53 protein-coding genes and 3 tRNA genes (2 of these 56 only partly in view) are annotated in these 56,995 nt (G+C 71.5%); 27 read left to right on the top strand and 29 right to left on the bottom strand.

Annotated elements, in window-relative coordinates:
• The 4 genes from AB3388_RS25500 to AB3388_RS25485 all read right to left on the bottom strand — a co-directional run.
• A protein-coding gene (locus tag AB3388_RS25500) for an FAD:protein FMN transferase (RefSeq protein ID WP_495408117.1) crosses the window boundary here: on the bottom strand, window positions 1-801 show its 5' portion. It extends 114 nt beyond the left edge of the window; only the first 801 of its 915 coding nucleotides appear in the window; it begins with the start codon at window positions 799-801; the stop codon falls past the left edge of the window.
• An 84-nt stretch (window positions 802-885) separates the two neighbouring features.
• On the bottom strand, window positions 886-2,412 hold the full coding sequence (locus tag AB3388_RS25495; protein WP_495408116.1) for a sensor histidine kinase: 1,527 nt from the start codon (window positions 2,410-2,412) through the stop codon (window positions 886-888).
• A gap of 14 nt (window positions 2,413-2,426) precedes the next feature.
• Window positions 2,427-3,173: a response regulator transcription factor gene (locus AB3388_RS25490; RefSeq protein ID WP_495408115.1), complete on the bottom strand. Its 747-nt coding sequence runs from the start codon at window positions 3,171-3,173 to the stop codon at window positions 2,427-2,429.
• Window positions 3,174-3,255: 82 nt separating this feature from the next.
• Window positions 3,256-3,534 carry a hypothetical protein gene (locus AB3388_RS25485; protein ID WP_495408114.1) on the bottom strand — a complete coding sequence of 93 codons (279 nt, stop codon included), beginning with the start codon at window positions 3,532-3,534 and terminating at the stop codon, window positions 3,256-3,258.
• A 173-nt stretch (window positions 3,535-3,707) separates the two neighbouring features.
• Here AB3388_RS25485 and AB3388_RS25480 point away from each other — a divergent pair, with 173 nt between their 5' ends.
• Window positions 3,708-3,971, top strand: coding sequence for a hypothetical protein (locus tag AB3388_RS25480; RefSeq protein WP_495408113.1), 264 nt, complete (start codon window positions 3,708-3,710; stop codon window positions 3,969-3,971).
• Window positions 3,972-3,994: 23 nt separating this feature from the next.
• On the opposite strand, the gene AB3388_RS25475 is transcribed toward AB3388_RS25480, so the two are convergent.
• The 3 genes from AB3388_RS25475 to AB3388_RS25465 form a co-directional block, all read right to left on the bottom strand.
• A tRNA-Phe gene (locus AB3388_RS25475) sits at window positions 3,995-4,068 on the bottom strand.
• Window positions 4,069-4,092: 24 nt separating this feature from the next.
• Window positions 4,093-4,166 (bottom strand) — tRNA-Asp (locus tag AB3388_RS25470).
• A 13-nt stretch (window positions 4,167-4,179) separates the two neighbouring features.
• Window positions 4,180-4,252: transfer RNA gene (locus AB3388_RS25465), tRNA-Glu, on the bottom strand.
• Window positions 4,253-4,384: 132 nt separating this feature from the next.
• On the opposite strand from AB3388_RS25465, the gene AB3388_RS25460 reads away from it, so the two are divergent.
• A complete protein-coding gene (locus AB3388_RS25460; RefSeq protein ID WP_495408112.1) occupies window positions 4,385-5,029 on the top strand; it encodes an AMIN-like domain-containing (lipo)protein in 645 nt (214 codons plus the stop codon).
• A 5-nt stretch (window positions 5,030-5,034) separates the two neighbouring features.
• Here the strand turns inward: AB3388_RS25460 and AB3388_RS25455 are convergent, their stop codons facing one another.
• The 3 genes from AB3388_RS25455 to AB3388_RS25445 are packed head-to-tail and all read right to left on the bottom strand — an operon-like array spanning window position 5,035 to window position 7,380.
• Window positions 5,035-5,358 (bottom strand): hypothetical protein, encoded by a 324-nt coding sequence (locus AB3388_RS25455; protein ID WP_495408111.1) that lies wholly within the window; start codon window positions 5,356-5,358, stop codon window positions 5,035-5,037.
• 23 nt (window positions 5,359-5,381) lie between these two features.
• On the bottom strand, window positions 5,382-6,893 hold the full coding sequence (locus AB3388_RS25450) for a metallophosphoesterase family protein (protein WP_495408110.1): 1,512 nt from the start codon (window positions 6,891-6,893) through the stop codon (window positions 5,382-5,384).
• A 10-nt stretch (window positions 6,894-6,903) separates the two neighbouring features.
• Window positions 6,904-7,380, bottom strand: a complete 477-nt coding sequence (locus AB3388_RS25445) for a GtrA family protein (RefSeq protein WP_495408109.1) — start codon at window positions 7,378-7,380, stop codon at window positions 6,904-6,906.
• 172 nt (window positions 7,381-7,552) lie between these two features.
• On the opposite strand from AB3388_RS25445, the gene AB3388_RS25440 reads away from it, so the two are divergent.
• On the top strand, window positions 7,553-8,434 hold the full coding sequence (locus AB3388_RS25440) for a Rieske (2Fe-2S) protein (RefSeq protein WP_495408108.1): 882 nt from the start codon (window positions 7,553-7,555) through the stop codon (window positions 8,432-8,434).
• Between the two features lie 28 nt (window positions 8,435-8,462).
• A complete protein-coding gene (locus tag AB3388_RS25435; RefSeq protein WP_495408107.1) occupies window positions 8,463-9,320 on the top strand; it encodes a hypothetical protein in 858 nt (285 codons plus the stop codon).
• A gap of 188 nt (window positions 9,321-9,508) precedes the next feature.
• Here the strand turns inward: AB3388_RS25435 and AB3388_RS25430 are convergent, their stop codons facing one another.
• A complete protein-coding gene (locus AB3388_RS25430) occupies window positions 9,509-9,814 on the bottom strand; it encodes a hypothetical protein (RefSeq protein WP_495408106.1) in 306 nt (101 codons plus the stop codon).
• Window positions 9,815-10,137: 323 nt separating this feature from the next.
• Between AB3388_RS25430 and AB3388_RS25425 the strand changes: the two genes are divergently transcribed.
• Window positions 10,138-10,878, top strand: a complete 741-nt coding sequence (locus AB3388_RS25425) for an ANTAR domain-containing protein (RefSeq protein WP_495408105.1) — start codon at window positions 10,138-10,140, stop codon at window positions 10,876-10,878.
• A gap of 257 nt (window positions 10,879-11,135) precedes the next feature.
• Here AB3388_RS25425 and AB3388_RS25420 read toward each other — a convergent pair whose 3' ends face one another.
• From AB3388_RS25420 to AB3388_RS25405, 4 genes are all read right to left on the bottom strand, one after another.
• A complete protein-coding gene (locus AB3388_RS25420; protein ID WP_495408104.1) occupies window positions 11,136-12,758 on the bottom strand; it encodes a DUF6119 family protein in 1,623 nt (540 codons plus the stop codon).
• A gap of 111 nt (window positions 12,759-12,869) precedes the next feature.
• Window positions 12,870-13,280: a hypothetical protein gene (locus tag AB3388_RS25415; protein WP_495408103.1), complete on the bottom strand. Its 411-nt coding sequence runs from the start codon at window positions 13,278-13,280 to the stop codon at window positions 12,870-12,872.
• A gap of 88 nt (window positions 13,281-13,368) precedes the next feature.
• Window positions 13,369-13,737: a hypothetical protein gene (locus tag AB3388_RS25410; protein WP_495408102.1), complete on the bottom strand. Its 369-nt coding sequence runs from the start codon at window positions 13,735-13,737 to the stop codon at window positions 13,369-13,371.
• A 195-nt stretch (window positions 13,738-13,932) separates the two neighbouring features.
• On the bottom strand, window positions 13,933-14,298 hold the full coding sequence (locus tag AB3388_RS25405) for a hypothetical protein (RefSeq protein ID WP_457039402.1): 366 nt from the start codon (window positions 14,296-14,298) through the stop codon (window positions 13,933-13,935).
• A gap of 634 nt (window positions 14,299-14,932) precedes the next feature.
• On the opposite strand from AB3388_RS25405, the gene AB3388_RS25400 reads away from it, so the two are divergent.
• Window positions 14,933-15,592, top strand: a complete 660-nt coding sequence (locus AB3388_RS25400) for a DUF6308 family protein (RefSeq protein WP_495408100.1) — start codon at window positions 14,933-14,935, stop codon at window positions 15,590-15,592.
• A 103-nt stretch (window positions 15,593-15,695) separates the two neighbouring features.
• Here AB3388_RS25400 and AB3388_RS25395 read toward each other — a convergent pair whose 3' ends face one another.
• Window positions 15,696-16,523 (bottom strand): PIN domain-containing protein, encoded by an 828-nt coding sequence (locus AB3388_RS25395; protein WP_495408099.1) that lies wholly within the window; start codon window positions 16,521-16,523, stop codon window positions 15,696-15,698.
• A gap of 267 nt (window positions 16,524-16,790) precedes the next feature.
• Between AB3388_RS25395 and AB3388_RS25390 the strand changes: the two genes are divergently transcribed.
• The 6 genes from AB3388_RS25390 (at window position 16,791) to AB3388_RS25365 (ending at window position 25,112) form a co-directional block, all read left to right on the top strand.
• Window positions 16,791-17,696 (top strand): tyrosine-type recombinase/integrase, encoded by a 906-nt coding sequence (locus tag AB3388_RS25390; protein ID WP_495408098.1) that lies wholly within the window; start codon window positions 16,791-16,793, stop codon window positions 17,694-17,696.
• Window positions 17,693-19,177, top strand: coding sequence for a hypothetical protein (locus AB3388_RS25385; RefSeq protein ID WP_495408097.1), 1,485 nt, complete (start codon window positions 17,693-17,695; stop codon window positions 19,175-19,177). Before AB3388_RS25390 ends, AB3388_RS25385 begins: the two co-directional genes overlap by 4 nt.
• 3 nt (window positions 19,178-19,180) lie before the next feature.
• Window positions 19,181-20,158, top strand: a complete 978-nt coding sequence (locus AB3388_RS25380; protein ID WP_495408096.1) for a hypothetical protein — start codon at window positions 19,181-19,183, stop codon at window positions 20,156-20,158.
• Window positions 20,155-21,963: a sacsin N-terminal ATP-binding-like domain-containing protein gene (locus AB3388_RS25375; RefSeq protein ID WP_495408095.1), complete on the top strand. Its 1,809-nt coding sequence runs from the start codon at window positions 20,155-20,157 to the stop codon at window positions 21,961-21,963. The genes AB3388_RS25380 and AB3388_RS25375 overlap by 4 nt, the downstream gene beginning before the upstream one ends.
• A gap of 305 nt (window positions 21,964-22,268) precedes the next feature.
• The gene (locus AB3388_RS25370) at window positions 22,269-23,855 is read left to right on the top strand and encodes a hypothetical protein (RefSeq protein WP_495408094.1); all 1,587 of its coding nucleotides are present in this window, start codon (window positions 22,269-22,271) and stop codon (window positions 23,853-23,855) included.
• A gap of 261 nt (window positions 23,856-24,116) precedes the next feature.
• Complete coding sequence (locus AB3388_RS25365) at window positions 24,117-25,112, top strand: hypothetical protein (protein ID WP_495408093.1); 996 nt, start codon at window positions 24,117-24,119, stop codon at window positions 25,110-25,112.
• Window positions 25,113-25,449: 337 nt separating this feature from the next.
• On the opposite strand, the gene AB3388_RS25360 is transcribed toward AB3388_RS25365, so the two are convergent.
• A complete protein-coding gene (locus tag AB3388_RS25360; protein ID WP_495408092.1) occupies window positions 25,450-25,707 on the bottom strand; it encodes a hypothetical protein in 258 nt (85 codons plus the stop codon).
• Window positions 25,708-25,903: 196 nt separating this feature from the next.
• Between AB3388_RS25360 and AB3388_RS25355 the strand changes: the two genes are divergently transcribed.
• The 4 genes from AB3388_RS25355 (at window position 25,904) to AB3388_RS25340 (ending at window position 34,331) form a co-directional block, all read left to right on the top strand.
• Window positions 25,904-26,944, top strand: coding sequence for a hypothetical protein (locus AB3388_RS25355; protein ID WP_495408091.1), 1,041 nt, complete (start codon window positions 25,904-25,906; stop codon window positions 26,942-26,944).
• 245 nt (window positions 26,945-27,189) lie between these two features.
• Complete coding sequence (locus AB3388_RS25350) at window positions 27,190-28,308, top strand: hypothetical protein (RefSeq protein ID WP_495408090.1); 1,119 nt, start codon at window positions 27,190-27,192, stop codon at window positions 28,306-28,308.
• Between the two features lie 258 nt (window positions 28,309-28,566).
• Window positions 28,567-31,605, top strand: a complete 3,039-nt coding sequence (locus tag AB3388_RS25345) for a BPTD_3080 family restriction endonuclease (protein WP_495408089.1) — start codon at window positions 28,567-28,569, stop codon at window positions 31,603-31,605.
• Window positions 31,605-34,331: a site-specific DNA-methyltransferase gene (locus AB3388_RS25340; protein WP_495408088.1), complete on the top strand. Its 2,727-nt coding sequence runs from the start codon at window positions 31,605-31,607 to the stop codon at window positions 34,329-34,331. Before AB3388_RS25345 ends, AB3388_RS25340 begins: the two co-directional genes overlap by 1 nt.
• 390 nt (window positions 34,332-34,721) lie before the next feature.
• Here the strand turns inward: AB3388_RS25340 and AB3388_RS25335 are convergent, their stop codons facing one another.
• Window positions 34,722-35,087: a hypothetical protein gene (locus AB3388_RS25335; RefSeq protein ID WP_495408087.1), complete on the bottom strand. Its 366-nt coding sequence runs from the start codon at window positions 35,085-35,087 to the stop codon at window positions 34,722-34,724.
• 9 nt (window positions 35,088-35,096) lie between these two features.
• Between AB3388_RS25335 and AB3388_RS25330 the strand changes: the two genes are divergently transcribed.
• The gene (locus tag AB3388_RS25330) at window positions 35,097-38,318 is read left to right on the top strand and encodes a hypothetical protein (RefSeq protein WP_495408086.1); all 3,222 of its coding nucleotides are present in this window, start codon (window positions 35,097-35,099) and stop codon (window positions 38,316-38,318) included.
• Window positions 38,319-38,934: 616 nt separating this feature from the next.
• Here the strand turns inward: AB3388_RS25330 and AB3388_RS25325 are convergent.
• Window positions 38,935-39,126: a response regulator transcription factor gene (locus AB3388_RS25325; protein ID WP_495411483.1), complete on the bottom strand. Its 192-nt coding sequence runs from the start codon at window positions 39,124-39,126 to the stop codon at window positions 38,935-38,937.
• Between the two features lie 93 nt (window positions 39,127-39,219).
• Here AB3388_RS25325 and AB3388_RS25320 point away from each other — a divergent pair, with 93 nt between their 5' ends.
• Complete coding sequence (locus tag AB3388_RS25320) at window positions 39,220-40,173, top strand: hypothetical protein (protein ID WP_495408085.1); 954 nt, start codon at window positions 39,220-39,222, stop codon at window positions 40,171-40,173.
• A 172-nt stretch (window positions 40,174-40,345) separates the two neighbouring features.
• On the opposite strand, the gene AB3388_RS25315 is transcribed toward AB3388_RS25320, so the two are convergent.
• Window positions 40,346-40,612 carry a hypothetical protein gene (locus AB3388_RS25315; protein WP_495408084.1) on the bottom strand — a complete coding sequence of 89 codons (267 nt, stop codon included), beginning with the start codon at window positions 40,610-40,612 and terminating at the stop codon, window positions 40,346-40,348.
• A gap of 84 nt (window positions 40,613-40,696) precedes the next feature.
• Here AB3388_RS25315 and AB3388_RS25310 point away from each other — a divergent pair, with 84 nt between their 5' ends.
• On the top strand, window positions 40,697-43,120 hold the full coding sequence (locus AB3388_RS25310) for an McrB family protein (protein ID WP_495408083.1): 2,424 nt from the start codon (window positions 40,697-40,699) through the stop codon (window positions 43,118-43,120).
• Window positions 43,098-44,336 carry an McrC family protein gene (locus AB3388_RS25305; RefSeq protein WP_495408082.1) on the top strand — a complete coding sequence of 413 codons (1,239 nt, stop codon included), beginning with the start codon at window positions 43,098-43,100 and terminating at the stop codon, window positions 44,334-44,336. The genes AB3388_RS25310 and AB3388_RS25305 overlap by 23 nt, the downstream gene beginning before the upstream one ends.
• 803 nt (window positions 44,337-45,139) lie before the next feature.
• On the opposite strand, the gene AB3388_RS25300 is transcribed toward AB3388_RS25305, so the two are convergent.
• The 5 genes from AB3388_RS25300 to AB3388_RS25280 form a co-directional block, all read right to left on the bottom strand.
• Window positions 45,140-45,700 (bottom strand): hypothetical protein, encoded by a 561-nt coding sequence (locus AB3388_RS25300; RefSeq protein WP_495408081.1) that lies wholly within the window; start codon window positions 45,698-45,700, stop codon window positions 45,140-45,142.
• Between the two features lie 199 nt (window positions 45,701-45,899).
• Complete coding sequence (locus AB3388_RS25295) at window positions 45,900-46,910, bottom strand: hypothetical protein (protein WP_495408079.1); 1,011 nt, start codon at window positions 46,908-46,910, stop codon at window positions 45,900-45,902.
• The gene (locus AB3388_RS25290; protein WP_495408078.1) at window positions 46,892-47,356 is read right to left on the bottom strand and encodes a hypothetical protein; all 465 of its coding nucleotides are present in this window, start codon (window positions 47,354-47,356) and stop codon (window positions 46,892-46,894) included. The genes AB3388_RS25295 and AB3388_RS25290 overlap by 19 nt, the downstream gene beginning before the upstream one ends.
• The gene (locus AB3388_RS25285) at window positions 47,353-48,765 is read right to left on the bottom strand and encodes an ADP-ribosylglycohydrolase family protein (RefSeq protein ID WP_495408077.1); all 1,413 of its coding nucleotides are present in this window, start codon (window positions 48,763-48,765) and stop codon (window positions 47,353-47,355) included. The genes AB3388_RS25290 and AB3388_RS25285 overlap by 4 nt, the downstream gene beginning before the upstream one ends.
• Window positions 48,765-49,598, bottom strand: a complete 834-nt coding sequence (locus AB3388_RS25280; RefSeq protein WP_495408076.1) for an ARPP-1 family domain-containing protein — start codon at window positions 49,596-49,598, stop codon at window positions 48,765-48,767. The genes AB3388_RS25285 and AB3388_RS25280 overlap by 1 nt, the downstream gene beginning before the upstream one ends.
• Window positions 49,599-49,693: 95 nt before the next feature.
• Here AB3388_RS25280 and AB3388_RS25275 point away from each other — a divergent pair, with 95 nt between their 5' ends.
• Together AB3388_RS25275 and AB3388_RS25270 are read left to right on the top strand one after the other, a co-directional pair.
• Window positions 49,694-50,371 carry an NUDIX hydrolase gene (locus tag AB3388_RS25275; protein WP_495408075.1) on the top strand — a complete coding sequence of 226 codons (678 nt, stop codon included), beginning with the start codon at window positions 49,694-49,696 and terminating at the stop codon, window positions 50,369-50,371.
• 48 nt (window positions 50,372-50,419) lie between these two features.
• The gene (locus AB3388_RS25270; protein ID WP_495408074.1) at window positions 50,420-51,127 is read left to right on the top strand and encodes a hypothetical protein; all 708 of its coding nucleotides are present in this window, start codon (window positions 50,420-50,422) and stop codon (window positions 51,125-51,127) included.
• 65 nt (window positions 51,128-51,192) lie between these two features.
• On the opposite strand, the gene AB3388_RS25265 is transcribed toward AB3388_RS25270, so the two are convergent.
• Complete coding sequence (locus AB3388_RS25265) at window positions 51,193-51,666, bottom strand: helix-turn-helix domain-containing protein (RefSeq protein WP_495408073.1); 474 nt, start codon at window positions 51,664-51,666, stop codon at window positions 51,193-51,195.
• An 85-nt stretch (window positions 51,667-51,751) separates the two neighbouring features.
• Between AB3388_RS25265 and AB3388_RS25260 the strand changes: the two genes are divergently transcribed.
• Complete coding sequence (locus tag AB3388_RS25260) at window positions 51,752-51,964, top strand: glycine zipper domain-containing protein (protein WP_495408072.1); 213 nt, start codon at window positions 51,752-51,754, stop codon at window positions 51,962-51,964.
• Window positions 51,961-53,097, top strand: a complete 1,137-nt coding sequence (locus tag AB3388_RS25255; RefSeq protein ID WP_495408071.1) for a hypothetical protein — start codon at window positions 51,961-51,963, stop codon at window positions 53,095-53,097. The genes AB3388_RS25260 and AB3388_RS25255 overlap by 4 nt, the downstream gene beginning before the upstream one ends.
• Window positions 53,098-53,163: 66 nt before the next feature.
• On the opposite strand, the gene AB3388_RS25250 is transcribed toward AB3388_RS25255, so the two are convergent.
• Window positions 53,164-53,505 carry a hypothetical protein gene (locus tag AB3388_RS25250; protein WP_495408070.1) on the bottom strand — a complete coding sequence of 114 codons (342 nt, stop codon included), beginning with the start codon at window positions 53,503-53,505 and terminating at the stop codon, window positions 53,164-53,166.
• Window positions 53,506-53,575: 70 nt separating this feature from the next.
• The gene (locus AB3388_RS25245) at window positions 53,576-53,731 is read right to left on the bottom strand and encodes a hypothetical protein (protein WP_495408069.1); all 156 of its coding nucleotides are present in this window, start codon (window positions 53,729-53,731) and stop codon (window positions 53,576-53,578) included.
• Between the two features lie 210 nt (window positions 53,732-53,941).
• Between AB3388_RS25245 and AB3388_RS25240 the strand changes: the two genes are divergently transcribed.
• Complete coding sequence (locus tag AB3388_RS25240) at window positions 53,942-54,325, top strand: hypothetical protein (RefSeq protein ID WP_495408068.1); 384 nt, start codon at window positions 53,942-53,944, stop codon at window positions 54,323-54,325.
• On the opposite strand, the gene AB3388_RS25235 is transcribed toward AB3388_RS25240, so the two are convergent.
• Window positions 54,300-54,806, bottom strand: a complete 507-nt coding sequence (locus AB3388_RS25235; protein ID WP_495408067.1) for a hypothetical protein — start codon at window positions 54,804-54,806, stop codon at window positions 54,300-54,302. The genes AB3388_RS25240 and AB3388_RS25235 overlap by 26 nt on opposite strands.
• Before the next feature lie 103 nt (window positions 54,807-54,909).
• Between AB3388_RS25235 and AB3388_RS25230 the strand changes: the two genes are divergently transcribed.
• Window positions 54,910-56,079 carry a zinc-ribbon domain-containing protein gene (locus tag AB3388_RS25230; protein ID WP_495408066.1) on the top strand — a complete coding sequence of 390 codons (1,170 nt, stop codon included), beginning with the start codon at window positions 54,910-54,912 and terminating at the stop codon, window positions 56,077-56,079.
• Window positions 56,080-56,130: 51 nt separating this feature from the next.
• Window positions 56,131-56,995, top strand: the 5' portion of a protein-coding gene (locus tag AB3388_RS25225; protein ID WP_495408065.1) for a DUF4365 domain-containing protein. The gene runs 152 nt beyond the window's last position; 865 of the gene's 1,017 nt are visible here — the first part of the coding sequence; it begins with the start codon at window positions 56,131-56,133; its stop codon lies beyond the right edge, outside the window.

The raw sequence follows: 56,995 nt of genomic DNA, 5'->3' as shown, positions 1-56,995 counted from the left end.
CACCATCGCGGCGGTGCTCACCGTGTTCGCGTCGACACAGCTGCCGGCGGCCACGGAGACGGTCCGCCAGGCCGGCGCGGCCGGCAGGCCGCTGCGCGGGTCGAGCAGGTGGTGCAGCCAGGCGCCGCCGCGCTGCCAGCGCCGGGCGACCGTCGAGGAGGTGGCCAGGCCGCCGTCGGTGAGGGTGACGACGGTGGCCGGCCCGGCCGGCGGGGCGTCGGGATCGCCGCAGACGTCCTCGACCCGCACCCGCCAGCCGCCGGCCGGGGCCTGTCCGGCGACGGCGAGGTCGCCGCCGAGGGAGACCAGGCAACCCGCGCCGGTGCGGCCGGCGATGTCGGCGGCCGCGGTGTCGGCGGTCCACGCCTTCGCCGTCGCGCCCAGGTCGAGCCGGACACCGGGGGACAGGCGCACCCGGTGCGCCTCCGGGTCGAGCTCCACCGCGCGCCAGCCCGGCGCGGGGACGGCGACGACGAGCCCGTCGGCCGCCACCAGTGGCAGGTCGCGGTCGTAGCCGAGGCCCTCCAGCGGGCCGCCGACGGTCGGGTCGACGTCGCCGTCGGTCAGCCGCGCGGCGCGCAGGGCGACCGCGAGCAGCTCGGCCAGCAGCGGGCTGATGTCGGTCCACCCGCCCGGCTCGAGCGCGGCGAGCTCGGAGTCGGCGCGGAAACGGCTGCAGGCGCGGTCCACGGCGGCCATCCGCCGCACCAGCAGGGCGCGGGCCTCGTCGAGCGCCGTCGGGTCGGTGACGGCGAGCCGGACGCGGCAGCTCCAGGCCGTCCAGTCCGCGGTGGCGGTCACGGGCACCTCCTCGGGGTCGTACCGAGAACGGTGCGCCGCGGAACTACCGGAGCCCCGTGGTGGCGCTGTGCGGCCCCTTTGAGGTCAGGAGGCGGCCCCGGGCTCGTCGTCGGCCTCGTCGGTCTCCGGCTCACCCAGCACGGCGCCGGGCAGCCGGACGGTGAACACCGTCCGCCCGGGGCCGCTGCTGACCTGCACCGTGCCGTCGTGCGCGGCGACGACCGCGGCGACGATGGCCAGGCCGAGGCCGGTGCTGCCCGCCGCGCGGGACCGGGACGCGTCACCCCGGGCGAAGCGCTCGAAGACCTGCGCCTGCAGCTGCGGCGGGATGCCGGGGCCGTCGTCGGCCACCTCCAGGACGGCGGTGCCGCCCTCCATCCCCAGCCGCACCGTCGCCGTCGTCCCGTCGGGGGTGTGCGTGCGGACGTTGGTGAGCAGGTTGGCCAGCACCTGGTGCAGCCGGGCGGCGTCACCGGGCAGCAGTACGGCGACCGGCGGGACCTCCACCTGCCAGTGGTGCCCGGGCCCGGCCACGCGGGCGTCGCTGACCGCGTCGAGCGCGAGCACGGTGAGGTCGACCTCCCCGAGCTCGAGGTCGCGCCCGGCGTCCAGGCGGGCGAGCAGCAGCAGGTCGTCGACCAGGGCCGACATCCGCAGCGACTCCGACTCGACCCGGCGCAGCATGTGCGCGACGTCGTCGGTCGACGGCGGGCGGCCGTCGGTCTGCTGGCGGCGGAAGAACTCGGCGTAGCCGCGGATCGAGGCCAGCGGCGTGCGCAGCTCGTGGCTGGCGTCGGCGACGAACTGTCGGACCTGCGTCTCGGAGGCCTGCCGGGCGTGCAGCGACTCCTCGACGTGGTCCAGCAGCCGGTTGAGCGCCGTCCCCACCCGGCCGACCTCGGTGCGCGGGTCGGTGTCGGCCTCGGGCACCCGCTGGGGCAGGGTGACCTCGCCGCTGGCCAGCGGCAGCTCGGTGACCCGGGTGGCGGTGCCGGCGACGCGCTCCAGCGGCCGCATGGTGCGCCGGATGACGAGGGCGCCGGCGATCCCGGCCGCCAGCAGGCCGACCAGCCCGGCGACCACCTCGACGGTGACCAGGTTGCTGACCGCCCGGTAGGAGCTGCCCAGCGGCAGGCCGGTGACCTGGACGTTCCCGTTGGGCGAGGTCCTGGCCACGACGCGGTAGTCGCCGTAGCCGCCCCCGATGTCGACGGTGCGCGGTTCGCCGTCGGCGGGGAGGTCGGTGAGGATGCCGCACTCGTCGTCGCCGAGGTTGTCGGTGTGCCCGCTCGCGGTGATGACGGCGGCGGTGATGATGCTGCCGTCGGCGACCTGCGCGGCGAGGGTGCCGGCGCCCTGGCCGCGCCGGTTGAGCGATTCGGGCCCGTGGTAGTCGTCGTCGTAGTCCGGCGACGGCGGGGTGCCGTAGGAGCCGGCGGAGCCCCGCGCGACCGCGGCGGAGAGCTGCACGTCGACCTGGCGGATCAGCTGGGACCGCAGGACGAGGGTGGAGATGACCCCGACGAGGACGAGGACGACGGCCAGCGGGACGAGGAAGGTCCACAGCAGCCGAGCCCGCAACGACAGGCGTTGCGGGCGACGGGGCCACATGCGACCTCCCGGGCTCAACTGTTCGCCGGCTTGATCATGTACCCCGCACCGCGCAGGGTGTGGATCATCGGCTCGCGGCCACGGTCGATCTTCCGCCGCAGGTAGGAGATGTACAGCTCCACGACGTTGCCCTGGCCGCCGAAGTCGTACTGCCACACCCGGTCGAGGATCTGCGCCTTGGACAGCACCCGGCGCGGGTTGCGCATGAGGTAGCGCAGCAGCTCGAACTCGGTGGCGGTCAGCCGGATCTCGTCGCCGCCCCGGGTCACCTCGTGGCTGGCCTCGTCGAGGGTGAGGTCACCGACGACGAGCAGGCCGTCGTCGGCCACCGCGCGGTTGGTCCGGCGCAGCAGGCCGCGCAGGCGGGCGGCGACCTCCTCGAGGCTGAACGGCTTGGTCACGTAGTCGTCGCCGCCGGCGGTCAGGCCCGCGATGCGGTCGGCCACGCCGTCGCGCGCGGTGAGGAAGATGACCGGCAGCAGCGGGGCGTCGGCGCGCAGCCGCCGCAGCACCTCCAGCCCCTCCATGTCCGGGAGCATGACGTCGAGGATGACCGCGTCCGGCCGGAACTCCCGCGCGGTGCGGACGGCCTCGGTCCCGTTGGCCGCCGTCCGGACGTCCCAGCCCTCGTACCGCAGCGCCATCGACAGCAGCTCGGTGATGGAGAACTCGTCGTCGACCGCGAGCACACGCAACGGGCTGCCGTCCGGCCGGGTCAGCGGGGCGCGGGACGGGGCGCCGGAAGGAGCGGTTTGCGTCATGCCGATCACTGTGCCGCTGCTTCCTGTGGATTCTCTGAGAACGCCCGGAAGGTTCACTGGATCGCCGGAAGGTCCACCGAGTTCAGGAACCGCCGCTCGAGGCGTCCACCGAGCCGGAACCGCTCGAGCTGCCCGGCGCCTGCTGGGCCTGGCTGATCGAGTCGTCCGAGGAGCCGGCGCTCGTGGTGCCGTCGGCGGCCGTGCCGGTCGCGTCCGTGCCGGCCCGGTCGGCGAGCCCGATGGCCAGCGCTCCCGTGCCGAGGGCGGCCGCGGCGGCGACGGCGGCCGTGACCGTCCGGACCCGGCGCCGGCCACGGCGGAGCTGCTCGTACGGGTCGGGGAGCGGCGTGGAGGAGGTCATGCCGGCCAGCCTCGGCGCACGCCGTCGGAGGGCGCCGTGGCCGCCCTGTGCCGGCGCTGTGGGCCGGTCGGCTCACCCTTCCGGGGGATCCGGCGGGGCCCGGGTGCAGTCCGCCCGCCGGCCTGCCGATCGCGTTCTTACCAGCGGCGCTGCTTCGCCGAGGAGGAGGAGACATGACCGAGCCCCGTCAGCCCGACGTCGTGCACACGGATTCGGGCTTCCTGCACGTGTCCGAGGTCGAGGAGCCGCAGGTCTCGGCCAACCCGGTCATCCACCACATCTCCGTCTACAAGACGCGGGCCCGGATGATGTCCGACTCCCGCGTGGAGCGGCGGGCGCGGGAGATGCACGCCGCCAGCAGCTACACGGAGTGGGAGAGCCTCTCCGACGCCGACCAGGAACTGTGGCGGCACATGGCCCGCGTGGAGCTGTGCTGACAGCCCCGCGGGGGAAGAGCGGGTGGGCAGGGGCGGGGTCGAACCGCCGACCTCTCGCTTTTCAGGCGAGCGCTCGTACCGACTGAGCTACCTGCCCCGACCGGTGTCCGACACCGGAGAGCGACCCTGACGGGACTCGAACCCGCGACCTCCGCCGTGACAGGGCGGCGCGCTAACCAACTGCGCTACAGGGCCTTGCTGTGGTGCGTGCCCCCAACGGGGTTCGAACCCGTGCTACCGCCTTGAAAGGGCGGCGTCCTGGACCGCTAGACGATGGGGGCTCGTGTTCGCCGGGGGCAGGGCAAACGATACATGGCCCGCCGCGGGCGGCTGACACCACCCCGTCGGGAGTCCTGGTCGGACCGGCGCGTCGGCTCTTATCCGCGGGGGTCACCCCTGTCAGTCTGTGCACCGTGAGCCGAGCCCGTGTCGCGTCCGCCGCCCTCTTCGCCGCCGCCCTGCTCGCCGGGTGCGGGTCCGGCGACGGCGGCGGCACCGACACCGCGTCCGCCTCCTCCGAGGTCACGTCGTCCTCGCCCTCGTCGTCCGCCTCGGCGTCGGCGACGGCCACGGGCGGCCCGGAGAAGCCCGACGACGGCAGCACCGACGCGCCGGCGTTCCCCGCGAACACCGAGCCGGACACGGAGGAGGCCTCCGCCGACGCGCAGGTGACCCCCAGCGACATCCGCACCGGCCGGCACGACGGCTTCGACCGGGTCGTGTTCGAGGTCGGCGGCACCGGCACGCCGGGCTGGGACGTCCGCTACGTGGACCAGGCCTCCTCGCAGGGCAGCGGCGACCCCATCGACGTGGCCGGCGACGCGGTGCTCCAGGTGACGATCACCGGCGCGCAGATCCCCGACACGACGGGCGTCGCCGAGTACGACGGGCCCGACCCGCTGGCCGGGTCCGGCACGCAGACGGTCACCGAGGTCGCCTACGACCACATCTTCGAGGGGACGGCGGTCGCCTTCGTCGGGACGACGGCGGAGGTGCCGTTCCGCGTCTACGCGCTGTCGAACCCCACGCGCGTGGTGGTCGAGGTCCGCGACGCCTGAGCCGGTCAGCCCAGTGACGCGCTGAGGGTCACTCCGTCCTCGGTCACCTCGGTGCACTCCAGGTCGAGGGGCCCGGCCGACACGCTGTCGCCCTGGGCGCAGGAGACCTCGGTGTCGCCGACGCGCAGCGTGGCCCGGCCGTTCTCCACGCCGGCCAGCGCCAGGTTGGTGTTCAGCAGGTCGGCGGAGGCGCCGTCCCCGGTCAGCGTCACGGAGCAGGTGGTGCCCGAGCAGGAGACGCCGTCGGAGCTGCAGCCGGCGAGCGGTGCGAGCAGCAGCCCGCCGGCGAGGACGGTCGCGGCCAGGCGCGCGGGGCGGGTCGTCGACATGGCCCGAGCGTAGGTCGGCAGGGTCAGCCGGTCGGGGAGGCCGGCGAGCTGCCGCCGTCCGTGCCGTCGCCGTCGGCCCCGCCCCCGCTCGTGCCGCCGGTGGCCGGCGCGTCGGCGAGCTCGACGACGGTCCGCTCGATCGTCACCTCGGTCTCGCCGAGGCCGCCGAGGGTGATCTCGTCGTACGCGACCAGGTCGCCGGTGTCCGGGTCGAGGTAGAGGACGGTGCAGGTCAGCGGCGTGGGCTCCTCGCCCTGCAGGCCGCGCAGCCCGGCGCCGCCGGTGGACCCCTCGACCATGAGCCGGGTGCCGCCGTCGAGCACGGACACGTCCCGCTCGTGCTTGTGGCCGGCGAGGACGAGCGGCACCTCGCCGTCGAGCGGCGCCGCCGTGGCCGGGTCGTGCACCATCGCGATCGCGGGCGGGTCGGGCAGCGTCGCGGCGAACTCGGCCAGGTCCTCGCCGCTCTGCTCGAGCGACTCGGTGTCCCCGTCCTGGGCGTCCTTGTCGGGCGTGAAGCGCGGGTCGGGGGCGCCGACGACCTCGATGCCGGCGACGGTGACCGCGGAGTCGTCGAGCACCGTGGTGTTCGGCTGGGCGGCGATCAGCGCCGCCGTCGTCGCGGAGTCGTGGTTGCCGCGGATGTAGACGTACGGGACGTCCCACGTGCCGACCGCGGTGATCAGGCTGTTCTCCGGCGCGCTGCCCCAGTCGGTGATGTCGCCGGTGTCCAGCACGCCGTCGACCTGGAACTGGTCGACCACCTCGCCGACGAGGTCGAAGCCGGCCGGGTTGAGGTGCAGGTCCGAGACGTGCAGCAGGGCCACGGTGTCATCCGTACGGCCGGGGGCCGGCAGCGCGGAGAGCGTGCCGTACAGCGTGCTCACGTTGGTGACCAGGTCCTCCAGCGACGCGCGGTAGGCGTCGAAGCGGGCCACGATGTCGCGCGCGCTGCCGATCAGGCTGGTGGCGTTGACCAGCAGCCCGGTGTAGGTCGGCGCGCTCAGGGCCTCCGGACGCCAGGTGAGTGCACCGAGCCCGGCGCTGCCGGCGAGCACCGCGGTGGCCAGCCCGAGGGCGATGAGCGGCTCACGGCGGCGGCGCAGGACGATCAGCGAGGTCAGTGCCGCCCCGGCCAGCCCCGCCCCGGCCGTCGTCCACGCCAGCCGGACGACGGCGGCGCGCAGGTCCTGGCTGACCCGGTCCACGACGGTGTCCAGGCGCGACGGGTCGGTGGCCAGGGCCCGGGCGCGGTCCTCGTCGACGCGGGTGAGCTGGATCTGCAGCTGCAGCGGCCCGTCGTAGACGTCGACGTCGAGGGCGCCGAGCGGCGGGATCTCGACCTGCGCGCCGCCGCCGGCGGGGCGGAAGGCCACCGTCGCGTCGAACGGCCCGATGGGCGCCTGCACGCGGCCGACCAGCAGGATCCCGAGGAGGGCCCCGGCGACGGCGACGGCGATCCGCAGTCCCCAGCGGCCGGCGATCCGGGCCGGGGCGACCCATCGCCGAGGCGCAGCCGGGGCGGGGTCGCTCATCCCGCCGAGGTTAGCTCCGGGCGAAAACCCAGCGCAGGGCGACGAAGCGGACCAGCCCGATCGCCCCGGTCACCGCGCCGACGAGGGCGATGCCGACGAGGGTGCTCGTCTCGTCGCTGACGGTGTCCAGCCAGGCCAGGGCCAGGGTGGTGGCGGCCATGCCGGCCAGCGCCAGGCCGCCGCCCTCCCACTGGGCGGCGAACCAGCTGACCCGCTCGCCGGCGCGGAAGGTCAGCCGGCGGTGCAGCTCGTTGGCCAGCACGGACGAGGCGATCGCGCCGACCAGGTTGGCCGGCTGGTCGCCGAGGCCCGCCAGGGCGACGAACAGCAGTGCGTACAGCGCGCTGGAGGCGCCGCCGACGAGCACGAACCGGGCGAACTGGCCGGCGGCGTCGTCCCGACCGAGGCGCTCGGTCAAGCTGAGCCGTTCCCGGACCGACGTCGGCACCTCGACCGCCAGCGGGCGGCGGATCAGGGCGCACGTCATGTCAGGTCTCCCGGTCGAGCGAACGTTGCTATCAGCAACTAGGTGTATCCATCGGACCCGGCCGACCATTCCCGGAGCCGATGTGGGAACTCTCACCCACACCTATGACGGTTCTGTGTGCCGCAACTCACCGGAGGGCATCGCCGCACGTCGGTGCGGGTAGTGGGCGGGCATGAGCGTGATGGGAATCCTCGATCGGATCGCCGACGTGCCGACCTTCGACAAGGCGATCGAGCCCACCCGCCGGGCCGTGCTGTCGGTGCTGAAGCCCCAGGCGCTGAAGGACTTCCTGCACGGCACGTGGCTCGGTCATCCGCTGCACCCGGTCCTCGTGCAGGTCCCCGTGGGGAGCTGGCTCTCGGCCGGCGTCCTCGATGCCGTGCCCGCGCTGCGGCCCGCCGCCACCGCGATGATCGGCACCGGGGTCGTCGCCGCGGTGCCCGCCGCGCTGTCCGGCGCCGCTGACTGGTCGGAGCAGGAGACGGGCGTCCGCCGCCTGGGGGCGTTGCACGCGCTGCTGAACAGCACGGCGCTCGGGCTGTACGTCGGGTCGCTCGCGGCCCGCGCCCGCGGCCGCGGCGGCTGGGGTCGGGCGCTGTCCTACGCCGGGCTGGGACTGGCCACCGTCTCGGCGTCGATCGGGGGCCACATGTCCTACGCGCAGTCATCGGGTGCCTCCCACGCGGCGACGGCGGCGCGGGCGCTGGGCTCGGACTGGATGGACCTCGGCCCGCTCGACGACTTCCCGGAGGGCCGGCCCACGCTGCGGACGGGTCAGGGCGCGGGCGTCGCGGTGCCGCTGGCCGCGGTGCGGCGCGGTGCCCGGGTCGACGTCTTCATCGGCGCCTGCTCGCACCTGTCCGGGCCGCTCTACGAGGGGGAGGTCCAGGAGATCCGGGGCGCGGAGTGCCTCGTCTGCCCGTGGCACGGCTCGGCGTTCGACCTCGACGACGGCGAGCCGCGGCGCGGTCCGGCCGCCAACCCGCAGGAGAAGCTCGAGGTGCGCATGCAGGCGGGCCGGGTGATGGCGCGGCTGTCCGCTCGGCACCAGTGAGCCCTGCCGCGGCCTACGCTGCCGCGGCATGAGGCGGACGGCGATCGCGCTGCTCGTGGCGCTGACCGCCGCCTGCGGCGCGTCGTCGGGCAGCGCCGCGGGGCCGTCGTCCTCGGCCGGCCGGACGACGGCGACCCTCTCGGCGGGACCGTCCGTGCCGCCGGTCGCCGGCATCGAGGCCGAGGCGGTGCGGCTGCGCACCGACGAGGCGATCGGCGGGCAGGTGCAGGTGCGCGTGACGAACACCGGCGACGCGCCGTTCACCGTCGCCTCGGTGGCGATCGCCTCCCCGGGGTTCACCGCGCTGCCGGCGAAGGCCGAGACCGCGACCTATGCGCCCCGGCAGGTCATCGACCTGCCCACGCCGTTCGGCGACCCGGTGTGCGACGTCGCCGCCGAGCCGGCCGCGGCGCTGCTGACCGTCGTCCGGCCGGACGGGGCGGGCGAGGAGCTCCGCGTCCCCCTCTCCGCGGAGGTCCTGACGCGGATCCACGACGAGGAGTGCGCCGTCCGCCGGGTGCTCGAGGTGGTGGACATCGCCGTCGACGGCTGGCGGGACGAGCCGGACGGCGTCACCGCGACGCTCGCGCTGACCCGCCGCGGCGGAGCGGAGCCGGTCACCGTCAGCCGGCTGGCGCGCAGCGTCCTCGTGGAGCCGTCGGTCGACCTGCCGCTGACGCTGGCGGACGGCGCGGCCGGCGCGTCGGCGGAGCTCTTCTTCGCTCCTGTCAGCTGCGATCCGCACGTGCTCGCGGAGACCAAGCAGCCGTACCTGTTCGTCATGGGGGTCTCCGTCGGCGACGAGGACGAGGTCCCGGTCGACCTGCCGCTGGACGGTGCGGACGAGGACGCGCTCGCCGCGATGGTCGACCGGGTCTGCGGCTGAACCGACCCTGAACCGACCCGGGAAACCAGGCCGGCCCGGCCTCCCGGGGGGAACGGGAGCCGGGCCGGGGTCTCGTGACCGAGCGGTGCTCGAGCGCCGATGACGCTACGTAACCGGTGAGCCCCGCGGGCATCCCCTGAACGGGTGGAATCTTCCGAACCGGTGACGCGCCGTGGCCGCCGACCGGGCTATCCCGCGTCCCACCGTTCCTGCGCGGCCGGCGAGCCGACGCCGAGCCGGGCGCCCTCGATCGCCCGGTGCGGCGCCAGGCTCGGCAAGCCGAGTTCCCACAGCCGCTCGTCGAGGGCCTGGGCGAGGACGTTGTGCTCCGGAGCCGGCCAGAGGGTGGCGCCACGGAGGTAGGCGGCGAGTTCGTCGTGGGGCCGGTCGCCCGAGAGGTCGGCGTAGCGCCACCACAGATCTGCCGGCGGAATGCCGCCCAGTCGCCAGGCGATCACGGTCAGCGGGCAGATGAGAGCGAAGGAGGGGTCCACCGGATCCTCGGGGGCGAGGGGAGGCCGCGGCTCCGTCCTGGGCCGGATCGGCCCACCACTATCCCCGCCGTCCGGACCAGCGACCACTCCCGCCTGCCGCACATTTCGGGCGGCGCGCACGCCTCGTGACGCGCGTAGCGTGGGCCCCGACAAGTCGGTTCCGTGGACGGCGAACTGGCGCCGTCCCCCGACCGGTTTCCGGCGGGCCGCAGCAGCTCGGTCGCCGTCCCGTCCCGGCTGCTCCCTCGCGGGTCGTCGATGACGTCACCCCCCCGGACTGTCGCGAGGTTCGTCCCGCAGTCCGTCATGGAGCGGAGTGCCCCGTGAGCACGCCCGACAGCGGGGGCGTCGACGAGTCGTCACGCGATCCCCGAGCCGCCTTCGCGGAGCTGAGCAGGATCGTGCTCGGCCAGCAACAGCTGTCCGAGACCCTGGCGCGGGTGGCCGAGCTGGCCAAGCAGACCATCCCGGGCGCGGCCGAGGTGTCGGTCACGCTCATGCAGGACGGCAAGGTCGGCAGCATCGCCTTCACCGGGCCGATCGCCTCGTCCCTCGACGAGCGGCAGTACGAGGCCGGGTTCGGGCCCTGCATGGATGCGGCCGTCTCCGGTAAGACCGTCTTCATCGACGACACCGCCGACAGCCCCGTCTATCCGGACTTCGCGCGGAACGCCCACAAGCGCGGCATCACGCACACGATGTCGGTGGGGCTGCCCGTCCAGCGCCAGACGGTCGGGGCGCTCAACATCTACGGCATCGGCGACACCGCCTTCGACGAGGCGACCCAGGAGCTGGCGACCGGGTTCGCCTCGTACGCGGCGGTGGCCGTGGCCAACGCCGGCCTCTACGCGAGCACCGCCAACCTGGCCGCCAATCTGCAGCGCGCGCTGGAGTCCCGGGCGGTCATCGACCAGGCCAAGGGCATCCTGATGGGCCGGCACGGGATCTCCGCCGACGCGGCCTTCGACCTGCTCGCCCAGCAGTCCCAGCGGACGCAGCGCAAGCTGCGCGAGGTCGCCAAGGACCTCGTCGAGGCGGTGCAGAGCAACGGGTCCGAGGCGTAGCGGCCGGTGCGCCGCGCGATGAACCCCGACAGAATGCCCGGCGGTAGCCTCACACCGGGCCGCGGGGCCGCCGGACTCGTGCGGTGTCTGGATTGCGCCGCACCCGCCGGGGCCTCTGGGGGCTCCGTGCTTTAGATGTGACCTGCGCTTTCGTGGCGTGGCCGACCGGCCCAACCGTCGGTTCTTAGGACGCCGGGCCCCTTTCGATGGAATGCGTGTCCGCTTCCCCTGGAATGACCGGGGAGGTGCGAGATCCGCTACGCGGCCCGTTGGATCGGCTCGATGAACACGTCCACGCGTTGCCGTTGAAGGATGTCGACGAGTCGGACCATCGTGACCTGGGTGAAGGTGAAGAGGTTGTCGCTCGTGAGGGGCTTCCCCTTCCGCGCCAGGCCGAGGACCACGCTCGAGATGCGGGCGGGCACGTCGGCGGCCGACCCGCTCTTCCGCTCGATCCGTTCCACGAACTGCGCGCGGGCCTCCTCGTCGTTGAGGAGGGCGTCGGTCGACACCAGTGCCTGAGCCAGCAGATGGCTGGCCGGGGACGACCGGTCGACGTCCTTGACGTGGAGCAGGATCCCGTCGGGCAGGAGTACGTCGCAGGCCTCGATGCCGCGCCGGTGCATCGGCGTTCGGATCAGGTCCCTGTCCATCAGGACGCCGCCGAGATCCTCGGCCACGTGCTTGTTGTAGTCGGCCTCGTCCATGTCCTCCGGCCAGGGCGGGAGCTGCACCGGGGATGGTCGGTCGAAGATCCGTTTCGCATGGGTCTGCAGCTTGTCCGCGTACTGGTCGTCCATCTGGAACCAGCGCCCGTCGTGGAAGACGTACCGCCGAGGCCCGTCATGGGTCTCGAAGGCGAGCCAGCGGTCCCCGGGGATGTCCTGGCTCATGGCCTCCGTGGCGTCGGCGTCTCGGTACAGCATCACCTTCAGCCGGCGGAGGCGGTCCAGCTTCGTGGCAGCGGGCTCGTCCCCGAGGACGTCGCGGAAGGTGGCGACGGTCGGGACCCCGTCGCCGAAATGCCCCTTGATCCCCTTGATCTTGTACGCGTCGGGCATGCCGTTGTCGTTGATGCGCTCGTGCGGCCAGGCGGTGGTCAGCTGGGCGTCCGAGGTCGGGTCGGCCAGGACGGCGTTCAGCTTCGCCTCGAGGCCCTGGATCAGCTCCTCCGGGTGCTTGATCGCGACGAGCTGCTCGAGTGCCTCCAGCCCCGGGCTCGCCGGCTGCTCCAGGAGCGTGTCGAGCACGTTCAGGTCGGCGAGCAGCTGCTCGGGCTTGCGCCCGAGCGGGATGTTCAGGGCGTCCGCGCCGCGGATCGTGATGGGTTTCTCGCCGCAGGTCAGGTCCGGGATGGCAGCCCGACCGACCAGCCGCGAGACCAGTTCGCCGACGTCGCCGACGCCGAAGCCACGCAGGTGATCGCCGCCCGGACTCGTCAGGCGGTCGGTCCGTCCGCGGTGATCGAGGGTCGTGCGGGTGATGGAGTTCAGCGCGGCCTCGTCGGCCGTCCGGAGGGCGATGCGCTGGCCGAAGGCCCCGTCGATCTTGTCGTGGTCGAGGAGCTGGAACCCCATCCCGTAGGTGAGCGCCCAGGCACCAGCATCGCCGCGCCGGATCAGGAGGACTGCCGCCGCGGTCCGGTTGGCCAGGTCCAGCTCTGCGCCCGTGAGTCCCCGCAGGGTGGTGACCCAGGGCACGGGCCCGGCCTTCGTGATGGTGCCGCTGAACAGCAGCGCCTCGCGCCCGCCGACCTGGGTGGGGAGGCCCTCGAAGTCGTCCTGCTCCCGGTACTTCTTCCGGACGCCGTCCTCGAGGGTCTCGAGCAGCTCGAACCGGTAGAGCGTGGTCCGGGCGGCCGGAGACTGCGGGCGGGGCACGTACTACAGTCTGTGCTTGAGAGAGTGCGCTCTGCAACCGGTGATGTGGATGACACGACCTGCCGCATGGAGCTGCATGGCCTTCGGGTCACGGTCCGGTCCTCGAGGTGGTCACGTCGCACCCTCCGCTGCTGCGGAGGTGTGGCCCGCTCTTGCGTGCGGAGCGGGCCACACCTCGGTCAGGCCGCCGCGGAGGAGCCCGCCGGCGGGTTGAGCGCGCAGAGGCGGCAGTCCGCCGGACGGGGGGTCGTCGACGGTGTGGAGCCGTGCGGCGTCGGTCGCCGCCCAGCCCTCGTGCTCCTCGGCCCAGGTGTCGGGGAAGATGTCGCGCAGGCGTGCTTCGGCGGCGTCCACCGCCAGCCACAGCAGTTCGGCGCCGACCTGTCCGTGAGCCGCGTGCTCGGCCGCCGCGGCGGACAGGTGATCGCGGCGACGCAGCAGCTGCATGCGCAGGACGCGGCGGGCCGGGCCGTCGACGTACATCCAGGCGTCGGGGTTGCGGGCGTGGTGGGTTGCGGTCATGGCTCCCTGCTTCGGGTGGGCGGGCGCTGCAGGCCCAGGTGATGCAGCCCGGCCGGCTTCCGTGCCGGTGTCGGGCGATGGCGGTGGGTCAGGCGGCGTACAGGTGGGGGCTGCGCAGCTGCAGGGACAGCGCGATCTGCGCCCGGCTCGCGGCGCTCGCGAGGCGGGCCGCCAGCGTTCCCAGCTCCTGCGCACATTCCAGCCGCTGGTCGGTGCCGGCGCAGTCCGGGCAGGGGAGCAGCAGCTCCAGCCGGGCGAGCAGCAGCTCGGCCGCGGTGCGGGTGGCCGCGAGGCGCTCGCTGCGGTGGTGAGGGCTGAAGGCGATCGGCAGCGAGGCGATGTCGATGTCGAGCAGCGCCGCCGCGCGGCGCATGACGGCCGCGTCGCGCAGTTCGCACAGCACATCCGGGTGCAGCGGCCGGTGCGGGCGGGCGGTGAGGGAGTCGGGGTGGGGCATCGGGGCACCTCCGGGACAGGCGGCACGAGGCCGCGGCGAGTGGGTCGCATCGCCAGAGGTGCAGGCACCGCGGTGGGTGGCATTCGCTGGGCACACCCGATCGGGTGTCTGTGGACAGCGGCCGGCGCGGGTCACGAGCAGGCCGCGGTTCGGCAGCGGGAGTGAGCCCGGGCGCGGACGCCCGGGCTCACTCGGTCACGCCGCGCCGGGCGGCTGGTGGTTCTGCCTGCCGGGCGCGGACCCGGCGCGGCACACGCTGCAGCCGGTCGCCGACCTCGTCGGCTCGTGCAGCAGCGACTCCTCGTCGGCGCACCACTGCGGGAACTGCTCGTAGTAGGTGCGCGGCCAGCCGCCGTGGATGGTCTCCTCGACGGCCCACAGCAGGCGGGTGATCTCCTGCTGTTCGGGCAGATCATGCGACCGCTGCTCGGCCGCGAGGACGGCGAGCCGTGCGCGGACGTCCAGCAGCCGCTGCAGGTGCACGCGACGGCGGGGATGCCGCTCGTTCAGCTGCACGACGGTGCCGTCTCCGGCGCCGAGCAGATCGTCGATCGTGGTCATGCCGGTTCTCCGGGAACCTCGGCGCTCGTCCCGGCGGTGATGCCGGGGGGTAGCGCGAAGCTCCCGCCGATGTCGGTTGGGGAGCTCGCCGTCACTGCTTGCGGCGCTCGAGAGGGGGACAAGCCCGGTGCGCTGCGCCCGGTCGCGGCTGATCACCTCCTCGGTGCCACCGGCGCGCGGCGTCCGCGCGCAGTCGCCGGCACGTCGTAGCGGTTGGCTGGGTGGCCCGGCGCCTGATCCCTCCCTTCTGTGGCCGGTCCGTCCCCGTCGCGTCCGGTGGCGGCTGATCACCTCCTTCTCTGCCCCCGGAACGCGGCGTGCGTCCGCGTCGACGTGCGGGCCGCGGTCGCCCTTCTTCGCTGTGGAGTTGTCCGCGGCCCACCGCGATGGGGGTGAGGCCACGAGGTGCCCGCCCGGCTGGGCGGTCCGGACGTGACGCCGGCGGTCACCAGCACGAGGGCCGGTGCAGCCACTGGTTCCTCCGGGAGCGGGCTCTGCAATCACCCGGCTGTCAGCGATCTGTTGCGCGGCCGGTTCGGCATCGGGGACGCAGCGTGCAGCGGCGAGGCGCCAGTCGGAGGGAGCCGACGACGGCTAGCGTGCTGCGGCTATCCGATGTCGAGAGTGAGGGTGCGTGCCGTCATTCGCTTCGCTGCAGGCCTGCGCGGAACAGCACCTGGCGGACTACACCGACCCGCACGGCAAGCGGGCGTTCGCCACCTACGACCGCCTGGGTGACCCGAGCACGCTGACGCCGCTGGACTGCTTGGCGCCGGCGCTGCTGAGCGTCCGCATCAACTATGAGCAGGTCGTGCCTCTGTACCGGCCGACCGGCCCAGGTGCCGAGTTGCTGATGGCGCTGCAGGCCGTTCTCGATCATCCCGACAGCGTCACCACGGACTTCCTCACCGTCGACCTGACTGCACCGGACACCGCCTGGGCTGCGGTGCAAAGCGCCCTGGCGGTGGCGCGCACGCACGGCTGGGTGAAGCGGCTCAAGGAGGTCGCGATCACGAAGATCCTGCACCGCAAGCGGCCCGCTCTCGTCCCGATCTTCGACAGCAGGGTGTACGCGTTCTACTTCGGGGTGCGGCCGGTCAACGGCCCAGCCCCCGCCCGTGCTCTGTGGCCGGTGCTGCAAGCCGACTGGGCTGCCAACCGGGAGTGGCTCGAGCGGCTTGTTGCGCCGGTGTCCGGGGCGCCGGTGCGCACCCCCGACGGCAGGCGCATCTCGCTGCTCCGCGCGGCCGACATCGTGATCTGGGAGCACCAGACCGGCTGTACGTCCACGTAGCACCGAGACCGGCAAGGTCGCTTTGGGCCGGTCCCCCCGGTGGCCCCTGTGACGGAAAGCCCCCGGAGGGCGCGGCCTTCCGTGGGCGTCACTCGGGGCCGTGTCAGCTGTCGTCCCGATGGGTGAGGTGCGCAACCCGGAGGCCGCCGGAGACGCCGCGCATGGCGCAGCCCGTGTCGTAGGTCATCAGGATGACGGGCCGTTCCACGAAGTCCTGCAGTCGAGTCGCGACGCTCACGAGCTCGTCGTCGGCTCGGGGAAGGCGGTCATGACCGGGCGATTCGATGAGCAGCTCAAGCTCGACACGTCCGCCATCTGTGCTGCGTTCCCGAAGCAGCGTGGAAGCCCGATCCTGACTGAAGTAGCCGTACACCATCTTCAGGCTTTGCCGTGCACGGGACTTGGTCCTGCTGTTCCGCTTGGCGTCGTCGAGTTCATCAACAACAAGAAGTGGAAGAACCACTCGCAGGTCGTCCATCGGAGCGGCATGTCCTCGGGCCAGTTCATGCCAGTCGGTGTTGTCGAGCGGGTGCGGGTGCTCGAGTAGCACGTTGGTGTCGGGAACGACGAGTGCGGACGACTGGGCATCCTCGAACCGCCGTGTGAACTGCTCCAGGGAGGTCAGGACGCGCTGCAGTTCTTCCCGCCGGGCCATCATCTCCTCCCCGACAAGGCGGGCTCCCTGCATCGTGCCGGTCGGCATCGTCAAGGCGGCCCAGTAGGTTGCTGTACGGACGAGGCGGTCGACATCGTCGCCGCCGAGCCACGGACGCAGGGCCGTGACCGACTCCGTCGCCCAGTGGACGTACGCGGTGATCGGGTCGTCCGGCGCAGTCGGGACGTTCTGCGCCTTGTTGTGAACGTCGCGTAGCGCGGCGATGAGGCCACGGCCGGGTGCGCCGGCACGAGGCCATACGAGCGGGATGATCACCGCCGCATTGTGTAGGCAGCCACCGACAGCAGCTCCTGCTTCCCCATCCGCCGCACTGCCCGCACTGGCCTGAAAACCGCGTCGGTCCGGCACGTAGTGCCCTCGACCGGGCACGCGGAGATGCAGACGGAATGCGGGATTGACCGTGCGGTGAATGCAGGACCGCCGTCAGCCGGCACGGTCCCGCCGGGTTCGGAGACGTCCGTGCTCCGCCCGAAGGGCCTGTAGATGCCTCGCCGAGTCACGCGGCTCACCCCTCGTCATCCGGTGCCACCGGCACCGCTTCCCATCGACGTCGCACTGGACCTGGTCCTCGCCTCCTGGCGCTCCGACGGCCTGCACGGCGAGCAGACTGTGGCGCGCGTCGGGGAGGCCGTGTCCCGGTTCGCCGCCCGGCTGTCCGCCACCGGGGTCGCGACGTTCGCGGCGGTGACGCCGACCGACGCGGCCGGCTTCGTCCATGCCCGCACCCGCGGCGGCGAGGAGCCGGAGCTGGCCACGCGGCATGCGCGGCGCACGGCGGTGCGGATGCTGTACCGGACGCTGCGCGTGCTGGGGCAGCCGGTCGGTGACCCGACGCTGGATCTGCGGCTGCCGCCCCGGGGGCTGCTGGCGGCCCGGCCGCTGACCGACGACGAGGTCATGCTGTGCCGGGCCACCGCACAGCTCGGCGGGGAGTCGGTGGCCCGGCTGCGGGCGGTGGTGTGGGCCCTGGGCGAGACCGGCGCGGTCACCAGCGAGATCACCACGCTCACCGTGGCAGACCTCGACGAGCCGACCGAGCCGTCCACCGTGCGGCTGCCGGGCACGCGCCGGCACGATCCGCGCACCGGCGAGCTCAGCCCCTGGGCTCGCCGCCTCCTCACCCGCCACGTCACCGACCTGATCGACCGCGGTGCCACCGCGCGGACGCGGCTGGCCTACGCCGGGGCCGCGCCGCCTGGCGGGGCGAAGGCGCAGGCCGCGGCCTGCAACGCCATCCGCACGGTGCTCGACCTGGCCGGCCTCCGCGCCGAAACGGACGTCCGCCCGGCCAGCCTGCGCAACTGGGCCGGCCGCCGGCTGTACGACACCGGGGCCCCGCTGGAACAGGTAGCCCGGGCGCTGGGACACCGGTCGCTGGACGCCTGCGCCGAGGACATCGCCCTGGCCTGGCGGGAGGGTGTCCGATGAGCCGGCTGCGGGCGGTGCCCGCGCCGCGGCGGCTGTCGACCGCCGAGCAGATCGAGGCGGTGTTCTCCGCGCCGGCGCTCTACGAGCTGGCCCAGCTGATCCCCCGGCCGCCGGTGGGACGGCCGCCGGCCAACCCGGCCTACGTGGTCCTGGCCTACGGCGTGCTCGCCCGGCTGTACCGCTCCGGGATCCGGGTGCAGACCGAGCTGGCCCACCCGGCAACCTGGCGGCTGGTGCAGGAAACCGTGGTGCGCATGGCGCCGCAGCTGCCCGACGAGCTGGTCCCGCGCCTGCCCGGGGAACGGCCGGCGACCTTCGAGGCGTTCCGCAACGCCCGGGACCGCTACCTCACCGACCCCGACATCCGCACCGAGCTGCAGGCCCGGTTCATCGACGCCGCGGTGCGCCAGGCCCGCTCCTTCGGGCTGCTGCGGCCCGATGGGCCCGGCTCGCTGTGCCACCCGGACCGGTCGCGCACCATCTACGGCGACGGCACCGTGGTCCGCCCGATGTACCGGCCGCCGGCGGCGCGCCGGGAGACCGACCCCGAGACCGGCGAGACCCGGGTGGTCTACCTGGACCCCGCGGGCGAGCCCATCGAGGCGCCGGGCCGCCGCTTCGACCCGGACGTCGCCGAGTACCACGGCCACGCCGGGCCGGTGTTCGGGCAGAACTTCGTCGCCCTCTACGCCCGCGGCGACGGCCCGCAGCAGCGGGTCGTGCTCGCCATCGACCGCGTCCCCCGCCCCGGGCTGGAGGCCGATACCGCCGTCGAGCTGATCAAGCAGGTGCACGCCGCGGCAGGGAGCGGCATCCAGGCCGTCGCCTACGACGGAGCCTTCGTCGGCCCCCAGGTCGATGAGGTGATGACCCGCACGGGGCTGATCGTGGTGAACAAGGTGCCCGCCGCGCCCCGCAGCGCCGCGGACAAGGCCCGCGCCGGGGAGGGCAAGGTGCCGCGCTGGTATCCCCTCGGGGTGTGGGAGCACGACACCACGGGCGGCTCCTGCGGGCACACCGTGGCCGCGGTCAACGGCGCGGTCAGCGAGGTCGGCCTCGACGAGTCCGGCGCACCGGTGGTGCTCGGCCGGCTCGACCGCCTGCAGGTCAAGCGGTCCCGGCGGTCCACCGGCCGCTACCACTTCAACGTCGCCTACCGGGTGCCGTGCCCGGCAGGGGAGTTCACCGCCTGGATCACCCCGCACGGCGAGCCCGGCGACCCCGACCACCGCCGGGCCGGGCACGTTCGCGTCATCGCCGAGGGCGAGCCGGACTTCGCCCGGCTCTACGGGCTGCGCAATGACGCCGAGAGCTGGAACTCGATGCTCAAGCGCAGCCTGCTGGTCGACCGTGCCGCCTCACTCGGCGGCGCCCGGCAGCTGGTCGACGTGCTGTGCTTCGCGCTGCTGCACAACGCCATGACGGCCTACCAGGCTGCGCTGGCCGCCGACCCTCGGCCGGCGCTCACACGGATTGCATAGGCGATGAGCAGGCTGCTCAGTGCTCAGCTCAACCGCCTACGCCATCTGCCGAAGTTGGATTCGTACCAGGTTCGTTCTCAGAGGATGCGGATGCCAACGAAGGAAGTCCTGTCCATCTCGGTCGACATCGACGAGGTCGCACTGTCCTTGCTGGGGTGGGAGGCGGTAGGTCTCCAGGCCCGCTTCGTCCGTGAACGGATCGGACAGTCGCACTACTCCAACATGGTGACGGTGGCCGGCGAACTACGTTTCCATCCGGACGACTGGCGTGACCGATACAACGCCACCAACCTCTCTGAGAGCGACTACCTGCCGAAGCTCGTCTGGCAACTGCGCTCTGCGCAGCGCGGTCCGCTGATGAGCTACCAGACCGTGACGACCGGGATGAAGGCGAAGGAGCTGCGTGCTCCCAAGATGATCTCCGAGAGCATGGATCGGTGGTACTCGACCTTCGCCTACGCGCCCGGGGACCTGTCCGTGCACATCAGTGCGGTGGACTGGGAGGAGATCGACGGGTGGCATTCCAGGCCATCGGCAGCCTGGCGGGACGTTTCGATCGAGTTCCTGGACCAGACCACCAGGAAGTCGGTGAGAACCGAAGTGCGTGAACTGACGGCGCGGGTTCGGGATGAGGACAAGCTCGAGGCCACAATGCAAGCTCAGTTCACCCTGGGCAGCGCAGAGGAGCTGCTGGTCGACGCCATCGACTCCGATGACTACTTCGGGGATGCGGATGCCCCGATGGCCGAGCAGGAGGACTTCGTCGTCCAGGCACCCGATGTCTCGGTGAGCATCTACGACGAGACCGGCTTCCTGATCGAGAACCGCACACTGTCGAACTACCGCTGGGTGACGGTCGCCGAGGGTGGCAAGGTGCCGCGACGGCTGCCCACCCTGGTCGTGGGCACTTCTACGGACCTGGAGGACCTCGCTGGCACTCCGGCACGGGTTGTTGTCCGGATGACGGACCCCGTCGGATGACGGCATTGGTACAGGCGGCATTGACCCTGCGCGCGCAGCTGCTTCAGGAACATCAGCAGGCGCCTGGGCTCTTCGGTGAGATGGCTCGTCTGGAGACGTTGCTGGCCGAGACCTACCGCGCGCGCGTTCTGTACGAGCTTTTGCAAAACTCCGATGACGCCGGTGCCTCGGCCGTGACAGTGGATCTGCGGAAGCCGGGCATCGTGGTCTGGCGCAACAACGGTCGTCCGTTCGAGGCGGCCGACGTCGAGGCGCTATGCCGCAGCGCCAGTTCTACGAAGCAACGCGACGGCGGCAGCATCGGGTACCGGGGTATCGGGTTCAAGGCCGTGGCAGCGGTGGCCTCCCGTGTCACCGTCACATCCAACGGGATGGCCCTCATCTTCGACCGGGAGCTGGCTGCCGATGCACTCGGAGTCCGCGACAACCGAGCCGTGCCGCTGCTGCGAGTCCCAGCCTCCGTGCAGGCCGCGGCCGTGCAGGACGGCGCCGACTTCACCATCACGCTGCAAGACGTCGCTGAGGCCGCACAACTGGCGCTGGATCCGTTGGGACTGCCCTTTCTCCGGCATGTCCGTGAGGTCACGATCCTCCGGCCCGCGGGGGTGCAGCGCTGGGAGAGACAGGACGACGGCGCAGCCGTCCGGCTTGTCGTGGACGGCGCCGAGGCTCAGTTCCACCGCCTCGCCGACGGCGACACGGTCGTTCTGGTGCCGGCCAACGCACTTGCAGAGCGCCTTACCGGTGTGCGTGGGCGCTTGGCCTGCTTCCTCCCCCTCGAGGACGAACTGGGCATCCCCGTCGTCGCGTCGGGGGACCTCCTCACCGATCCATCACGCACACACGCCGTGCTGTCTGACTCCAGCACCCGCGAGGTGCTACGGCGGGTGGGTCGCCTCATCGCCGGTGCACTCCGGGACGGCCACGGCGTGCGAGACAGACTCTGGGAACTTCTCCTGCACGGCGAAGATCTGCGGACTGTGGCCATCGGCGGGGATGGATCCGTAGCCGGTGCCGTTCTCGCCGCCGTCAAGGCCGAGCTGGCCGCAGCTCCGCTGCCCTTCGCATTCAGCGAGGTTCCCCTGGCCACCGAGGACCTCGCCGTCGTCTTTCCCGGTGGTGCCCCGTCAGCGATCTACACGGAGCAGCTCGCCTCCGAGGCGCGGGCGCTGCGCACCGTCTTCGGCGCCAAGACACTTCGCACCGAGGACCTGCTTGAACGGGTAGACGACGCCCGGCTGACCGAGGAGACCCGACGCCACCTGGCCACCCGGGTCATGGCCACCGCCCGCGCGCAAGGGCGGTCCCTGACACCTCGAGAACAGGCACTCGTAGGCAAGCAGCAACCGCCCGCCCCAGCGGTGAAACCAGTTGAGACTGTCCGGCCAGCGGGCCAACAGGCTATGCAACGAGCCACCTCGTTCGCAGGCGCCATCCAGCGTTGGCGTGCCGCCGAGACCGCCGTCCTGGACTTCCTGAATGCCCAGGGCTGGCAACTCACGGACGTCAGCCGCCAGAACGTCGGCTACGACCTCAACGGCACCATGTCCGACGGCATGCCCGTCCATGTTGAGGTCAAGAAAGTCGACAGTCGCGACAGCCGCTTCGCCCTCACGAACAACGAGATGGCGTTGATGGTCGGGGCCTCCGCGCGCTACCTGTTGGCCATCGTGATCGGTGACGGAGCAACCGCACAGCTCGCACTGCTGGATCCGCTCAAGGACAACATCCCCCGGGAACGCGTGTGTCGACGCTGGGACTGGGAGTACACGGACTGGAGCCGTTTCGCGCAGCTCGTTGGATAGCTCGCAGGGGAAGCGCGATGCAGCTGAACTGGGTTCCCGACGGCATACCCATGTCGGAATCTGGACAGGCAGACGGTGGGTCGACGTACTTTGCTTCGCGCTGCTGCGCCTCGCCTACAAGGCCGCGCTGACCGCCCGCGGCCGGCGCTGAAGCAGGCGGCCTGAGCGCCCGTACCTCCCCCGAACGCTCCACGCTTGTGGGGCGTTCGGGGGAGGTACGAATCGGGTCTGCGGGCGACGCGAACGGCCCGGCCGCTCGGCGAGCGTGAACAGGTCATCGAACCTGCACGCACCGGGAGAAGGCCGTGCCCCGCTCCATCCGCACCAAGCACCTGTCCGGGCACATCGCCCGGCCCGATGACTTCACCAACCACATGGCCGGCGTCTTCGCCTGGCCGGGCATCGTGGAGTTCGACGACATCCTCGACGAGGTGTACCCGATGCGCGCCTCGCGCAAGTGGCCCAACCGCCAGCTGTGGGCGATGAAGGTCTGCGCGCGCCTGGCCCGCGGCACGGTCAACGCCGCGCGCGCCGCGGACCGCGCAGGCTGGGAGGCGGCCCGCCAGGCGCACTTCGACACCTTCGGCGAGTGGCTTCCGGTGGAGGTGCCGTCCGCGCAGGTGACCGACGAGCTCTACCGCAGGGTCGCCGCCGATGCCGACGCGCTGAAGGAGATGCAGGCCCGGACTATGGAGGTCGCCGTCGCGCAGGCCAAGCTGTACGGCTGGTTCGACCCGACCAAGCCCTGGGACTACACCGACCCCGACGAGTCCCTCACCGTCATCGGTGACGGCACCATCATCGACGAGTACAGCCGCATCCGCGCCGACCCGGCCGGCCAGGTCGGCCGGTGGGGCTACCAGCACACGCGGGCCAGCGCGCCGCACCGCGTGCGCTACCAGCAGATGCGCCGCAACCCGACGAAGGTCCCCGACCACAAGGGCAAGGACGGGATCAACTTCATCAGCTTCTACACGTGGACGCCGTTCGGCACCGTCGGATTCGGCTCGGTCGCCGAGCTCGGTGCCGAAATCGACGGCGCTCAGCCCTTCATCGACGCCCTGGTCGCCGAGATCGGCGAGGGGTTCCGGTTCCTTGACTACGACCGCGTGGTCACCGGCTGGCGCCGGCACCGGCTGATGGCCCTCCACGGCGTCAGCGCCGTCAACCGGGAGAACGCCGCCAGCAGCGTCGACCACGAACGGGCCCGGGACTACCTGGAATGGCAGGCACGGCAGATCGCCGCCACGGCCGGCCTGACCGTCGAGAAGGCCACGCTGGAGGCGCTGATGCGCACCACCGCGCGCACGCTCATCGAGCAGGACGCGCCGCTGCCGCTGGGCATCAACCTCTACGCCACCACGGCTGGCTACGACGCCGTCAACGGCAAGCGCTACCCGTACGGCACCGTCACTGCAGACGCTGCGGACCACGCGTGCGAGCCGGAGCTGTGGGCCGATGACGGCGCCCTGTGGGTGGTCGAGAACGGCATCAAGACCGCCCGCTGCACCCCGCGGCGCAGCACCGCGGAGCGACTGGCCGACGGCAGCATCGCTCAGCACACCGACTGGCACGTCCCATGCCCGCACGGCGGCCTCGACCACCACAGCGTTTGGTACCCGCAGCGCACCCAGCGCGACTCCCGGCGTCGCGACCGCCACCAGCGGGCCCTGGACAACGTCCGGGTGCCCTCGCGCCGCGACCCCGGCTTCAAGGCCGCCAACCAGCGCAACCTGTCGGAGAGCGTCAACCAGACCGCGCAGACCACCACCCAGCACCACGGTCGCGCCTCCACCCCCGACGGCATGGTGCAGACCCTCGACATGCTCTGCGTCCATCACATGATCGACGCCGAGACCCACCAGCGCGCCGTCCGCGCCGGCGCGTACTGACACCACCCGCAGGCCATCCCCAACAGCCGCCGCCCCATCCGGGACGGCGGCCGTTGGCATTGGCGGTCGCCTGCCTGCCACGGTGTGAAATCCGGTCGGAGTGTCGCGTCGTCCAGCGAGCGACACGGCGACGGGCGTCCACGAAGTGACACGTCGTCCGGTTAGCGACACACCCCCCGGAGCGGCGCACCGGGCTATGCACGAAGCTGAGCCGGTAGTCCGACGAGGCGAAGACGCCGCCGAAGGAATGAGGGGTCAGACGTGGAGGTCCGTGGGGAGCGGCAGGCTGCGCCGGTAGCCGACGAGGTCAGCGCGCTGGTCGCCGTGACCCGCCCGATCATCGCCGGCGTGTTCCAGTCGATCGGGTCGGAGTACCTGGACGCGTACGACAACGACCGGAGCACTGTCCCGCTGAAGATGCTCGGGAAGTTGCGGGCCGAGGGGGACGGAGACTGCGGCGTCGCGTTCGAGTACGCCGTTCACGATGCCGTGCACCACGGGGAGGCGGCCGTCACCGAACGCGTGGTGGACGCCCTGCAGAAGTGCCGTATCTCCGGTGACCCGGCTTCGATCCTCTTCGCCATCGAGAAGCAGGGGGCGAAGCAGCTCATCTCGACGGAGTTCGATCTGGTCACCGACCAGTCCCGCGTGCTGTCCGGCAAGCAGGGGCAGCCGGTGAAGCTGAAGCGGCACCTGAACACCCTGGCCGCCGCGTTCCGTCGGCCGACGACGCGGCCGAACCTGCCGCAGAGCATCCGCGGCCTGTGGAAGGCCGACCTGTTCCTGGGCTCACCGAGTCCCGATCATTGGGTCGGCACCACGGTGAAGATCAACCCCAACCACCTCGAGGCGGCGCCGGGCCTCCGGATCGCCGTCGTTCCCACCCGCTCCGGCAAGTCGGATGCCGTCCGAATCGACGAGCAGAAGAACCTCGTGGTGTGCCCCGTCCCGCACGATGGCAGCTTCATGCAGGTCTTCTATGAGGGCTGGCGCATCGTGCAGGCGCTGTGCGAGACGAACTTCCGGGAGCCGAAGGAGATCGACATTCCCGACCCTGCGCACCGTGAGGTCGCGCGGATCTACGCAGAGCGGCGCAAGTACCCCGTTCTGGATGTCCTGGAAGCCACGAAGAAGTTCGGTCAGCCCCATCTCCTGGAGACCACGACCGGCACGGTCAGCAGCACGCCGTTCCAGAGCGACCTCCAGCCGGGGACGGCCACGATCATCAGCCCGTACCCGCTGCGTCAGTCGGGCTGACCAGCGACCGGTTCACCTGCGGGCGCAAGGTGGCCGGGTTCCTCTTCGGGCGCCTGCCGGACCCGATCGCCCCGCTGACCAGAGCAAGGGTGACCGCCATGTGCTCGGCGCCGTCTCATTTCGGGGTTTCCGGCTGCCCCTTCGGGACGCGCACCCGCGCCGGGACGGTCAGTCCTCGACCTCGCCGCCGGGGGCCGCGGCACGTGGCCCGGCCGGGCACCGGGGTCAGCTTGGCACGCAACTCGTGCAGTTCCGCGGCGTTGTCCACAGGCCGAAGACGATCAAGGCTGCAGGTCGACCGCGAACCGGCGCGGCCGGGGTGCAGCGGCTCGGGCCGTCACTCCTTTGTCCCCTGCCCTCCGCGCAGTGCTGATACGAACGCGGTCAGGCGGTCAAGGACGGCCATCATCTGATCGTGCCTCTCGGGAGGCGCCCACAACGAAGCGACGGCGACCGCGAGGTACAGGACGAGCAGCAGACCGAGGGCAGAGAGCACGACCAGACCAACCACTCCCGCGGCGGTTCCGACCGTGGTGAGTGCTGCACCCACCGTGCCGAGCGCCCCGGCGGCGGTGCCCACGTCGGCGAGCTTCATGACCATCACCCGCCTTTCCGTCCGATGCCCGTCAGCTCCGTTCCCAGCGTGCCGCCTCCGGGGCAGGTCACTGGTACCGTGTGAGCACGGGCATTCCTGTCCGGCGCTGCGATGAGTCTCCGAACCCTCAACGCGGAGCACGGACAGGAATGGAGGCTCAGGAAGAGGGGTCGGAAAAGGGGCCGAGTTGCCGAAGATGACCGTCGAGGAACGGCATTGGACCCGGATCGAGCGCCTGAAGAAGCTCGATGACCGGCGGCTCCGGACGAACGTCTGCAGCGCCCTCATGGACGAGTGGAAGAGCGGCGGACTGAAGCCGAGCCGCGTGCTCGTGCGCCGCTCCTTCGCTCAGCTGAAGAAGCCCCTCCCGGACGGCGCCTTCAGCGATCGCAGGCGCCCGCCACCGGGACGACGCCCGGCGGCATCACGGCTCATCTCTCCCAGGGGCTCGGCTCTGGAGACCTACCTGACGATCCTGTTCATCGCGCAGACCACGACGCGGCCCGGTCGCGCCCCCGCGAACAACCGACCGGTGCTGATCCGGACGAGTGACCCGACCGGCTTGCGGCCCTGGTCGGACGTGCTCGCAGTGCCGGCCGAACGACGACCCGGTGTGCGGCGGACGCTCACGTCCACGGAGGACAACCGGGTGCGCCAGATCGCAGCGACTCTCAACCGGCTCGCCTCTGACGACGTCCGGCTCCTGGACCTCCCCAACGCGCACCGGAGACGCGAGAAGTACCAGGGGTTCATTCCACTCGACGAGGCTGGAGACCTCTCCCAGCCGAGCAAGGTGATGTATCGCGTCCCGCGGTTGCATGAACAGGTCTTCAGCTTGCCGGTCACGTTCTTCACGAACGGCTGGCACATGGTGCTGTCCGACTCCGAGCTGGTGCTTCTCCTCGCCGTTCTCGCACACGGAGCAACGGTGTTCCCGCCGGCCGGCATCCGCCCGTGGCGGGCGGACGAGTACGTGGTTCTGGACGGCGAGACGCGCATCCGCTGGTACGGAATCTCGCCGGACACCTACAGCGCGCACCGCTACCTCGACCACTACGGCCTGCTGGAGGTGAAGGCCGACGAGAACCGGCGGCCGGACGGCACCGTCGAGGGCCAATCCGAAGGTGAGCGCCCGCTGCCTCATCGACTCCGCGTACGCGAGGAGGGCTTCGAGAAGGACTCGCTGCCCATCGTCAAGGCGAGCCTGACGGGCCTCGGCGTCAAGAAGCCCACGTAGCGCGCCGCATCGACCGAAAGGTCGCTCGGCTGCAACTCGCCGGGCCGTGTCGCTACTCGAACACGGGGTGGCGTTTCCCTGACGGCTGGTGTCGCTCATGGGACGGCGTCGTTCCCGGACTGTGTCGCATGTCGGAGACGCCGAGAACCTGCGACGACACTCTCGCCGGACTTCACCCGCGGTGATTGCCGACGCCTCCGCTCCGCGGACGGTCCGCCTCCGTTCCCTCTCGGACGGAGACCGACATGCCTGCCGCTACGCGCCACATCCCCAACACCGACAACCTCGCCCTGGGCGACGCCGCGCTGCTCACGCTCGCCACCTGGCGGAACGAGCAGCTGCTGCCCATCGGTGGCGAGCACCTGCCCGCGGCGCTGCAGCAGCTCGCCGAGGCCCTCACCCGATACGGCTACGCCACCCTTCGCGACGTACGCGCCAACCTCACTGCCGCCCTGCAGCAGCTCACCGGGCTACCGCTGACCCCGTACAAGCCGACCACAAAGGACACCCGCTCGCTGCGGGAGGCTCAGTGCCCCCTGACCGTCACGGACTGCCACCCGGGCAGCGAGGACATGCACCGGCTGCACCGCCAGCGCAACCTGCTCGCCGCGCTCCTCGCCAGCCCGGAGCTGACCGCAGGAGGCGACCTCGACGCCATCCTGGCGACCATGCCGGTCCTGGCCGCGCGCCGCACCATGCACACCTTCCGGCCTTTCACCGCCGACGAGATGCTGCTCTGCCGCCTGGTCGCTACCGCCGCGGCCCGCCGTCCCCGGTCGCTGCAGGGTGCGGCCACCTTCGCCCTCGCCGACGGCGGTGCCACCCCCGGCGAGACCACCGGCGTCCGCGTCTGCGACCTCAACCGGCCCCAGGCGCCCAGCCGCTTCGCCCTGCCCGGCTCGACGCGCACGATCCCGCTGCCCTACGACCCCGCCCACGCCACCGACCAGCTCCCGCAGCGACAGCTGCGCGCCGCGCGCACCGGCCGGCTCGACGACTGGGGCAGCCGGATCATCACCCGGCAGCTCACCGCCCTCGCGCGAGCCGCCGGGGGAGAGCTCGACCCCGCCACCCGGATCAGCTACGGCGGCGGCCACCAGCCCGGCGGCCAGCAGGCCACCATGAGCGCCCAGCGGGTCATCGACGGCATCCTCGTCAAGGCCGGGCTCTACCACCTGGCCGACATCACCGCCAAGAGCGTCAGCCTCTACACCGCGCAGGTCGCGGCGGACCGTGGCGACCGCCAGGCCGCCCTCGCCCTGACCGGCGAGACCGAGCACCGCACCCGGCGGCTGCTGACCACCGACCTGCCCAGGCCCACCAGTCCCCGGCCGGCCACGCCGCGGTTCCGCCGGGCCGCCTGACCGACTGCGCACCGGCGCTCCCCACGCACCGTCCACCAGCAGTTCCTTGACAACTCCACAGAGCACCCAGTGGCCGGCCCGACCGGACACGCAGACGCGCCCGACCAATCAGCCGAAGAAGGAGGTGAACCGCCAGAGGCGGGGTCCGGCGCGGCGGCCTCAAGAGCCGCTGCGTGGCAACCGGCCGCCCAGCGGTTAGCGTTCCCACCGATAGTAGCGATTCCGCAACCTGCGGTACGGGGCGAGGTGGCAACAACAGTGGTCGACCGGGTGATCGAGAACCCGATCCTGAACTCGCCCTATGTCGAGCCCGGAAGGCACTTCCGGTTCGACGACGACGGGATCACCAACGAGATCGTCGGAAAGCGCCGGCCCTCGCAGTACTTCATGCCCGTCCCCCAGGCGCAGCGCCGCTCCGGCCAGCTGTCCCTCGCGCTGGACTGGACAGAGGACCGGCTCAAGACCAACGACCAGGTCAACCTGATCCGCGGCAAGCTCGACATCTGGCGCAAGCAGCGCTACGCCGGAGCCAGCAACACCAGCAAGGCCCTGCTCGCGCACTGGACACGCCCGGACCGCGGACGACCGCTGTTCTTCGCCCAGGTCGAGGCGCTGGAGACGGCGATCTGGCTCACCGAAGTCGCGTCCAAGACCGACCCCTCCTTCGGCAACGAGCTGCGCGAGCACAACGGGACGTTCAACGACGGGCTGCCCCGCATCGCGCACAAGATGGCGACCGGCTCCGGCAAGACCCTCGTCATGGCCATGCTCATCGCCTGGCACGCCTGCAACAAGGCGGCCAACCCGATGGGCCCCGGCAGCCGGTCCTACTCCGACGCCTTCCTCGTCGTCGCGCCCGGCATCACCATCCGCGACCGGCTGCGCGTCCTACTGCCGTCGGACCCGGAGAACTACTACGACGCGATGGACCTCGTGCCGCCCGACCTCCGGGCCGGCATCGAGCGCGCCCGCGTCGCCATCGTGAACTTCCACCAGTTCGGGCTCCGCGAGACCGGCGCCGGCGCCAACGCCGGCAAGCTCGCGAAGGAGATCCTCAACCCGGGCGACGCGCCGAGCCCGTTCACCGAGACGCCCGAGCAGATGGCCCGCCGGGTCTGCCGCGACCTGGCCAACCGCAGCGGAGGAAAGGCCAACATCGTCGTCCTCAACGACGAGGCCCACCACTGCTGGCAGGGGCCGGCCGTCCCGGAGGTGGACGTCCAGCAGGAGAAGCTCACCGGCGAGGAGAAGAAGGAAGCAGCCGCCCGGGCCCGTGAGGCTCACCAGTGGATCAACGGGCTCAAGGCCGTCCACGCCAAGTACGGCATCCGCCGCATCTACGACCTCTCGGCCACGCCGTTCTTCCTCAAGGGCTCCGGCTACGGCGAGGGGACCCTGTTCCCCTGGGTGGTCTCCGACTTCTCGCTGATCGACGCCATCGAGGCCGGTGTCGTGAAGATCCCCCGGCTGCCAGTGGACGACAACGCCGCCCCGGCCGACATGCCCACCTTCCGGGACCTGTGGGTGCACATCCGCGACCAGCTGCCCAAGCGCGGCCGGCGCGCCGACGCGGACGGCGATGAGCCGGTGCTGCCCGACGAGCTGAAGGCCGCGCTGCACAGCCTGTACAGCAACTACGAGCGCTCCTTCCGGGACTGGGAAGCCAGCGACCCGACCATCGCCGGCGCCACGCCGCCGGTGTTCATCGTCGTCTGCAACAACACCGCCGTCTCCAAGCGCGTCTTCGACTACATCGCCGGCTGGGAGAAGCAGCTACCCGGCTTCGACCGCCCGGTCGTCCAGAGCGGCGGCCTGCCACTGTTCCGCAACGACGACGAACGCGGCGGGTGGCGGGACCGCCCGCGCACCATCCTCGTCGACTCCCAGCAGCTGGAGTCCGGCGAGGCGATGAGCCCGGAGTTCAAGAAGATCGCGACCCGGGAGATCGAGGAGTTCAAGGCCGAGTACCGCACGCGGTTCCCCGGCCGCGACGCCGACGCCCTCACCGATGAGGACCTCCTCCGCGAGGTCATGAACACCGTCGGCAAGCCGGGGAAGCTGGGCGAGCGCATTCGCTGCGTCGTCTCCGTCTCCATGCTCACCGAGGGCTGGGACGCGAACACCGTCACCCACGTCCTCGGTGTCCGTGCGTTCGGCACGCAGTTGCTGTGCGAGCAGGTCGTCGGCCGCGCCCTCCGCCGCCGGTCCTACGCCATCGACGAGGACACCGGCCTGTTCACCGCGGAGTACGCCGAGGTCTACGGAGTCCCGTTCTCCTTCATCGCCACCACCGGCAAGACCGGGCGTCAGACCGTCGTCCGCCCGGTCGCCCACGTCCGCGCCCTTCCGGAGCGGGCCGCCCTCCAGATTGCCTTCCCGCGGGTGGTCGCCTACCGCTACGACCTTCCTGATCCTCGGCTGTCGGCTGAGTTCGAGGACGACTCCCGCCTGGTGCTCACCGTGAACGACGTGCCCACCGAGACCACGGTGCGCGGCGTCGTCGGCGAGGCGGAGGTCCACACGCTGGCCGACCTGCAGGCCGTGCGACAGCAGGCACTCGTCTACGAGCTCGCCCGCACCGTGTTCGCGCGGCTCCGCGACGAAGCCGGCAACGACCGGCCGTGGCTCTTCCCACAGCTGCTGCCGATCGTCCGCGACTGGCTCGAGTACTGGCTGGAGTGCAAGGACTACACGTTCCCCGGCATGGTCATGCTGGACCAGAAGAAGGCCGACGCCGCCGAGCGGATCTACCAGGCCATCGTGCGTGGCACCAGCCAAAGCCGAGGCACGCCGCGGCTGCTCCCGGTCTACCGGTCCTTTGACCCCGTTGGTTCCACAGCGGACGTCTCCTTCGACACGACCCGGCGCACCTACGAGACCCAGCCCGACCGCTGCCACATCACCCACGTCACCCTGCACTCGGGATGGGAACAGACGGTCGCGAAGGCCATCGAGGCCACGCCGGGCGTGATCAGCTACTGCAAGAACGACCGCCTCGGCTTCTTCATCCCCTACACGCATGAGGGCGAGCAGCACAGCTACGAGCCAGACTTCCTCGTCCGCGTCGACACCTCTTGGGGCCCCACCACGCTGATCGTCGAGGTGTCCGGTCAAGGGCGCGAGGACAAGCAGGCCAAGACGGCCGCAGCCCGCAACCTGTGGTGCCCTTCCGTCAACGGCGACGGGCAGTACGGCCGCTGGTCGTTCGCCGAGATCACCGATCCCAACGTCGCCCTTCGTCAGATGACCGAGATCGTTCAGCGGGTCCGCACCGGTGAACCCGAGGAGACGCACTGATGCCACCGATCCAGCGGGCCGCTGCGCCCGGCCCCGTGCCCGTCGAGTCGGTGCAGCACGCCGACAAGCGGCCCAACATCCCAACCGCGGACCTCGCTGACTTCGTCACCGAGGAGCAAAGGGAGCCGCAGAAGGTTGCGTATGGGCGGCCGCTTCTGTATCCGCGCGACCCTTCCGCCGACCCGCAGCTCATCTGGCGCGGGAAGGACGAACAGGACACCCGGCCATTCGAGGTGCCGTCGGTCCCGATCTACATCCAGGAGAAGATCGAGCCGCGGGCGATCATCGAGAACCTGCGCACCACTGCACCTCCGGGTGAAGCCGAACCCGAACTCAGCCTCTTCAACGACTTCGACGGCCTCGACTCATTCGAACTTGTCGACTTCTACCGGCACGAGGCGAACTGGGCGAACCGGTTGATCCTCGGCGACAGTCTGCTGATCATGGCCAGCCTTGCCGAAAAGGAAGGGCTGGCCGGCAAGGTGCAGATGGTCTACCTCGATCCGCCGTACGGGATCAAGTTCTCGTCCAACTGGCAGGTCAGCACGCGTTCCCGTGACGTCCAAGACACGAAGACGGCTGACGTCACCCGGCAGCCTGAGCAGATTCAGTCCTTCCGCGACACCTGGAGGGACGGACTCCACTCCTATCTCGCTTATCTCCGAGACCGTCTCCAGGTAGCGCACGTGCTCCTCAACGAGACGGGCAGTGTCTTCGTCCAGATCGGCGACGAGAATGTGCACGTGGTACGGAATGTCCTCGACGAGGTCTTCGGTGCCAACAACTTCTGTGGACTGATCACCTATTCGAAGACCGGTGGTGCTACTGGCGACCTGCTGCCCGGCACAAACGACTACATCCTCTGGTATGCAAAGGACAAGACCGAGGTCAAGTTCCGCAGGCTCTACCAGAAGAAGGCGCTCGGTGGTGGCGGCGCCGGCAAGTACGACCAGGTGGAACTGCCCGACGGCACCCGCCGCTCCATGACCCCCCAGGAGAAGCGGACGCTCTCACTGCCGCCGGGAGCTCGCGCCTTCAGGCTGGACAACCTGACCTCTCAGAGCATGGGTCGCGAAAAGGGCGAGGGTGCTGCCTCCTGGTTCCCGGTCGAGATCGAGGGCCGGCAGTACACGCCGACGATGCGGAGTCGCTGGAAGACGAACGAAGTAGGGATGGCGCGGCTTGTCGCCGCAGAGCGGGTGCATCCCACGGGGAACTCGTTGAGCTACGTGCGGTTCCTCGACGATTTCGAGGCGTTCCCGCTGACGAACTCGTGGACCGACATCGGAGGCGTTCAGAGCCGCTCGGACCCGAAGGTCTACGTCGTGCAGACCTCGACCACCGCAGTCCAGCGCTGCATGCTCATGACGACCGACCCCGGAGACCTGGTGCTGGACCCCACATGTGGGAGCGGCACGACTGCCGTCGTCGCCGAGGAATGGGGACGCCGCTGGATCACCACGGACACGTCCCGGGTTGCCGTGACACTGGCAAGGGCTCGGCTGATGGGAATGCGCTTCCCGGACTACATGCTCGCGGACTCCCCGGAAGGGGCGGCGCAGGAAGGCGCGATCAATGAGCACTTCGTGCCGCCGTCCACCTTCAGCCACGACATCAAGAGGGGATTCGTCCACAGGCGCATCCCACACATTCAACTGCGCGACATCGCCCAGAACTCTGCGATCGAACCCGGGATGAGCCGGCAGGAGATCGACCGCATCGTCACTCGGCATGCGGACTTCGAGGTCTTGCGTGACCAGCCTTACGTGAACCCCAAGAAGGTCCGCGTTGCTGGCCGCTTCACGGTGGAGACCTTGTCGCCCCACTCGGTTGTCAGTCCCACCGAAGAGAGGCCCGCGGCTGAACGCATGCCCGCCGGGCAGGCCGAGAGCTCATACGAGGACATGGTGCTCAGCCACCTCCGCAAGGCAGGCGTGCAGAACACCGTCAAGCAGGAACGTCTCACCTTTGACCGGCTCGAGGCCTACGCCGGGCGCTGGCTTCAGGCCGCGGGTGAGTACCTCACTGCTGATGGAGAGGCGTCGCGGGTCGCGGTCAGCCTCGGTCCGCAGTACGGGACGGTCGGCCCCGAGCAGATCAAGGAGGCCGCACGCGAGGCGCTCCGTGGGGAGGGCTTCGACCTCCTGCTGGTCTGCGGGTTCGCCTTCGACTCACGTGCCGGCGAGGTCGCGGCCGAGTTCCGGCCCGGCACCGCCGACAGTCCCGAGTTCGCGGTGGAGCAGGCAGCCCTCCGCATGGGGAAGGTTCAGGTCCTGCTAGTGCGGATGAACCCCGACCTGGCGATGGGGGACACGCTGCTCAAGAACACCGGCGCGGGGAACCTGTTCATGGTGTTCGGCGAACCGGACGTGACGGTTCGACCGGCCGAGGCGGACGGGATGATCGAGGTCGAGATCCACGGCATCGACGTCTTCGACCCCACGACCGGGGCGGTGCGATCCCACACGACGGACGACATCGCATGCTGGTTCATCGACAGCAACTACAACGGTGACTCGTTCTTCGTCCGCCACGCCTACTTCACGGGCGCGGACAACCCCTACGAGAGTCTCAAGAAGTGGCTGCGAGCGGAGATCGACCATGACGCGTGGGCCAGCCTGAACAGCACGGTGAGCCAGCCCTTCCCCAAGCCGTCGACGGGGAGGATCGCGGTCAAGGTCATCAACCACTACGGGGACGACGTCCTGAAGGTCTACGAGCTCTGACCTCCGGGCCCGCCGTACGCTACGTGCGGCGGGCCCGTGCCCCTGTGCCGGATAACACCGAGGGAAACCCCGAGGCCAGCACCGTCTAAAGCACGGATCCCCCGGGCCTCTGGGGGATCGGGGTTTCTATTCTGACCTGCGGTTTCACCCACCCATGCGGCGTGGGGCCTTCACCTGCTGAGACGTCCTTTTGATGGTCTTGGAACGTCTTCCTCGCCATCTTGGAACGGTGCTGTCCGACGCCGAGTGGCTCGCCACCGCTGAACGGACTTTTCAATCCGAGGTGCCGTCGCGCTCGAGGTGGACGGAGCCGAGCGCACCGCCAGGGTCGGCGAACGGCGCGGCTCACTGCCGGTGATGATCAAGGCCGAGCGCGTCCAAATGCGACCGTCAGGTCGGCGGACGGCGGCGGTGCGGCAGGTCCTCGATCTCCAGAACCCGAACAGCGTCCCGGCCGGAGGTGACCTTCGTGCTGGCGCGCAGCCGGATGATCTGCGTGACGACGAACTGGGCAACGGCCATCCCGGCCGACAGGGTGAGCAGGACGAGCACCACCCAGCCCGGCAGTTCCGCCACCAGGGCCACCGGAACCCCAACGGCGGTCGGTCCGAGCGGCGCGAGGCTGCTGTAGCGCATGGCCACCACGGTGGGGCCGATCCGCGCCCGGGTCAGCCAATCCACCGGGCAGCGCGCGGCCTTGCCCGATGGATGGACGGCGACCGCGATCGGCCCCTCACGAGCTGGCGGTCCTGGCACGCTGAGTACGTGCGGGCCCGGACCCCGGAGGCGGACACAGCGGCCGCCGAACTGTGCGCGCTGCTGCAGCAGTTGAAAGACGAACGCAAGGTGAGCTACCCAGACTTGGTCACGGGGTACGCGATCACCCATAGCACCGCGCAGAACTACATCACCAAGCCCGGACATGGCCGTGACAGGAAGACACTGGAGGAGTTGCTCCGCGCACTCCGCGCGCCGCGCGATGTGTGGGCCCGGGCCCTGGCGCTACATCAGCGCACACTGCCGTGCGGGGTGGACCGCGTTGAGGAAGCCTGGGCGCAACGGGCCAGGGCGGCCGGGTGCACCGTGTGGCCGATGGCGGAGTTCACCGCCGCCGAGGCGCGGGTGCACGCCGCGGTCGGCCACCGCCACACCGGTCCCGCGCACGGAGGACACGCCGGTCGAGCGGTCGCGCCGCCCCCGTACGTCCTGCGCGCTCACGACACGGCGCTGCGCCGGGACATCGCGGCCGCCGTAGGTGGTGAGCTCCCCGCGCTCATCGTGGTGCAGGGCGCGTCGTCCACTGGCAAGACACGTTCTCTGTTCGAGGCGGTGCACGCGCTGTGCCAAGACTGGACGGTGCTCCGGCCTCGCAGCGGCCGGAAGTTGCGGACGCTGCCTGAAGCCGGGGTGCTGGACCGGCGATGCGTCGTGTGGCTCAACGAGCTGCAGGACTTCCTCGGGCCCAACGGGCGGGGGTTGTCCCTGGACATCGTGCGCGACTTGTTCGCCGCGGCTGGCCGGTCTGCCCTGGTCCTGGTCGGGACGCTGTGGCCGGAGCAGGTCCGGGCCGCCACGGTCGGCCAGGACGAGTCATTGTCCGACTCCCGCGCCCTGCTCGCCGAGGAGACGCCGTGGGTGCGCTGGCACGACGTGCCGCACACGCTGACGACCGACACCGAACGGGAGGTCGCACGGGCCCTCGCCGCGACCGATGAGCGACTGCGGTTCGCCCTCGCCGATCCGGACGGGGTGGGCTTCGCCCAGACCCTCGCCGGTGCCTACCAGCTGCTCGCGCATTACCGAACTGCGCCGACGATGGGCCGCCTGCTGCTTGAGGCGGCGAGCGACGCCCGGCGGCTCGGCCACCGCAGCACGGCGCTCACCCCGTCCCTGCTGCGGGCCGTGATGCTGTCGCTTTGGCGTGAGGAGCGCGGGGCCACCAGTCCTCCGGCGGGCTGGTTTGCGCGGGCGCTCTCCTTCGCGACCGCTGCGCTGCGGTCGGAGGACGGCGTCCGCGCGCTGGTCCCTGTCGACGACACCGACGCACCCGAGGAGGGCGAACCCGTCGGCTTCGTACTGGCGGACTTCCTCGAGGAACATCTCACTAGCAGCCGCGCAACGCGCCCCGTTCCCGACAGGGTGTGGGACGCGCTCCGCCGACACACCCCCCAACCCGACGATCTGATAGCGCTCGCGCAGTCCGCGAACCGCTACGCCCGTTATCAGCACGTGGAGGCGCTGTACCGGCAGGCCATCGCCTCCGGGGACCAGAAGGCGGTGCGCCTTTTGGCGTTGTGGCTCAGGGAGCGGCCTGGGCGGGAGGCTGACGCCGAGGTGGCTTGGTGGGAGGCGGCCCCGGCCACGGACGAGCCGACGGCACTAGCCGCGCTGGCAGAGTGGGTCAGCTACTGGCCGGGCACGGAGGCCGACGTTGAGATGGTATGGCTGAGGGCCGCCGCAACCGGCCACCCCGGGGCGCTGTGCGCGCTGGCCGAGTGGCTGAGCGCCCGGCCGGGGCGCGAGGACGATGCCGAGCACGCATGGCGCAAGGCCGCCGACACCGGCGATCCGAACGCGCTGCGTGGGTGGGCCGAGTGGCTGAGCGCCCGGCCGGGGCGCGAGGACGATGCCGAGCACGCATGGCGCAAGGCCGCCGACACCGGCGATCCGAACGCGCTGCGTGGGTGGGCCGAGTGGCTGAGCGCCCGGCCGGGGCGCGAGGACGATGCCGAGCACGCATGGCGCAAGGCCGCCGACACCGGCGATCCGAACGCGCTGTATGGGTGGGCCGAGTGGCTGAGCGCCCGGCCGGGGCGCGAGGACGATGCCGAGCACGCATGGCGCAAGGCCGCCGACACCGGCGATCCGAACGCGCTGTATGGGTGGGCCGAGTGGCTGAGCGCCCGGCCGGGGCGCGAGGACGATGCCGAGCACGCATGGCGCATCGCCGACACCGGCCACCGGGAGCTCCGGAGCGGCCCGGCGAACTGGTTGAGCGCGCGCCCGAGCCGGGAGTCCGACGTGGAGCACGTGTTGCGGGAGGCCGCCGCGTCAGGCGATCCCTTCGAGCTACGCCAGTTGGCCGAGTGGCTCGGCCAGCAGCCGGGGCGGGAAGACGACGCCGAAGACGCGTGGCGGAAATGCGCGGTGGCCGGCGACTCGTATGCGCTGGCCGAGCTCGCCGAGTGGATGATGCGCCAGCCGGGCCGGGAAGACGAGGCTGAGGCACTGTTGCGGAAGTCCGCGGTGGCCGGCTTCCGGCCCGGTCGCCGCTTGCGCTGGTTTGTACACGAACGGTCGGACCTGGAAGGGCGCACGCTCGACGTGTGGTGCCAGGTGGCCGAGCAAGTGGCCGAGTCCACGGGCGACTTGGACCTCCTGCATCTTCTGGCCGCATATATGCGGCCAGACCCTGAGCGGCAAGGCGACGTTGAGGCGCTGTGGCGAAAGGGGGTTGCTTTGGGTGACTCGACGGCGGCACGTCAGCTGGTGCATTGGCTGAGCGACCGGCCTGGGCGAGAGGCCGACGTCGAGGAGGTGTGTCGGGACGCGATTGATGCTGGTGACTGGGGCATGCGATATGAGCTGGCCGACTGGCTCAGCCGCCAGTCGGGGCGCTTGGACGACGCCGAGAACGTGTGGCGGGAGGCCGCCGTCGCAGGGGATCCATTGGCGCTGACAGGGCTGGGTGCGTGGCTGAGCCGCCAGCCGGGGCGCGAGGACGACGCCGAGGACGCATGGCGGAAGGCGGCCGCCGCCGGCGAGTGGAACGCCCTGGACGAGCTGGCCGACTGGCTCAGCCGCCAGCCGGGGCGCGAGGACGACGCCGAGAACGCATGGCGGAAGGCAGCCGCCGCCGGCCATCCCCGCGCGGTCAAGGCTCTGGTTGGGGAGCTTGAGAGGCGTGGACGGGCCTCGGAGGCCGACCAAATCCGTCGCTTCGGCCTGGACGTCCACGGTGGAACGGCAGCACCTCCCAATGCGTGACCCGCCTCGACGAGGAACGCAACACCTTGCTCGCCGAGCGGGTGCGGTGGCCGCAGCGTGCGCACCTGTACTCGCAGGACCGCGGCGAACGGCGCGGGGCCGTTCGGGTCGCGCAGCATGGTATGGCGCGCCTCTGCCGCCGTTAGCGTCTTTGTCGTAGCTCCTCGGCCCCGGGTGTTCTTCGCCAAGCCCGACGCTGGGATGACGGCACTGGAGATTGCCCCTCGGCTGGCCAGCTGGGATGCGGCGGGGCATCCCGGCCAGGTGGCGCTATGTCCCGCGCGATCTTCCTCGGATCGGTCCTCGCCGTCGCGTTGTTCCTGGCCGCCTACGCGTTCGACAGCCGTTCGGCCGGCTGGCACATCGGCACCTGGTTGTTCGAGGCGGGGGCCATCCTCGCGGCCCTGCGCTTTCGTCTGTCTCTCGGTGCTCTTCGGCAGGCTCGTGGAACTGATCCTGTTGGACGACACCGACCCGCTCCCCACCGCCGACTTCACGCTGAACCCCGACTTCTTCGATGAGCCGGTGAGCACCGCGAGCGTTCGGTAGCCGCCGGCCGTCGCGGTGTCAGAGTCGGCGCTGCGGTCGGGGTGGTTGCTCGCATTCATGAGACTCATCACCGACGAGGGCAACGTCCCCGGCTCGTGCGGTGCGGCGCCCCTGGGCCGGATCCGTAGGCCAGCACGACGGCCTGCACGCGGTCGCGGAGGTTGAGCTTCACCAGGATGTGTGTGACGTGGGTGCGGACGGTGTCCTCACCCATGTACGGCTCCCGGGCGAGCTGGGCGTGGGACAGCCCTCGGGCGATCGCCTTGAGGTGCTGTCGCGGCGCATCAGCCTGGCGTCTGGCGAGTCCACAGTCAGCGCCGGGGGAGTGCGGCGGTGCATGCCAGGATGAGCCGTGCCGCGCATCGTCACCGGCGGGGCCGTCTGGCCCGCCATCGCCGAGCTGCTGCAGACCAGGGACCGCAAGCAGGTTGCGGTCGCCTACCTGGGCGAGGACGCCGGCGACCTGCTGGACGCGCTGGGTTCGGGCGACTTGCTGATCTGCAACGCCAGCCTGGCAGCCCTGCGGGGTGGCTCGACCAGCCCGGTGGCGCTACGGCGCTTCCTCGACCGCGGGGTGACCCTGCGGTCGCACGCCCGGCTGCACGCCAAGATCTACATCGGCGGCCGAGCGGCGTTCGTCGGTTCGGCGAACGCCTCGGCGACCGCCGTCCGCCAAGCCGAGGCCGGCTACATCACGACCGCCGCGGCGCAGGTGCGCGAGCTGGAGGCCTTCATCTCCCAGCTCGCGTCCAGCGCCGACGCCACCGTGATCGACGACGCGTACGTGGAGTGGGCGAAGTCGGTGGCCCGTCCGGCTCGGCCGGCGCAGCGTGGGAGCGGCACGCGTAGGAGCCGGGAGGTACTGGAGGTGGCCTCCTACGGGGATCCGGCGCCGGCATCAGTGAAGGCTGCTGCGGAACGGCAGCGGCGCCAGCTCGTCGCCGTCGCCGACGACTCGGTCGCCACGGTCGGCTGGTCCTGGGGTGAGGAGGGGACGTGGCGCCCTGGGGACTGGTGCGTGTGGGTGAAGCGCGGCGACGGTGACGGCGACGGCTGGCTGGCCGAACCGCCGGCCGTCTGCTTCGACGCCCAGCCCGTCGCGGGGAGGTCGAAGCAGTGGATCTACTGGTGGCGCACCCCCGCCGGGCCGGAGATCACCTGGGGTGAACTGCGCCGCCAGGTCCTGCTGCGGGCGGGCGAACGTCTGGCCCTCGACTCCGCCACCCGCGCGCTGCGGGCCATCGACGAGGTCTTCACGCTGTACGGCGTCGACCGCACCTCAGCCGGGTTGCTCGACGAGGTCTGACGGCCCGTCGTCGCATCAGGCATGCGGCGAGGCACCGCGGTGGTTCGTGCAGCTGTGCGGGCTCGGCTGGGTGGTGCGAGAGACGCGGCGCTGCCCTTGTGCACGTAGACGAAGTCGACCAGATGGGCATGGGTCCGGCCGGGATCGGGGTGCTTGCCCGCGATCGTCACGCCTACCAGTCGCCTCGACGAATCCGGTCGTCCATGAGGATCGCCCACGTGTACGCGGCGCCCTGCCGCCCGTGCAGTTGCCCGGGTCCGGCAGCGGGCATGAGGTCTAGCGCCTGGGCGAAGTTGGATCGGGAGAGGTTGCGGTCGGTGCGGTCGACGCGCAGGTAGTTGCCGGGCACCTCGTAGGTGAACGGCCGCCCGGTGATCGTGTGGAACTCCTGGCCAGCATGTCGTTGGATGCGCTCCCACACGACGTCGATGCTCGGCACGATCCCTGGCCTACCGGGCCGGGGGCGGCAGGGCAACATCGGTGCCGGTTGGCGGCGGACGGGGCTGTCGGGTCGGATGAACCCATGTCGGTGACCCGGGTCCCGTATCCCTCGGCGCAGCCGGTGTACGCCGCTGTGGTGCGCTGGCGTGACCGGTGCATCCTCGACGACCGCGCGTTGTTCGACGAGCGGCCGGGGTCGACCGTGGCGGACGCCGAGGTGCTGGTGCGCGACTTCGTTGAGCAGCCCGACACGGGATCCGATGACTTCCTGAAGAAGCTGCAAGGTCAGCTGGCACAGTCGCCGGCGTCGGCGGTGCAACTGGCCGCGGAGCTGCTGTACGTGCACCTGCTGATCGCGCGCGCTGACACGGTCAGCGGTGGGCGCAAGCGCGAGATCGTCGACCGCGTCCTGCGGTTCGCACCAGCCACGGCACCGATGCCGGCGCAGCTCTCCGCGGCGCTGGAGGCCGGCCTCGTCCGTCCGGGGCAGGCGTTCAACTCGTACCGCTGGCGGCAGTATGGCTACCTGATCGAGACGTTCGCCGCTCTCAAGCGCACACCGCCGGATCGGCGCCGTCGGGCGCTGACGGATCCGGAGCAGTTCGTGGAACTGCTGGACACGGTTGACGATCAGGGCGCGAGGATCCAGCGTCACGCGCTCGAGCATCTGCTGTTCCCGGACGTGTTCGTGCCCGTCGTTTCCCGCGAGCACCGCGCAGACATGGTCCGTACGTGGCCGGACCTGGCCGGGCCGACGAGCCTGCACGAGTCGCTGCGGCTGTCCGGCATCGCGACGCAGTTGCCGCCGAACACCGCCTGGGGCGATGCCGGATACGTCAACCTGTACCGCAGTCCGTACCTGTGGCACTGGTCGCAGCCGTCGAAGCCGTGGCTGACTCTGCAGGCGTGGGCCAAGCGGCTGTGCCGCGATGTGGACCTGGACGGCCTCGAGCGTGGGTACAAGCTGGACGCTGCCGGCCGTGTCGCCGCGGCGGCGGCCGCGTCGCGCACCGGGTCGGACGAGTGGGCGGCGTTGCTGCGGACGGCGTTCACGAAGGAGAACAACCTCGTCGCGTGGCAGGTCTATCAGCCGTTCCTGCAGTGGATAGACGCGGATCCGGATGCCGCCGGTGAGGCGCTGCGCCGGCTGTGGGACGACCCGTCACCCGTCGCGATCGACCGGTTCCTCGATCGGGTTCCGGATGCCGCCGCCCACGCTATGGGTGCGCGGTTGAGCCTCGCGTCGTTCCTGCTTGGCGCCGTGGACGCGACACGCTTCCCGCAGTGGCGGGCCACCACCGTGGACACCGCCTATCGGCTGACCGGGTTCGCGCGTCCGCAGCCGTCGGCGTCGGCGGGCGAGACCTACGAGCTGTTCCTGACCTTTCTCGACGAGCTCGTCGACATCGCCACGCGCGGCGACATCGCGCTGCGGGACCGCCTCGACGCCCAGGGCCTGGTGTGGGCGCTGGTCAACTACACCCCGGATGGCTGGAACGAGCCGGAGCAGCAGGCGCTCACCGACTGGCGCAGCGGCAAGGGCGCCCTGCCGCCGGAGGTTGCGAGCCCGCCACTGGAAACGCCCGCAGCATCGAGTGGCGCGGGGCCAGCAGGCGGCCCCCGGTCCGCATCCGTCGGACCGGAGCCAGAGCTCACGCTCTCCGACCTCGCTGCGTCGCTGCACCTCGACGAGCCGTTCCTCGACGAGACGGTGCAGTTGCTGCGCGACAGAGGGCAGGTCATCTTCTACGGCCCGCCGGGCACCGGGAAGACCTACGTCGCACGCAAGCTCGCCGCCTGGGTCGCCGGAAGCGCCGAGCGGGTGCGGCTGGTGCAGTTTCACCCGGCGTACGCCTACGAGGACTTCGTTGAGGGATTGCGGCCCCGGCCGGACCAGCCCGGCTTCCACCTCGTCGATGGCCCGCTCGTGGAACTCGCCCGCGCCGCGACCGAGGACCCGAACCACGACTACGTCCTCATCGTCGACGAGATCAACCGCGGCAACGTCGCACGGGTGTTCGGCGAGCTGTACTTCCTGCTGGAGTACCGCAACCAGCCCGCCCGGTTGCTGTACTCGCGCGGCGACTTTCGGCTGCCGTCGAACCTCTACCTCATCGGCACCATGAACAGCGCCGATCGGTCCATCGCGCTGCTGGACACCGCCCTGCGGCGGAGGTTCTACTTCGTGCCCTTCCGCGCCGACAGCCCGCCGGTGTCCGCCGTCCTCGCCGGCTACCTCACCGACGACCACCCGGAGCTCGCCTGGGTTGCTGCGGTCGTGCAGCGTGCGAACGAGAAGCTCGCCGACCCGGCGGTCGCGATAGGACCGAGCCACTTCATGCGCGATGACCTCGACGCGACCTGGATCCGCCGCGCCTGGGAGCACTCGGTGCTGCCGACGCTCGAGGACCACTTCTACGGGCAGGACCATCGCCTGGCGGAGTTCGACCTCGACGTGCTCCGGGCGGAGGTAAGTCCACCGGATGAGGACGCTCCGGCTTCGTGAGTGGACCACCACCACAGGCGTCGAGCTGACGGCTAGTCAGCGCGACGCGCTCCGGATGCAGCTGCGGGCGGTCGTGGAGCCGACCGTCGGCGTGGCGGACCGCTACGACGTCACACCCGGCAACGTCGTGGGGGCGCTGCTGGTCGACGACGTCACGCTCCTCGTCGAGCCGAAGCTGCCGATCTCGCGGCTGTTGTTCCTCCTCGGCTACGCCGCGGACCCTCACGGCTGGCGCGGCGACGCTCCCGGCCTCGGCGAGGCTCCGGACCTCGTCACCGGTGTCGCCGGACTGTTCACCGCCCTCTGCGAGCGCGCGCTGTACCGCGGGCTGCTGACCGGCTACCACGACGTCGCAGACGACCTCGTCACCGTCCGCGGCCGGATCGACCTCACCGAGCAGCTACGCCGCCGCCCCGGGCTGGACTTGCCGCTGGCGGTCCGCTACGCCGAGCACGACGAGGACGTGCTGGAGAACCGGCTGCTCCTCGCCGCGACACTGCAGCTATCCCGGCTACCGATCCGCAGCACCGGCATCCGACGCACGCTGCACCGCATCGTCGCGACCCTGGAACCGGTCACGTTCACCTACTTCCCGCCAACCTCCGTGCCCACGGTGACGTGGACCCGGCTGAACGGCCACTACCGCACCGCCGTCGAGGTCGCACGTCTGTTGCTGCAGCTTCGCACCCCGGAGCTACGCCCGGGCGATGTCCGAGCCGCCGGGCTCACCCTCGACATGGCGATGCTGTTCGAGACGTTCGTCCGCGCCGCACTGCGCGACGCGCTACACGCCACGAGCAAGGAGTTCCCCAGCGGCAACCACTGCCCGCCGCTGTACCTCGACGCAGCGCGGCGCGTCCGGCTCCGCCCGGACCTCAGCTACTGGCCGGCCGGGCGGTGTGTGTTCGTCGGCGACGTGAAGTACAAGCGCGACCCCGGCCCGGGCCAGCAGGCAGACCTGTACCAGCTGCTCGCCTACGCGACGGCGACCCAGCTGCCCCGAGCGATGCTCGTCTACGCCGACGGGCCTCCCGCACCGCGAGCCCACGTCGTCCCGCCGCCGCAGATCCAACTGCAGATCCGCCATCTCGACCTAGCCCAGCCGCCCGCGGGAATCCTCGACCAAATCGCGGAACTCGCCGACGAGACCAGGTCGTCAGCCGTCCTGAGTGCGGCAGCGGGGGGTGAGCCGGCAGTGGTCGCTGCCGTCCGCTGAGTCGGCGGCCGGCGGCTCGGCCGAGCTGCGGACCGTGCGGGTGGGCTCCCGCGCCAGGGACCCGAGCCCGAACGGTGCGCTGGCGCGACGGACTCGCCCGTTCGAGGGACTTGCTCCTGCAGTCTTTGACGGGGTTGTCCCGAGGCCGGTGAACGTCGCGGTGGCCGTCGACGCGCGTCGGCCCAGCTCAGCGCGGCAGGGCGTGCAAGTCGGGCAGTATCGCCCACGGTGAACGCCCTTTGAGCATCGAATGTTTCTACCGCGTGGCATGTTGGCTGGTCCGGGCGGCGATGCGTACCCTCCGTGCCTCAATGGTTGCGCAAAGGGTTGCAGCCGACGTCGATGGAGGCGCAGACATGGCGCGTGGGCACCTGTGCAGGCTGTGCGAGACCTATACCGTTCAGCCGCTGAGCACTAACCGGTCCAAGTGCTCGAAGTGCGGCACTGTCTACCCCAAAGACGTGCTCGGCCACTGACGGCCTCTGCGTCTGACCAGTGCACCGCGCTGAGTGGATCTGTCAGCGCTGGGCTTCTGGAAGTGGAACGTCGACGTCGGTGACGCCCGCTCGGCACAATGCCTGGCTTCCCGCGGTGTGGCGGCAGAGCAACGCGCATGTCCGCATGAAGTCGGCTTGGGGTGCCGCGGGGCTGCAGCTGCGCATCCTCGATGCCAGAGCTGCTGAGCGAGCGCTGAAGGCGCCAGACCACCGTGTGCCGGGAACGCGATCCGACCGGCGACCTTGACGTGGCGACGGCCGGACTCCCCGCCGGGGGGTCCGGCCGTCGTCATGTGATCCGAGCGGTCAGTCCTGGGGCTGCGCCAGCGCGATCCGGAACAGCGGCACCAGGCGCTCGTCCATCTGGAAGGCCTGGGCGCGCTGCCGACCCTTGATGGACGGGTCGTACACGGTCCGGACCGGCAGGGTCAGTCCCTCGGCGCCGGGGGTGGCCGTGGACCAGCGCTTCCACCGCTTGGCCGTGCCGCCGGTGAAGCCGCTGAGCGCGTACTTCCCGGCCGGGCGGCCCGCCGCCTCCCGCATCTGAGTGGCCGACGCGACTCCGCCACCCTTGACCGGCTCCTCGTGCAGGACCCGGCCGTTCTGGGTCCAGGCGTCGAGCTCGTCGACCCAGGACCGGGCGAGCTCGAGGTTCCAGCCGGTCGGCGCGGCCAGCGCCTCGGCGTCCGCGATCGCCGCCGGGCTGGTGTCGACCTCCTCGGCGTCGTCCTCGAGTACGTCGTCGACCGCGGCGGCCGGCTCGGCGGTGACGGTCACGCCGCCCGCCGCGAGGGAGCGGATGAAGGCGGCGAGCTCGTCGCCGTCGATGGACACGGTCCCGGAGAACCGGATGTTGAGGGCACCCATCGTGGGTTCCACCTCTCTGTGACAGGGCCGGTGGCAGGTACCACCAGCGCGGTGTGAAGAGAGTAGGACAGGTGCAACTCAGGGCGCAACCTTTGGCCCAAGAAACTCACCCCCAGGTGGAACCGGGAGACGCCCCAATCTTAGTGAGGTGGAACTTCCACCAGACGCGCCTTCGGGTTAGGCCTACGCCGATCCGGAGTCACACCGATGGGGCCGCGGTGTCGGTGGTGCCCGATCCCGGCCGCGGCGTACGTCCGTACTCCTGGCGCAGCGCGGATTCCACCTCGTGCAGGCTCTGCGCCAGCTCCTGCCGGACACCGTCGAGTTGGGCACGGATCGTCGCGGGATCGCCACCGTTGGCGTGGTCGGAGGCCCAGCCGACGGCGGCGTACACCGCGACGTTCCGGTCCTGTCGAGGGCGGATGCCGCTGACCAGTTGCCGGTTGGTGACGGTGAACATCATGGCGCCGGCGTGGTCGCGCATCGCGGCCATCTTGTCGTAGCGCCATTCGACAGTCTTCGTGGCGCCGTGGAACCGGACGGCCTTGTCGGTGACGAGCACCGTGCCCGTGTCGACGGCGGTGGGCAGCTTCGGGCCGCCCCGGTGGGCGGACCGCGGCTCCATCAGCGAGACGCCGTCGTAGGCGGCGAGCAGCCGCTCCTTCGGCTTGATCCGCGGGTCGGCGATCCCGGCGGGCTCGGCTTGGAGGCGCTGCGCGAGCGCCTCCACCTCGCCGAGTTGTCTGCGCAGCCGGTCCCCCTGGGTCAGGAGCTGCTGTCGGCGCTCCTGCCGCTGCTGCTCCTCCTGGCGCGCGCGGCCACGCCGAGAGGAGATCATCCCGACGGCCACGACGACGAGAACCGCGGCGAGCTCGCATCCCCAGCCGACCAGGGACCGGGCGGCCGAGTGCATGCCGGCGCCGGCCTGAACCGCCAGCCAGGTGCCGAGCAGGTAGGGCGAGAAGAGGACCAGCAGGAGCAGAAGGCCGCCGATCAGCAGCGCGGCGCCGCCCCCGCTCGCAGAGCTGCCTGCGCGGGCGGTCGACGGGCGCCGCGGCGCACGCCGCCGACGCCGCCGGAGCCGGTAGCCGGTGGAGACGTGCAGCGGGCCGAGTCCGACGCCCATGCCTCGGGTGCTGATGCCCAGCCGTAGCGGCCCGAGCTTTCCACCGATGCCGATCTTCATGCCGGTCAGGCGCAGTCCGCGCACGCGCCGCTGGGCAGCAGCTGCATGTGACAGCGGGGACAGATCTTGAGCGGCTTCTCCGGGTGCTGGGGGTGGCCGCCGAGACTGGCCTTCGGCCCGGCCGCCCGCCACTCCACCATCTCCACCGCGAGGTCCACCGCGGCATCAAAGTGCTTCGTGAGCACCTCGTCGGGCAGGACCAGGTACGTGGTCGGGCCATCCTGGCGGCGCGGGTGTGAGCCGGGGAAGCGCACCAACTCGAGAGCAGCGCGGCCGTGCGGCAGTGCGATGGAGGCGTAGTCGCGGTGCAGGTAGACAGCGACGGCCCTCTCCTCCATCGCCGGGCGGAGGCCGACGTACTCCGCTGCGCGATGGGAGGAAATGGCGGCACGATGGGCGATCGCGGCGGCCAGCTGGCGCACCGGGGCGGCGGCCAGCAGATCATCCAGGTGGTCCTGCAGGTTGCTCACGGCAGCTCCTTCTCCAGGGCGCGAACGATCGAGGGGCGGGGCGCGGCGGACGGCAGCGCGGCCCGCACCCGGCGCAAAGAGTCGGTGAACGGGCTGTCGGTGAGCAGCGCGCCGTAGGCCGCGGCGACCACCGGGGTGCGTGTCTCGGCGTGCACGCAGTGCAGGAACACGGTCTTCTTCTCGTCTCGCAACTGCTGCACGGTGGCGGCTGCGTCGCGCACGACGCCCGCGAGGTCGTTGTTGGCGTCGTCCTGGTCGATCAGCCAGAACTCGACGTGGTCCCGGAGGTCGGTGGTGACCGGCGCCTGCCCTGTGCCGAGCCGGCAGAGGGAGACGACAGCGTCGGCGATGCCGGGCCGCAGCGCGCCGACCCCGCCGAGCAGCACACCGGGGTCGTCGGGGTGGGCCACGACCACGTCGGAGGCGTCGACGTAGGACAGGATCCCGGGCCCGGTGGGCCAGCCGTCGGCGTCTGGCCGGCCGCCCCTGGCGATGAGTACGGCCAGCGCGGACAGGTCTCGGGCGCGCAGGCCGGGCCAACCGTGCACGAGGCGCCGCCAACGGGCAGGGATGACCGCGCCGCCGAAGCGGGCGCCCAGCAGGGCGCCGGCGATCGCGGCAACGGTGTCAGTGTCCCCGCCGCCGGTGACCGCGCGCACGACCCCGTCGGCGTAGCAGTCGACGCCGTGGACGGACGACCAGCCGGCCTGCAGCGCGGCGACCACCCAGCCGTTTGTCGTGGCGAAGTCGGCGGGGGAGGCGGTCTCGGCCTGGTCGAGCAGCGGTGCCCAGAAGCCGGCGTCGACGGCGGGCAGCCCGATCCGGATGTCCAGCCGCCCGGTGCGGATGGCGTGGTCGATGGCCAGGCACCAGAGCACGCACGCGTCGCCGGCGACCGGGTCGGCGTGGGTGAGCGCGCTGACTGTGCGGGCGGCCGCGGCGATCGCCGGGGGATCGCCCAGATGGGCGAGTGCGACCGGGGCGGTGCGCATCAGCGAACCGTTGCCGGCGGTCCGGCCGGTCCGGGCGTGCAGTCCGGTGGCGACCTCGGTCATCACGGCGGCGCCGCCACCGCGGCGCGCTGTCTCGCCGAGCACGCGGCGGGTCTGCATGCCCACGTCAGCAGGGTCGGTGGCGTACCAGCCGAGGAAGCCCTCGGCCACCGCGTCGAGGGCGGCCGGAGTGCGCAGGTCGGCACCGGTGGCGGCGACCCGGGCGATGCACACGGCCATCTCGGTGTCGTCGCTCCACTGGCCGGGCGCGTAGCCACCGAGCCCGCCGCCGTGCATGACGGGCTCGCTCTCGAGCGGGCGGGATCCGTACTCGTAGGGCACGCCGAGCGCGTCGGCGACGGCGCCGCCGAGGAGTGCGCCAACGGCGCGGTCGGTCTGGCGGGCGTCCAGGTGCATCAGGCGGCCACCAGCTCGTGCCGCGGGTTGACCGCGACGGTGTGCACCGCCCGGCCGCGCCAGACGAGGCAGCGCACCCGGGCCTTCTCCGAGGCGGCGACCCGCTCGCGGCCGAGCCCGGCCGGTTGCTCGTCGAGCAGCGGTGCGCAGGTCAGCCGCTCGACGAAACGCCGGGCCCGCCGGCCAGGCGTCGGCAGAGCCGGGCGGTCGACGGCGTCGATGGCGGCGGCGTGCAGCAACTGGTCCCAGGCGTGCTGCAGGGTCTGCGGGGAGTCGAAGACCTCCAGCATCACCGGCTGCCCGCCGATCCCGACCAGGACACCGGTGGAGTAGGGCAGCGGAGCGACGTCGCGCACAAGGTCAGTAGCGCGCTGTTCCACCGGACGGGTGATCTCGACCAGCGACGCGGTCTCGCTGGCGCCGTAGCGCCGCTCGTAGCGGGCCACCTCGTCCCAGACGGCCTGCTGCCCCTCGCCGGCTCGGCTTCGGACCCGCACTGGCGCGCGTCGGCCGCCGCGCTCGTGCTGGCCGCCGCCGGCCCAGCGGCCCTGCTCGACGCAGCGGACGTCGAGCACCTCGCCGGCTCGGGCGCCGACGAGCACGCTGCGAGCGGCGACGCGGTGCTGCCAGCCGCCCTCCAGCAGCTCACCCTCGAACACCAGGACCGGGCGGGGGCCGGGGTTGGTGACGGCGAGCCGGTCGACCGCGGGTCCGTCCGGCAGCTCGCCGACCAGCAGGTGCCCTGCCGACAGGTCGTAGCCGCGGGCATCGACGGCGGCCCCGTTCCAGACCGGAAACAGGGTCAGCGCGCCGCGGGTCAGCGGCCTGCCCAAGTGCAGATCTACAAGATTCATGTGTCTCCCTCGACATCGGTTAGCGCGGTTCTGCGCTAAACAGATTGGAGCACATGTGCGCTAACCTGGCAAGCATGGAGTGGCGTGACGGCGCTGGGAAGCGGCTGGCGGACTATCCGCACCCGTCGGTGGCGGTGGACGTGGCGCTGCTGACGGTGGTGCCGGAGGGCCGGCGGCTGCGGTTGGCGGTGCTGGTGCACCGGCGGGAGGACGGCAGTTGGTCACTGCCGGGCACGTTCCTGCGCATCGATGAACAGCTGGACGAGGCTGCGCTGCGTGCGCTGCGGGACAAGGTGGGCGTCACCGGCGAGCGGCCCCGGCAGTTGCGCGTCTTCGACGCCCCGAAGCGAGATCCCCGCTACCGGGTGCTCAGCGTCGCGCACGTCGACCTCGTTCGCCACGAGCGCCTCGCGGACCGGGTCGGTGACGACGTGCTGCTCGCCAGGATCGAGGCAGACCGTGTCGAGTTGCCCGCCGGTCAGCGCCGCCTGTGCTTCGACCACGACCAAGTGGTCGCCGCGGCGGTCGCCTGGGCGCGGGCGGCGTACGCGGAGCACCCCGACCCCGCCGCCCTACTGGGGGACGCCTTCACGCTGTACGAGCTGCGCCGGGTGCACGAGGCCATTCACGGCGGCGAACTGCAGAAGGACACCTTCCGCCGCCAGATGGATCCGCACATCGAGCCGACAGGTCGGCCCCGGACTGGCACCGTCGGCCGGCCGGCCCAGGTGTACCGGCGCCGAAGAGGTTGATCCCTGCCGTAGGGTGGACTGTCCGGCCTGGCCGTTAGCGTCTCCGTCGTGGCTCTCGCCCCGGTGTTCTTCGCCAAGCCCGACGCCGGGATGACGGTGTTGGAGGTCGCGCCCCGGTTGGCCAGCTGGATGGCGAGCGGGCATCCCGACCAGGTGGCGTTGTGCGCGTTCCTGGACTACGCGGAGGCGCTGTTGGCCCCGCAGTTGGCCCAGCTGTCCGGACCGAGGGCGCTGCGTCTCGACGTGGCGCTGCCCGAGCACGTCGACCTCCTCGACGCGCATGACCTCGACAACTACGGCTTCCCGCTGGCTGCGCGGCTCACCCAAGCGGCCCACGGACCGCTGGCCAGCGTGTGGGTCACCAAGCAGGTCGGCGCGGCCTCCGCGGCGGCCGCGCAGCAGGCCGTTCGGCGTGCTGCGCCGTCGGTCGGCGCGCCGGTGCTGGAGGTGCGAACGACCGCCTCGGTCACCACCACCGCGTACAAGCAGCAAATCCACGACCAGATACACGCCGCGTTGCCGCCGACCGGCCCCGTCGCGCTGGAGATCAGCTTCACCGTCGGCCCACAGCGAAACTGGCTGAACCTGTGGAAGCCGACCATCGACGCCCTGGACGTCCTGCTCGGCCAGACGGTCCCCGGACAGGCCTGGCACCCCCGGGACGGGCGCATCGTGGAGCTGGGACTGCACCAGCAGGTCGACAACACCCTCGGCCACGATGTCGTGCTGGCCATCGCGGGCGCCGGCGTCGCCTGACGCGGAGGTCCGGGGCGCTCCGTGGCTGTCAACGAGCCGGGTGTGGGAGGTGTCCCCCCGGCGGGTCAGTCGGTCTGGTCGGCGCCTGCCTCATCCGGCTGCCGCGGGATCGACGCGACGAGCAGTGCCAGTTCGTCGTCGTCCAGGCTGCCCAACCGGTGTTCGAGTTCCTCGAGGAGTTCCTCGCGGCTGCTCCGCTGACGTTGGAGGTCCCTTGCGGCGCGGACGAGAGACAGGGCGCCAACGGCGGGCATGGCGTTGATCAGGAAGGCGCCGGAGCCGGCTGCGGGATCGTAGGCAGTAGTGCGCGGGTATCGGGCTCTGGCCAACAGCTCGGCCGCAGTACTGCCGAGCGCGGCCGCGATCCGTGCGAGCACGTCCGGCTGGGGTTTCCGCTTCCCCTGCTCGATCTTGCCCAGGTACTCGAGACTGATCTTGGCCGCCTCGTTCACCTGGCTGCGGGTCGCCCCGCGTTCAAGTCGAAGCTCCTTGATGGCCTCGCCGAGACCCACATACGGATCGGAAGAGGGGGTCGTCACGGCCAACTCCTGTACCGGATAGTCCTTGACAGTACCGACTGCGCCTGGCACCTTCCTTGTACCGAATCGTACCAGGGAGGACCAAATGGACAAGAATGCGGCGAGCGCGACGGGCGCGGGCACCGGAGCGGTGGTGGGCTTCCTCGTTGGCGGCCCGATCGGCGCCGGCGTGGGCACGGCTGTGGGCGGCACCGTCGGCCGGTTCCTCGGCACCAACCCGTCAGCCGACGACTCCCAGGACGAGACTGTCGACAACACAGAGAGCGACACCGACGGTCTCCTCGGCGAGGACCTGTGAGCACCCCGATGGCAGCGTCCGGTCCCGAAGAGCCGGAACGCGTGCTCCTCATCCGCACCGGCGACCGGGAAGTCACGGCCATCTCCCCGGGCGAGCAGGGCGAGGGCTGGTTGCCGTTGCTCGGCACCGCGTTCGACAAGGTCGCGCCGCACCTGTTCACCGCGAAGGGTGCGCCGGCGAACGCCGCCTGGGGTCGCGTCTTCACGATGCGCCCGGAAGACCTCAACGCGTGGGACACCTTGCAGCGGCGCGGGACCGGCGGCTACTTCTACGGCTTCCTCCGGGACGAGAAGGGCTTCGCCAAGAACATCCAGATCAAGGAGGTGTCGTTCGCGGAGCAGGTGGCGGCCTTCCGGCCGCCGATCGACCCGGTCGCGGTCGCCACGGCGATCGCGGTCGCCCAGATCCAGGCCGACATCCAGCGGCTCACCGCCCTGGTGGAACAGATCGCCTTCAACGTCGAGGCGATCCTGCAGTTCCTGCACCTCGGCCAGGAAGCCGCAATCCTCGCCGCAACCGAGACCATCAACCAGATCTACGCGCGGTACCGCGACGAGCTCCGCATCGGCAAGACCGACTGGGACCGGCTCGCCGGCCTGGAGCAGCTGCTCAAGACCCAGCACCGGCAGATCCTCGGTGAGCTCGACAAGGTCGCGAAGGGCCTGAAGTTCCGCACTGTGGAGGAGGCGAAGGCCGCTGCGCGCATCGACCCCGAGCGGGTGGAGAAGCTGATCCACCTGGAGTGGTACCTGCTGTGCTCGCTGGAGAAGTGGGGCGAGCTGATGCTCGCCAGGAAGGCCAGTCGGGGCGAGCACAACCTGGCCGCCGCCACCGAGATCCGCCGGCTGGGTGAGGACTACCTCAACGACGCACGCACCGTCCTGCAGAACATAAGGGACGCCGACAGCGACATGGCCGGCCGCGGCCTCTGGGACAGGCTGATCAGTCACGGCCTCCTGTTCGGCTTGCTGCACGACAACAGCGTCGAGCGGAAGGCAACCGCCCGCCGAGGCGAGGTGTGCCAGCTGACCGCCGTGCGCAAGCCGCTACCGGCGCCCATCACACGCCCGCCGGTTCGCCTCCAGCTCGAGGAGGCGCCACCTGCCGCAGAAGTCGCACCGACAACGGCATGACGCCCGCGGCGGCGTAGCGCCACGTGCCCCGAAGGGCCGCCCCGCGAGGGGCGGCCCTTCGGCCGGTCAGACGCCCGCGGCCTCGCCCGGGCCGACCGCCCAGGTCAGCAGCTGTGCACGCTCCGCGTAGTAGACGTTGTCAGCCACGTCGACCATGCCGGTCAGCCGGGCGGCGAGCTCGACGATGGCGCCGTTGGGCATCGTCCCGAGGGTGCTCGACGGCGAGGCGGTCAGCCGGACGCTCGCCCCGACGGCGGTCTGGACGCGCAGCCAGACGTTGCGGTAGGTCCCGCTGTAGCCATCGCCGCTCTCGGCAACCAGTCCCCGGATGCGGACCCGCTCCCGGTCGATCGCGGCGGTGTGCAGCCGCTTGCGGCTGCGGATGAGCTCCAGGTCTCGTGCGGGCATGGTCTCTCCGTTTGTCCCCCGGGATCTCCCCGGCTGTGGACGACCGTGACGAGCACCCGGGACTGCGCAATCAGGTCGAAGCGGAGGGGCCCGGGCGGTGGGCGACCGCTGCGCGTCGGTCCAGCACGGCGAGCGTCACGCGGTCGCGGATCGCCGACCAGGCCACCGTCCAGTCGAACGCCGGCCCGCCGATGCCGAACTCGTTGAGCACGGCGAGGAGCCGCACCGGTCGCCGCGGTGAGCACCGCGGTTATGGTGTAGCCGCCGACGGCCACCTTCCGCCGCCGGGCCGGGTCGTCGGCCAGCGGCCCGCCGACGAACCTGGCGATCCCGGCCAGGGCGTCGGCGATGCCCTCAATCAGCCCATAGGCCCGCCGACCTGCGCCGGCGCAGCAACGGAACCGCATGGCGCAACGAGGCGCTGCTCTTCCACCTGGTGCTCGGCTACGGGGTGGTGCGGGTGCTGCTGCCGCTGGTGCGCCTGATGGGCCGCCTGCCGGCACCGGTGGGCCGGGGCTGGGCGGCGCTGCTCAACGCCGCGGCCCGGCCCTTCCACGTGATCAACTACCTGGGGCCGGTCGCCGCGGCGCGGGTGCTGTCCCCGGCCCGGATCGACGCGCTCGCCGGGCGCGTCATCGCCGGGCTGCGGCGCGCGCTGGCGCGGGAGACCGAGGCGGCGTTGCACCGCGGCATGCCGCTGCCGACCCGGTGGGATCCGTACTTCACCGCGTGGACGTCCCCGGCCGAGGTGTACCGGTACGCGACCACGCACTTCGAGCACCACCGCCGCCAGCTCACCCTCCCCGGCGCCGGCGGCTGAGCGTCGGCCGGCGGCCGTCGAGGCGGTGCTCGTTCTCCCAGCCCGGGCGCCGGGGCCCGGCGGGCGCCGGTCGTGCAGCGGGTTGCTGCACGATCGCGCGGCCGGCGAGCTCGGCGAGCAGCGCGTCGAGGCTGCCGTGGTAGCCCGGCGCCCCGCGGCGGAACGCCGGCACGTCCGCCTCGGCTAGGTCGCCGGCGGCGACCAGCACCGGCACCGCGACGTCGAGCAGGTGCGCGTCGCTCACCTCGTGGACCGACGACCCGCCCGCGACCAGGACCTGCCGCCAGCCGCAGGCCGGGCAGCACACCCCGTCCCGTCCCGCGTCGTCGGTGAACCAGGTGTCGGTGTGCCCGCCGTGGGCGTCGGCGATGACCACGACGGCGTGGATCGTCGGCATCTCCCCGACGTCGGTGTCACCGAGGGCCGAGTGCCGGCGCCACGTCGAGGGCTGCTCCACGCCGGTCAGCCAAGCAGCTGCCACCGGCAGGCAACACCACCAGCCGCATGCCGCGAGCACCCCGCTCCCGAACTGTCCGACGTGGCCGGTAGACCACTGCGCCGTCGGACGTCGAGGAAGGAGACCCGTGCCCCGCAGCATGCAACCGCAGGAGGCGCTGGCGGCGCGCTACCCGACGGTCGCGGACACCTGGCACCCCGACCGCAACGGCACCGCGACGCCGGAGAACACCTCGGCGAAGAACAGCTACGCCGCGTGGTGGCGGTGCCCGGCCGGGCACGAATGGCAGGAGATCGTCGCCACCCGGACCGGCATGCCAGCGTGGAAGAACGGCGACCGGGCCGCGTGCCGGGTGTGCGTCGGCTACCACGTCATCGTCGCCTTCGACTGCGGCCACACTACCGAGGCACGCGCGGAGTTCGCCGAGCCCGAGCGCGGCTGCCCCGACTGCCGGAAGGTGCGCTGGGCGGCCACCGAGGAGGGGCTGCAGCAGCAGCGGCAGGCCAACGCCGCGAAGGGCAAGCAGCTTTACGCCGCCAGCGGCGAGCGGGCCCGGACGCTGGTCGACACCCTCACCACTCCGGACGTGCCGGCGCCGCTGGCCGCGGAGTGGCGTCGGACCGCGGTGCACGCGGTCCGCCTCGCGGTCGTCGCCGAGGAGGGCTTCGGCCGGGAAGGGGTCCTCGAGGCGGCGCTGGCCGCGCAGCGCCGCGCGGCGGACGCGCTGCTGCCCTCCGACGCGGCCCTGCAGATGGCGCTCGCGGTCCGGGAGCCGGTGACGGTGGCGGGCCGGGCGCACTGGCCGGCCGGGTGGGTGCACCACCTGCACGCCGCCGGCGGCGCCGAACCGGCCGCCGACGATGCCGTCGTCGATCAGCTGCGCGCGGTGCTGGCCTACCAGGCCGCGGCGCTCGTGGACCGGTTCGGTCGCGACCGCCAGCTGGCGAAGGCAGACGTGACCGGGGTGCTGACCGAGACGATCGTCGAGTGGGCGCACGCCCAACGGACACGCGGCGTGCTGGGGTGGAACGCCTTCCGGGAGCTGTCGCTGCCGGTGGCCCCGGCTGGCAGCACGCGGTTCGGCCGCATCGACGTCACGGTGATGCGCCCCGACGGCCCGGACCTGGTCGTCGAGATCGACTCCGCGCATGCCGAGCGGAACGTGGGCAAGCTCGCCTTCGCCCGCGACGCGGGGGCCGTCGTCGCGTGGGTCCGCTGGCACGGCGGGCGGGTCGAGCAGCCCAGCGGCGTCGCGGTCATCGACCTGGTCGACGCGACCCGCGGTCTGGCGGCCTGACCCGCCCGGGGTCGAGTGGCGACCCGCGCCGGGCAGGCACCATCGGGTCCCATGCGCGGCTTCTCTCCCGACGACTACCCCGGAGTGCCGGACAGCCACTTCACCGAAGGCGACGCCATCCGCCGCGTGAAGGAGGTGCTCGAGCACGCCGGCTTCCTCGTGCAGGAGACCGACGCGCGCTTCGACAAGGGCGTGGATCTGCTCGTCTCGCCCACCTACATGGGCGCGGCGCTGCCCGCGATAGCCGCGGTCCAGGTCAAGGGCGGGAAGTCGCAGAGCCGGATCCGCACCGGGCGACACAAGCGGTACTGGGCCGAGATGCCCCTGCCCATGTTCGGAGTGGCCATGCCGGATCCCGTCGGGGGCGCCTGGGTAGACCTCGGCGGCTACCTGCGACAGCACCCGGACGCGGCTAGCGTCCCCGCGAGCCAGCCGCTGCACACCCTGCCGGACGCGGTTCGGGCGGCGGTCGCGAAGCACAACGCCGTCTTCTCCGTCGTGGACCTGGGTGCGGCGCAGGCTGCGCGGCAGCTCGCGGCGCTGTTGTCCGTGTGGCCACTTCTCGCCCGCTCGGGTGTGGTCGCGCTCATCCGCGGTCGTCTGCCGTACCTGGAGCCGCTGCCGACGCGGCTGGCCCTGCAGCTGCTCGTCTCCGCGCCGGCCGAAGCTGACATCCCCAAGCTCTGCCCGCACGACCTCGGAACCGTGGTCAGCAGACTCTGGGTGCTGTCGTGCGAGGAGCCCGGCGATGGCCACGGAGAGCTCGGTGAGCACCCGATCGACGCGTGGAGCGCCGGCACGACGTTCCTCTGGGACCTGTTGCTACGGACGGGGACAACCGCCGCCGACGCCCTCGCCGCCGCTGGGCACACATCGGACCCCGAGGCCTATGGCATGTGCGTGTTTCTAGCGTCCT

The sequence above is a fragment of the Geodermatophilus sp. SMS 5-13 genome (assembly GCF_059428245.1).
The sequence above is the reverse complement of the archived record's forward strand: the minus strand, read 5'-3'. Positions and strand labels throughout refer to the sequence as shown.

Coding starts and splice junctions, on each gene's coding strand:
- AB3388_RS25485 (WP_495408114.1), bottom strand. CDS start 3,534: ATGACCTCCTCCACGCCGCTCCCCGACCCGTACGAGCAGCTCCGCCGT.
- AB3388_RS25445 (WP_495408109.1), bottom strand. CDS start 7,380: ATGACGTGCGCCCTGATCCGCCGCCCGCTGGCGGTCGAGGTGCCGACG.
- AB3388_RS25385 (WP_495408097.1), top strand. CDS start 17,693: ATGAGCCGGCTGCGGGCGGTGCCCGCGCCGCGGCGGCTGTCGACCGCC.
- AB3388_RS25355 (WP_495408091.1), top strand. CDS start 25,904: ATGACCGTCGAGGAACGGCATTGGACCCGGATCGAGCGCCTGAAGAAG.
- AB3388_RS25410 (WP_495408102.1), bottom strand. CDS start 13,737: ATGCCCCACCCCGACTCCCTCACCGCCCGCCCGCACCGGCCGCTGCAC.
- AB3388_RS25250 (WP_495408070.1), bottom strand. CDS start 53,505: ATGCCCGCACGAGACCTGGAGCTCATCCGCAGCCGCAAGCGGCTGCAC.
- AB3388_RS25455 (WP_495408111.1), bottom strand. CDS start 5,358: ATGTCGACGACCCGCCCCGCGCGCCTGGCCGCGACCGTCCTCGCCGGC.
- AB3388_RS25285 (WP_495408077.1), bottom strand. CDS start 48,765: ATGCACCTGGACGCCCGCCAGACCGACCGCGCCGTTGGCGCACTCCTC.
- AB3388_RS25490 (WP_495408115.1), bottom strand. CDS start 3,173: ATGACGCAAACCGCTCCTTCCGGCGCCCCGTCCCGCGCCCCGCTGACC.
- AB3388_RS25495 (WP_495408116.1), bottom strand. CDS start 2,412: ATGTGGCCCCGTCGCCCGCAACGCCTGTCGTTGCGGGCTCGGCTGCTG.
- AB3388_RS25360 (WP_495408092.1), bottom strand. CDS start 25,707: ATGAAGCTCGCCGACGTGGGCACCGCCGCCGGGGCGCTCGGCACGGTG.
- AB3388_RS25305 (WP_495408082.1), top strand. CDS start 43,098: ATGAGGACGCTCCGGCTTCGTGAGTGGACCACCACCACAGGCGTCGAG.
- AB3388_RS25440 (WP_495408108.1), top strand. CDS start 7,553: ATGAGCGTGATGGGAATCCTCGATCGGATCGCCGACGTGCCGACCTTC.
- AB3388_RS25375 (WP_495408095.1), top strand. CDS start 20,155: ATGACGGCATTGGTACAGGCGGCATTGACCCTGCGCGCGCAGCTGCTT.
- AB3388_RS25310 (WP_495408083.1), top strand. CDS start 40,697: ATGTCGGTGACCCGGGTCCCGTATCCCTCGGCGCAGCCGGTGTACGCC.
- AB3388_RS25300 (WP_495408081.1), bottom strand. CDS start 45,700: ATGGGTGCCCTCAACATCCGGTTCTCCGGGACCGTGTCCATCGACGGC.
- AB3388_RS25260 (WP_495408072.1), top strand. CDS start 51,752: ATGGACAAGAATGCGGCGAGCGCGACGGGCGCGGGCACCGGAGCGGTG.
- AB3388_RS25340 (WP_495408088.1), top strand. CDS start 31,605: ATGCCACCGATCCAGCGGGCCGCTGCGCCCGGCCCCGTGCCCGTCGAG.
- AB3388_RS25350 (WP_495408090.1), top strand. CDS start 27,190: ATGCCTGCCGCTACGCGCCACATCCCCAACACCGACAACCTCGCCCTG.
- AB3388_RS25435 (WP_495408107.1), top strand. CDS start 8,463: ATGAGGCGGACGGCGATCGCGCTGCTCGTGGCGCTGACCGCCGCCTGC.
- AB3388_RS25480 (WP_495408113.1), top strand. CDS start 3,708: ATGACCGAGCCCCGTCAGCCCGACGTCGTGCACACGGATTCGGGCTTC.
- AB3388_RS25380 (WP_495408096.1), top strand. CDS start 19,181: ATGAGCAGGCTGCTCAGTGCTCAGCTCAACCGCCTACGCCATCTGCCG.
- AB3388_RS25415 (WP_495408103.1), bottom strand. CDS start 13,280: ATGACCGCAACCCACCACGCCCGCAACCCCGACGCCTGGATGTACGTC.
- AB3388_RS25450 (WP_495408110.1), bottom strand. CDS start 6,893: ATGAGCGACCCCGCCCCGGCTGCGCCTCGGCGATGGGTCGCCCCGGCC.
- AB3388_RS25405 (WP_457039402.1), bottom strand. CDS start 14,298: ATGACCACGATCGACGATCTGCTCGGCGCCGGAGACGGCACCGTCGTG.
- AB3388_RS25275 (WP_495408075.1), top strand. CDS start 49,694: ATGGAGTGGCGTGACGGCGCTGGGAAGCGGCTGGCGGACTATCCGCAC.